Here is a 57671-nt window from a genome sequence, read left to right as displayed (position 1 = left end):
AGGCGGCTGTGGCGGTACGGGCGGCATGGCCATACCACCCAGAGTCGCCTCGAACCGGTCAGGAGGCGACCCCTACGCGGAAGTTGTCGCGAACCGCGGCGGCGAACCTAGCCGCGCACTCCCAGGAGGTGATCCATCGCCAACTGGTCGAGGTGCTCGAACGCCATCCCGCGCGCGGCGGTCGCCTCCACATCGAACGCCTCGAAGGCACCCTGGTCGGAGAGCAGCCCGGAGAGGCCGTCCTCGGCCGTGGGAAGCGCCAGTTCGTCGAGGCGTGCGGCACTCAGCGCCTCCCGCACCTCCGGGTCGGCCCGGAAGGCGGCCGACCGTTCCCGCAGGATCAGGTAGTTGCGCATGCAGCCGGCGGCCGATGCCCAGACCCCTTCGTAGTCCTCCGTGCGCGGCGGCTTGAAGTCGAAGTGGCGCGGGCCTTCGTAACCACCCCTCTCAAGGAGGTCCACCAGCCAGAACGCGCTGCGCAGGTCCCCCGCGCCGAAGCGCAGGTCCTGGTCGTACTTGATGCCGGTCTGACCGTTCAGGTCGATGTGGAAGAGTTTGCCCGCCCAAAGCGCCTGGGCGATGGAGTGCGGGAAGTTGAGGCCGGCCATCTGTTCATGACCCACTTCGGGGTTGACGCCAAACAGTTCGGGCCGCTCAAGGCGCTCGATGAAGGCCAAGGCGTGTCCGACGGTGGGCAGGAGGATGTCACCGCGCGGCTCGTTCGGCTTCGGCTCGATCGCGAAGCGCAGGTCGTAGCCCTGAGACGTCACGTACTCGGACAGCAGGTCGAAGGCCTCCTTCATCCGGTCGAGCGCGTCCCGCACATCCTTGGCGGCGCCGGATTCCGCTCCCTCCCTGCCGCCCCACGCCACGTACGTACGCGCGCCCAGCTCCACCGCGAGGTCGATGTTGCGGATCGTCTTGCGCAGCGCGTAGCGGCGTACGTCACGGTCGTTCGCGGTGAACGCGCCGTCCTTGAAGACGGGGTGCGTGAAGAGGTTCGTGGTGGCCATCGGCACGACGAGGCCCGTCGCGTCCAGAGCCTGCCGGAAGCGCTTGATGTGGCCCTCGCGCTCCGTGTCGGACGCCCCGAAGGGGATCAGGTCGTCGTCGTGGAACGTCACTCCGTAGGCACCCAGTTCGGCGAGGTGACGCACGGAGTCCGCCGGGTCGATCGCACCGCGCGTGGCATCGCCGAACGGGTCACGCCCCTGCCAGCCGACGGTCCACAGACCGAAGCTGAACTTGTCGTCCGGAGTGGGCTGGTAGTTCATGTACGGCTCCCTCGACTATTTCGTCATGGCCCTTTACAAATTAGTATCCGAGAGCCCCGGTGGGAAGGTCGTGGAGGAAACTACGGGGCAGCATCGGGGAAGAGCCGCAGGAACGGAGACCGGAATGTCATCAGCTCCATCGGCCCAAGGGCCTCTTGTCGTCGGCGTGGACACGTCCACGCAGTCCACCAAGGCCCTGGTCGTCGATGTGGCCTCCGGCCACGTCGTGGCGAGAGGCCAGGCCCCGCACCGGGTCAGCACGGGCGAGGGCCGCGAGAGCGACCCGCAGGAGTGGTGGGAAGCTCTGTGTACGGCCCTTCAGCAGTGCGGCCCCGCCGCACGGGAGGCCGCCGCCGTGTCGGTCGGCGGCCAGCAGCACGGTCTCGTCACGCTCGGCCGCGACGGCGATCCGGTCCGGCCGGCCCTGCTGTGGAACGACGTGCGCTCCGCTCCGCAGGCCAGGTCCCTCCTTGAGCGACTCGGCGGACCCAAGGTGTGGGCGGACCGCGTCGGAAGCGTGCCGGGGCCCTCCTTCACCGTGACGAAGTGGGCCTGGTTCGCCGAGCACGAACCGGCTGCCGCCCGCGCCACGACCGCCGTGCGCCTCCCCCACGACTACCTCACGGAACGCCTCACGGGAGTCGGCACGACCGACCGCGGCGACGTCTCCGGCACAGGCTGGTGGGCGTCGGGCCCGGAGGCGTACGACGAGGAGATCCTCGACATGGTGGGCCTTGATCCCACGATGCTCCCGCGCGTGGCCCGCCCCGGCGAGGTGGTCGGAACCGTGCGCGGCAGCGGACTGCCCTTCTCCAAGGGCACGCTGGTCGCTCCCGGCACCGGCGACAACGCTGCGGCCGCCCTGGGGCTCGGACTGCGGCCCGGCACTCCGGTGCTGAGCCTCGGCACATCCGGGACGGTGTACGCGGTCTCCGAGCGTCGCCCCACGGACCCGACCGGCACCGTCGCGGGCTTCGCCGACGCGCGTGGCGACTGGTTGCCGCTGGCCTGCACGCTCAACTGCACCCTCGCCGTCGACCGGGTGGCCGCCCTCCTGGGCCTGGACCGTGAGGCGGTCGCACCGGGCGGGACCTCCACACTCCTGCCGTATCTGGACGGAGAGCGGACCCCTGACCTGCCCCATGCCTCCGGCCTGCTCCACGGACTGCGGCACGACACGACGCCGGGACAGTTGCTGCAGGCGGCGTACGACGGGGCCGTGCACTCCCTGCTCGGCGCGCTCGATCTGGTCCTCGACGCGGACGCCGACCGGTCGACCCCGCTGCTGCTGATCGGCGGCGGCGCGCGAGGGGCGGCCTGGCAGCACACCGTGCGACGCCTCTCCGGGCGTCCCGTACAGGTTCCCCGGGCCCAGGATCTGGTCGCGCTCGGTGCCGCGGCGCAGGCGGCGGGCGTGCTGACCGGCGAGGATCCGGCGGCGATCGCCCGGCGGTGGGGAACCGCCGAGGGACCGGTGCTCGACCCCGTGGAGCGGGACGAGGAGACGCTGTCCCGGATCTCCGGGGTACTCTCCGACGCGGCGCCGCTCCTGGACAGGGTGCCCAACGGGGAGTGAGGACCGACCGAAGCATGACCGCACCGCTGCACGAAGACCGCCGGGGTGGGACCGGTACGCCGCTGCGCGAGGAACGCCAGGGGACGTCCGGCCCGCCGCTGCGAGGGAGGTCCGGTGCACCACAGCTCGACACCCAGCAGGGAATACGCCGCCGCAACCTCTCCCGGGTGATGTACGCCGTCGCCGCGCACGGCCCGCTGTCCCGTGCCGCCGTGGCCTCCAGGATCGGCCTGACGCGGGCAGCCGTCTCCACGCTCGTGGACGAGCTGATCCGCTCGGGCCACCTGGACGAGCTGGGCCCCGAGCGCCCCGGGCGGGTGGGCCGGCCGGGGTCCGCCCTCGCGATGAGCGCGCGCGGGCCCGTCGGCATCGGTGCCGAGGTGGGCGTCGACCACCTCGCGGCGTGTGCGGTCGACCTGCGCGGAGAGGTACGCGTGCGTGCCGTGCGGCGAGCGAGCAACCGCGGCCGCTCCCCCGGGCCGGTGCTCGAAGAGCTCACCGCTCTGGTACGCAAGGTGAGCGCGGAAGCGCGCGAGGCGGGCATGTCCCCCGCGGGCCTCGCGGTGGCCGTGCCCGGTCTCGTGTCCCGGGACTCACGAACGGTCGTACGCGCACCCAACCTCGGCTGGCACGACATCGACCTCGCCCCGCTCCTGCCCGCCGAGCTGCCGCTGACGGTGGACAACGAGGCGAACTTCGGCGCCCTGGCGGAACTGTGGCTCGGTGAGGACACACCGGAGGACTTCCTGCACGTCTCCGCGGAGATCGGCGTGGGCGCCGCGCTGGTGGTCGACGGCCGGCTGCTGCGCGGGACACGCGGATTCGCGGGCGAACTGGGCCATGTGCCGATATGGCCGGAAGGTCCCGCCTGCCCCTGCGGCGGCCGAGGCTGCCTGGAGCAGTACGCGGGCCAGGAAGCGGTACTGCGGGCCGTGGGCCTGGAGGAGCGGGAGGACCGGGTAGAGCTGCTGGCGGAGTGCGCCGACGCGGGGGACGAGACGGTGCGACGGGCGCTGAGCGACGCGGGCACCGCGATGGGCATCGCACTCACCGGCGCCGTCAATCTTCTGGACCCCCGAGCAGTGGTGCTCGGCGGAGCCCTGTCGCGCCTCGCGCCCTGGCTGCTGCCGTCGCTGGAACGGGAGCTGGCGGGACGCACCGCGGGCCGTGCCTGCCGGGTGACGGCGTCCGTGCTGGGGCCGGACGGACCGCTGCTGGGCGCGGCCCACTCGGTGGCGCGGGCCGTGTTGGACGATCCCGTAGGGGCGGTAGGAGCGGGCGCGGGAGGCGGTTGAACGCGCGGAGGCGTGATCCTGCCGACGCGGAAACAGACCCATCAACCGCCCCATACCCCCGTACGAGTGGCCGAGATATCCACAATCACGCGGCCACCCACAGATGTGGGCTCCGCTCTTCCGCCTCAACCAGCGAGCGCCGTAACGTGATTCACGCGAGGCGCCACCGCATTGGCGGCACGGGTGCCTCGCGGATCGGGGGATTTTCCACATGTCGGGAGAGAGCAACTCGGCGCCGTGCCGTGGCGCCGCCGGGCCGTGTGACGTCCTGTCACAGGGTCTTACCGCACCGTTCCGCCACTGGCGATCCCGTACTGGTCCACGACCGTTCGACGGCCCGTCCGGCCAGAGTGGAGCAGTGCAGCGATGAGCGACCCCAGGATTGTGACCGTGCGGCCCGCGCCCGGCGAGTACGCCTGGACGTTCGGTGGTGCACCGCCCATAGCGCGCGTCTCGCCGGGCACGGCCCTCGACCTGTTCACAGAGGACTGTTTCGCCGGGAACGTGCGGTCGGAGAAGGACCTGGTCTCCGAGGTCTGCGAGTTTCCGTTCCTCAATCCGCAGACCGGCCCCTTCTATGTCGAAGGGGCGGAGCCCGGTGACACCGTCGCCGTGCACTTCGTCTCCATCGAGCCCGCACGCGACTGGGCTGCGTCCACGACGGTCCCGCTGTTCGGCGCCCTCACATCCACGCACTCCACCGCCTCGCTCCAGCCTCCCCTGCCCGAAGCCGTGTGGATCTGGCAGCTCGACCGGGCGAGGCGCACTGCTCGTTTCACCGCGCGCGACGGTGATTTCGAGAAGGACCTGCCCATGGACCCCATGCACGGCACGGTCGGTGTCGCCCCGGCCAATCTGGAGGTGCGCTCGGCACTGGTGCCCGACGCCCACGGCGGGAACATGGACACGCCCGAGATGCGAGCCGGCGTCACCTGTTACCTCGGGGTGAATGTCGAGGGAGCCCTGGTGAGTCTGGGCGATGGGCACGCGCGGCAGGGCGAGGGGGAAACGTGTGGGGTGGCCGTCGAGTGCGCCATGAACACGATGGTGATCGTCGAGCTCCTGAAGGGAGTGGCCACTCCTTGGCCGCGCCTGGAGTCCGACACGCACATCATGTCCACTGGCTCGGCACGTCCGCTGGAGGACGCTTTCCGCATATCGCAGCTCGACCTGGTGCAGTGGCTAGTGCGTGACTACGGCTTCAGCGAACTGGACGCCTACCAGTTCGCGACGCAGACGGTGGAGTCGCCGCTCGCCAACGTATGCGACACCAACTACACGTGCGTGGCGAAGCTCCGCAAGGAGTGGCTGCCGGCGCGTGAGACGCACCGGGGTCTGCATGCTCACCTACGCGAGGTGGCCGCCTCGCTCCCTCCCGGGAAGTGAGGCGGCGCCCAGAAGGCGCGGGGCCAGGAGCCTCACACCCCGCCGGGAGAGTGGCCCGCCACCCCACGGCCCCCATGGCGTGGCCCGCCCCCTGGCCCCGTCCCATGACCCGCCAAGCGGCCGCTGTCCCTTGCAGCACTGAGATCGGAGGCACCTCTGCACAACACGAGCCGGTGACCTACATGGGCTGACGGCCCGCACGGTTTACGGTCATCACGAACAAACGATCTACGTGACCTTTCCTCCCGGCCCTCGCAGCCGTCGCGAGCAGCGCCCTGGGCCTTCGGTCCCGCTCCTCGGATCTCTCAGATCCCTCGGGTTCTCGGGTCCCCCGGGTCCCTCGGGTTCCGGGTCCTCGCGGCAGTGAGTCGAGCAGCCCTCTCACGAGCAGCGCAGTTCAGCCGTTCCCCCCCACCGAGAGGCAGTTCAGTCATGGATCGAGCAAGACAGTTCCCGAGCAGGCGCCGGCTGTTGCAGGGCGCGGTCGCGACCGCTGTGCCGGCGGCATTCCTGTCCTCCTCCTCACACGCGCTAGCCGGCTCACGCGGTACCGCCGGCTCCCGGGCGGTCGACTATCCGGGGGCCGAGTGGGTGCCGGCCAGTACCTCCAACTACACCGCCGCCAACCGCCCCAGCACCTACGCCATCGACTACGTGATCATTCACGTCACCCAGGAGACGTACGCGGACACACTGGCCATCTTCCAGAACCCGGCGAAACAGGTCTCGGCCCACTACGTGGTGCGCTCGAAGGACGGTCACATCGCCCAGTGCGTCCGCAACCGCAATGTCGGCTGGCACGCGGGGAACTGGTCCTACAACACACGCAGTATCGGCATCGAGCACGAAGGGTGGGTCGACAAACCGGAGTACTTCACCAACGCCATGTATGAGCGGTCAGCCGCACTGACCGCCGCCATCTGCGCGAAGTACGGCATCCCGAGGGACCGCGAGCACATCCTCGGGCACCATCAAGTGCCCGGGTCCGACCATACGGACCCCGGCCCGAACTGGGACTGGTCGCGCTACATCCGCCTCGTCAACTCCGCCTGAGACGACTTGGCCCCACCGGACCTGGAGGCTGAGGCTGAGAGATCTGTTCCGTGCGGCACGCTTGTCGGCTCCCGTTCCCGGGGCGACGATGGCACCACCGCATCGCCGTTCCGGGAGGCCGCTTTGACCGATCCATGGGTGGCCTTGGCTCCGGGCGCCGACCCCGCCGAGCGGGTGCGGATGCTGCGTCAGGCGCACGAGAGGTTCACCGCGGGCGGGACGGTGGTCCGGCCGGTGCGTTCCGTCGTGGCCGACTCCTGGCGCAGGTCGGCGCGGGCCCGGGTCAGTCCGGAGGGTGCGGGGGCGGCGGTGGAGCTTACGGACGGGGACCTCGGCGCGTACCGGGCCGAGCATCCGTTGGCGAGGGTGATGCCGCTGTTCCGGGAGTTGATGGGGACCTTCGCGGCGGACGGGGAGCATCTGCTGGCCGTCTGTGATGCCCAGGGCAGGCTGTTGTGGGTCGAGGGGCATCCGGTGACGCGGCGGCGGGCAGGGGGGATGAACTTCGTACCGGGTGCCCGGTGGGCGGAGGCGGACGTGGGGACCAACGCGCCGGGCACGGCGGTGGCCGTGGGGCGGCCGGTTCAGGTGTTCGCCGCGGAGCACTTCATGCGGACGGTGCAGCCGTGGACGTGCGCGGCGGCTCCGGTGCATGATCCGCGTACCGGGCGGCTGATCGGGGCGGTCGACATCACCGGAGGTGACGGATTGGCGCACCCGCACAGTCTCGCCTTCGTGCAGGCCGTCGCCAGGGCCGCGGAGTCGCAGCTCGCCCTGCTGGCACCGCCGGTGCGCACCGGGGCAGCCCTGGTACTCACCGCGCTGGGGCGGGACGAGGCTCTGCTCCTGGCGGGTGGGCGCAAGGTCCGCCTCAGCCGCAGGCACAGCGAGATCGTCGTACTGCTCGCCCGCCACCCGGAGGGGCTGAGCGCGGACGAACTGCTGTACGCGCTGTACGAGGACGAATCGGTGCCGCAGGTGACGTTGCGGGCGGAGATGGCACGGCTGCGGCGGGTGCTCGGGGCGGACCTACTGCGGTCACGTCCGTATCGGCTGGCGGTGCCGGTCGAGTGTGACGCCGACACGGTCGAGCGTCGCCTGGGGACGGGTGCGGTGACGGCGGCGGTGGCCGCGTATGCCGGGCCGTTGCTGCCGCAGTCGCAGGCACCGGCGCTGGTCAGGCTGCGGCGCAGGCTCGCCGAGCAGCTTCGGGCCGCGCTCGTTGACCGCGGCGACCCTGATCTGCTGGCGGAGTGGGTGCGTACACCGTGGGGCGAGGATGATCTGGGCGTGTGGCGGGCCCTGGCGGCACTGCGTCCGACACCGTCGGTTCTGGTCCGACTCCGTGCGCTGGACGCCGAGTTGGACTCGTCCGCGCAAGGCTGACCGCCCGTCACTTCATCCCCACGGGCCGGGATCGCGGGCTCCCTCCCTCTCTCCCTCCCCCCTCCTACCTGCCCCCCTCCCCTCTCTCCCGCTCTCTCGTCCCCTGCCCCTGCCCCTTCTCCTCCTTGCCTGACACATCTAGCGATCCGCTGGGGGCGAGCGCTCGTGGCGTACGACGGAGCCGGGGCGTCGTGTATCCGCCTGCCCGTGCTGCAACGTCGGCGCAACCTTCGTGCGCCTAGCCTCCCAGCGCGAGCTGCCCGATGGCGGGCGGCGTTCCTCGGGAGGCAAGCCAAGATGACCCGTTACGCAGCGCCCGGTGCCGAGGGTGCGATCGTCTCCTACCAGTCCCGCTATGACCACTTCATCGGCGGCGAGTACGTGGCGCCCGCACGCGGCCAGTACTTCGAGAACCCGAGCCCGGTCAACGGGCAGCCGTTCACCGAGATCGCCCGGGGCACTGCGGAGGACGTCGAGCGGGCCCTCGACGCGGCGCACGCGGCGGCGCCCGCCTGGGGACGAGCCTCCACGACCGAGCGGTCAGACGTCCTGCGCAAGATCGCCGACCGGATGGAGGCCAATCTCGAACAGCTCGCCGTCGCCGAGAGCTGGGAGAACGGCAAGCCGGTCCGGGAGACGCTGGCGGCCGACATCCCGCTCGCCATCGACCACTTCCGCTACTTCGCCGGGGTCCTCCGCGCGCAGGAGGGGACGCTGAGCGAAATCGACGAGGACACCATCGCGTACCACTTCCACGAGCCGCTCGGCGTCGTCGCGCAGATCATTCCGTGGAACTTCCCGATCCTCATGGCGACATGGAAGCTGGCACCTGCCTTGGCCGCGGGGAACGCCGTCGTCCTCAAGCCCGCGGAGCAGACACCGGCCTCCATCCACTACTGGATGAGTCTCGTCGCCGATCTGCTGCCGCCGGGGGTCGTCAACATCGTCAACGGGTTCGGGGTCGAGGCGGGCAAGCCGCTGGCCTCCAGTCCGCGCGTCGCCAAGGTGGCGTTCACGGGGGAGACGACCACGGGGCGGTTGATCATGCAGTACGCCTCGGAGAACATCAAGCCCGTCACGTTGGAGCTCGGCGGCAAGTCGCCGAACATCTTCTTCGACGACGTGTGGGCGGCGGACGACGACTTCAGGGACAAGGCGCTGGAGGGCTTCACGATGTTCGCCCTCAACCAGGGTGAGGTCTGCACCTGTCCGTCACGGGCGCTCGTCCAGCGCGGGCAGTACAGCGAGTTCCTGGAGGCGGCGGTCGCCAGGACCGAGCAGATCAAGGCCGGGCATCCGCTCGACACCGACACGATGATCGGCGCCCAGGCCTCCAACGACCAGTTGGAGAAGATCCTCTCCTATCTGGACATCGGGCAGCAGGAAGGCGCCAAGGTCCTCACGGGCGGACAGCGGATCGACTACGACGGCGAATTGGCGGGCGGCTACTATGTTCAGCCCACCATTTTCGAGGGCGACAACCGCATGCGGATCTTCCAGGAGGAGATCTTCGGACCGGTCGTCTCGGTCGCGTCGTTCAACGACTTCGACGACGCCATCAAGATCGCGAACGACACGCTCTACGGCCTGGGCGCCGGAGTGTGGACACGTGACATGAACACCGCCTACCGGGCAGGGCGGGCGATCCAGGCGGGTCGCGTCTGGACGAACTGCTACCACGCGTATCCCGCGCACGCGGCGTTCGGCGGTTACAAGCAGTCGGGCATCGGACGCGAAACGCACAAGATGATGCTGGAGCACTACCAGCAGACGAAAAACCTCTTGGTGTCGTACTCGCCGAAGAAGCTGGGCTTCTTCTAGGAGCACGAGAAAGGGTGCCTGACCTGCACTTTTGCCCGTCAGGCACCTTGCGCTCGGCCCACTCAGAGCAAAGCCCGGTTTACACGGTAACTCCCAGTTCCTCCCGCCGTTATCCCACTCCTGACCAGCTGTTCCGGACCAGTGGCGGACCAAACCCCGGCTCACGGCCCAGGCACCGTGCCCTGACTGACGTGATCCCACTCCTTCATCGACTGCTCGATGAGGCGGTTGGCCTGCTCTCGGACGCCGTCCAGGAACTTGGCGTAGTGGCGAAAGAGGACCTCGATGCTCTGGCCCGCACGGCGAGCCATTCGGCAGGGTCCACACCGGAGTACAGCCAGAACGAAATCCCGGCGTGCCGAAGATCGTAGGGCCGCTTGGCCAGACCCGAGGCAAGTTCCGTGCGGGTCAGGACGTAGCGGGTCAGGACGTACTTGCGCGCCCGCGCCCACGTCACGTATGTGAGCCCGGAGGATGCATACGCTGCGGCGGGATGGGCACAGGCCGGGTGGCGGTGGTCGCGCGGCGCTTGAGTGCGTGGTTCGGGCAGTTGGCACTGTTCGAGCCGGAGGTGGATGACCTCCGCCGACCGCATGGCCACGTAGTACATGCAACCGAAGAACGCCTCCAGGTGAGGACCGCGGCCACGCTGCTGAGCCACCGCCGCAAGCAGCCGGACGACCTGGGCAGGATTGGGAACGGCGGCCGGGTTCACCTCCTCGTCGACCGCCGGAGCCTTCCATCTGAGCCCGTTGAGCGGGTTCTCCGCGAAGTACCCCTTCTCGACTGCAGTGTTGAGCATTTCGCCGAAAGCAGCCTGCTTGCGCCGCGCTGTCTTGGTCGCAGCTGCCGTGCCGTCCAGCTTGCGTGAGACCGCGGCGCCGCGGGTCGTCGGTGTCGACGAGTAGCCGTCAGCCATGGCGTGGATAACCTCCTCCAAGGCCGCGGCGTACCGGTCGGTAGCCCACTCCTGGCCGACGACGTCGTCGACCGTCATGGAGTCGATGAGCAGGATGGCCCGCTCGGTCCCATCGTCGGTCAGTTCCATGGGCGTTGGGGCGATCGTCTCGGAGGAGCGGACTTCGTCGCCGTGCTGAGGGCGTGCAGCACGATCACGTCCTCTTTCACCCGCAGCAGGCCGAGCCTCTCGCGCCCGTGCCACGCGAATTTCGCTATGGCCGCCGCGCTGCTGCGTTCGAGGGCCTTCCTGAGCAGGGCTTGGCGGCGACCTGCCCGTCGCCCTGGCGGTAGCAGCCTTCCCCAATACGTAGCGGGTCGATCGCTTCTTAGTACTGCAACGGTCTTTGGCGTGACTGGTGGCCAGCTTGGTCGTTTATGTGGTTATGGGCGGGGAGTTTGCTGATGTCACGTTGTGGGCCGGGGAACTGGGTGCGGTGCACGAGCGGTTCGTGCACCGGTTCAACAGGGAAGAGCCGCGGCAGTCGGCGCTTGCCTATATGCGGGGGCTGATCGCTCCGCTGGAGCGGAAGAACGGCTGGACACTCGCGGAAGAAGCCGGGCACGCGGGCCCTGACCGGATCCACCGGCTGCTGAACCGGATCGAGTGGGACGCCGACGAAGTCCTTGACGACGTGCGCGACTACGTCGTTGAGCACCTCGGAGACCGGGATGCCGTCCTGATCATCGATGACACCGGATTCCTCAAGAAGGGCATCCGCTCGGCCGGGGTGCAACGTCAATACTCCGGCACCGCCGGTCGCACCGAGAACAGTCAGATCGGCGTGTTCCTCGCCTACGCCGGCAGCCGCGGACGCACGTTGATCGACCGCCGTTTGTATCTGCCCACCTCCTGGACCGACGACCGGGAAAGGTGCCGACAAGCTGGCATCAAGGACACTGTCGCCTTCGAGACGAAGGTAGCCATGGCCAAAGCGATGGTCCGCCGGGCGATCCACGACAGGATCCCGTTCAGATGGGTGACGGCCGATGCCGCCTACGGCTACAGCAAGGGCTGGCGCTTCGAGCTGGAACAAGCCGACGTCTTCCATGTCATGGCCACCACCCGGCACGACACCGTCGTCACCCGCTGGTCCATCGACCACCCCGTCCACGATCTTTTCCCCGGCCTGCCCAGACAGAAGTGGAAGCGCCGTTCCTGCGGCAACGGGGCCCATGGCCCACGGGTCTACGACTGGGCCCGAGTGGAGGTCCGCCCCTGGCACCGGCCCGACCGGCAACACTGGGTCATCGCCCGCCGAAGCGTTCGCCGGCCCGAGGAGATCTCTTACTACATCGCCTACTGCCCGGCAGGCACCACGCTGGACGAACTGATCCGCGTCGCGGGCAGCCGCTGGGCCATTGAGGAGTGCTTCCAGACCGCGAAGGGCGAGTGCGGCCTGGATGAGTACCAGGTCCGCCGCTACGACGGCTGGCACCGCCACATGACCCTGGCCATGGCCGCCCACGCCTGCCTGACCGTCCTGCGGGCCCGGCAACTGGACACACACAAAGCAGAAACGGATCCTCCGAGCTCATCCACCTCAGCCTCGCCGAGATCAGACGCCTGATCACCCGCCTCACCAACCGCCGACCGGTGTCCATCGACCACATCCTGCACTGGTCAGCCTGGCGACGACGACGTCAACAGCAAGCCCGCACCAGCCACTACACACGACGCGGACACCCACCCCCACACCCCGAACAACCATCACAACAAAGACCGTTGCAGTACTAGGGCCATGGACGACCGGGACGGGGCCCGACCCCTCCCGGCTGCGGCCAGGTCTCCCTTCAGTCCAAGCCGTTGTACGCGGACAGCCAGCCCGTGGCACAGCGGTCGCCCCGGGTGAAGACGGCGGCGCCGCGGTGGCCGAGCTGCGGGTCGTCCGGTGCCGGGCGCGGGTAGGGGATGTCGACCGGGGAGTGTTCGGGCGGGTGTGACTCCACGGATGTGCCGTCCCACAGTTGCACGGTCGCGCCACGCGGGCAGCCCCGGACCAGGACCCCGTCCGGGCCCGGGGTCAGGAGCGCTCCCGTCGTCCGCTCCGCGAGGAGTTGCCGGTAGCGCTGGTCGGGCAGGGCGCAGCCGGTGGGCGGCGTGGTGCCCGGCCAGTCGGGGGCGCCGATGCCCCGCGTGCGGGCGGCACGCCACATCCGCGGCACGAGCCGGGCGGCGAGCGGCGCGGTGGCCATCTGCTCGCACATCCACAGCAGACGCCCGGACCCGCGGCGCGGGCCGAGTTCACGCCAGCGGATACGGGCGGCCAGGTCGGCGGCGACGACGGCCGCCCAGGGATGCGCGGTGCCGAGCGGGCCCTGTGCGCCGAGCCAGGCCAGGTAGCGCTGGGACTCCTCGTAGATGCCGGTGAGGCTCTCGGCGGGAATGCCGAGGACGTACGGGGAGCGGGTGCGGAACACCTGGGGGCTGTGGGCGACCAGGAGCAGCGCCGCCCGCGCCAGGTCTCCGGGGGTCACCGGTTCGTCCACCGGTCGGGCCGGGGCGTCGTCCGACTCGGTGCCCGGAGGGTCCAGATGGCCGCCGTCATGCAGGACGCGCAGCAGCGTGGCGCGGGCCCGGTCGGTGAACTGCGCCTGCTGCAGGTTCGGCAGGTGCGCGGCGAGCAGGACGGTGAGCAGGTGCTCCGCGGCGTCCGGGTCCCGGGGCACGGGGGCGGCGCGCAGCGCGTCGGACAGGTCGTCGGCGAGGTCGGTGGCGAGCATGAATCGGCTGGTCAGGGTGCCGAGCTCAGTGGCCGCGAGGGTGTCCTCGGGCTCAGGGACGGGATCGGGGCCGGGATCGGGGCCGGGGCCGCGGCGCAGGAAGCGGGCCTCGATGAGGAATTCGACGGCGTCGTACAGCGGGTCGAAGCTCTCGTTGCCCTGGTAGGAGGAGAGGGTGCGGGTCCACCAGTCCTCGGCCTCGCGGAGCGTGCGCACGCGGCCCTGTACCGCCTCGGCCAGCAGATGGTCGGGCAGGCGCTCGCGGATGCGGGAGCGCACGGTGTAGCCGGCGGCCAGACGGGCCTGCCACTCGGGCCGGTCGGCGCCGTCGGTGAGGAGGAACGCCCAGCCCTCGCGCTCACCGGCGCCGACGCGCCCGGCGCGGCCGAACATCTGCTGGACCATGGAGACCTCGACCCGGTCCAGGCCGATCTCGGTGTCCCGTACGACGACGGCGCGGGCCGGAAGGTTGACCCCGGCCGCTACGGTCGACGTCGCCACCAGGGCGTTCGCCGCACGGCTCCGGAAGGCTTTCTCGGCCTCGCGCTTGTAGGGCCAGTCCCGGTAGTGGAGGCGTACGCCCGTCGGCGAGCAGAGCCGTTCGACGGCCTCCGGGTCGTCCTTGTCGACGCCCTTGGTGATGGCCCCGCGCTCCTCGGCGAGGGCGAGCGCGGTCATGCGCACGCCGCGCTTGCTGCCGCAGAACACCAGGGCGCTGCCGCCCTCGTCGGCGATGGCGCGGACCTGCCGTGCGGCGGCACGGGTGCGGGCCGCGGCGCGGGCACCTCGGTCGCTGTTGGTGGACGCGGCGGGGACGGGGATCTGCCAGATCAGCCGGGTGGGCCGCCACGTGGTGCGCACGAGGCGGGCGCCGAGCCAGTCGGCGACCTCGTCGGCATTGGCGACCGTCGCGGACAGGCCGACGATGCGCACCTGTCCGGTGTCCTGGCCGACGCGCGCGAGCAGGGCCTCCAGGATGGGGCCGCGGCCGGGGTCGCCGAGCAGATGGACCTCGTCGACGACGAGGCAGCCGACGTCGGCGAGGGCGTCACGCAGCGAGCCGGTGCGGCAGATGGCCTCGAACTTCTCGGTGGTGGCGATCCAGATGTCGGCCTTGCGGATCAACTCGGCGTCGACGGCGTACTCGCCGGTGAGGCGGACCACGCTCAGTCCGTTGTCGCGCCACAGGTCGAGTTCGCGGTCGAGTTCGTCGGTCAGAGAGCGCTGGGGCACGAGCCAGGCGGCCTTGCGGCCCTGGGCGTTGGCCTTGAGGGCGGCGACCATGCCGATCGGGGTCTTGCCCGCGCCGGTCGGGGCGACGACCACGACGTTCCCGTCGTCCTCGATGACCGCCGGGACGGCGTCGGCCTGCGCCGGGTTGAAGGTCGGGTACTTCAGGAACCGCGCCCAGCCCTGTGGCACCAGGTCGGTCACCGGAACGTAGGCGTCGTCGGCGTCCTCGGCCAGGGCGTCGAGGGCGTCCCACTGCAGCGCGAACGCGTCACGGGCGGCATGGGCGCCGGGGCCCGCGACCGGGGCGGCCGGCAGCGGCCCGGTGCGGACGGGGAACGCGACGAGGTCGGTGCGGCCACCCACGTCGTTGACGGTGCCGACGACTTCCGCCTCCTGCCAGTGCCGCGCACAGCGGTAGGGGACGCCCTTGTCGGCCAGGTGCGCGCGCAGGGCGTCGAAGTCCGGGCCGTCCGGCATGATGACGCGGATGTCCTCGGCCGCGTCGATCGCCGCGGCAGGCGGCCGCCAGTGCGGGTCGGTCACCTTGCACCAGTAGAGGAGCCGCGGTTCGGGTTCGGCCGGCAACGGCAGGTCCGCAGGCCAACCGGAGGCGGGTGAGGCCGAATTGGAGGTGATGACGCGTGCGGGGCCGGGCCCGGGCCGGAGTGTCACGCCGGGGGAGGCATGGATCGGTGTGATGGTCAGGCCGCCCGGCTTGTCGCCCGTGGGGCACGGGCCGAGCAGCATGCGCCACGTGTCGTCGGCCCCGGGGGCGGCATCCGGGTTCGCGGCGGGAACGGGAGCCGGGGCGGACTCCCGACCGCTGCGGCCCATGAGCTTGTCGTACCTCTTCACCCCGAGATCCGCCAGGGCGTAGGCGGCGGGGCAGCTCGGACAGACGACGGCGACGTAGCGGTAGACGCGGCCCTGGGACTCATACGGCCTGCGCAGAGAGTGCAGTTCACCGCCACAGGCGGGACAGCCGCGCGGCACCCTCTCCTCGTAACTCCAGCCGGGCTCCTCGAACCGGGCCAGGAGCGGGGCGGTCAGCTCGACCCCCCACCGCGTGCGGACCAGGTCCGGCACGGTTTCCCCCGACGCGGCCGATCCGGCCCGCTCTCCCCCACCAGCCGTGCGCATGGACCAACTCTGGCACAGGGGCAACCGTGGAGCGAGTGATCACTCACACGTTGGCCGACCTGTCGGCACGGCCCCCGGCTTCCGGCTGGATGTTCTACGGTCATCGGTGCGGGACGCGGCGCATGGAGCGCGCGACGTCAGCGGGGCCCGCAGAGGGAGGAATTGTGCTCGACGAACTCGTGATGGCCGGTGGTACGGCGGTGGTCGGGGCCATGGCCACCGACTCCTGGATACTCGCCCGCACCCGCGTGGCGGAGCTGTTCCGGCGTCGCGGCGGCGAGGAACGGCAGCAGGCGATCGAGGGCCAACTCGACAGCAACGCCGCACTGGTGGCGGAGGCCGAGGACGGCGACCAGGTACGGCAGACGCTCCTTCCCCTGTGGCAGCTCGAACTGCGCTCGCTGCTGCGGCGCGACCCGGCCGCGGCCGAGGAGTTGCGGGCCCTGATCGAGGAGATCCGGCCCGCAGGGAACAGCGAGCCGAAGTGGGTGCAGGACGTCGTCGTGCGGGACAACGGGAAGGCGTTCCTGGTGCAGGGCGGAAACATCGTCAACCACCACCACGGCGCCGAGTCGGCGACGGACCGCACGGCCGAATCACCGCGGAGGGAACGGGAGGGCGGGAGCGAGGGCGCCGACGGGGCCGCCCGGTGACAGGGGCTGACGCGGGCGCCCGGCGGGGCCCGCGGGTCACCACGGGTGGCGGCGCCGCGCCGCCGCCCGCCCCGGCCGCAGAGGCGGCCGTCCACCAGACGATCCGGGTGGAGAGCGGCTTCGGGTACGGCGTCGTGGGCGCCGACCTGCACGTCTTCGCGGATCGTGGGCCCGTCTACCTGCTCGGCGAGCGCCCCGCGACCCCCGTGCCCGACGGCTCCTGGCTGCTCGACCAGCCCAGCCGGATGCTCAACGCCCGCTACCGGCTGGTCGACTTCACCGGCCGGGAGCGGGAGCGCGCCGAACTCGTCGCCTGGCGGGACGCCGCCGGGCCGCGGCTCTCGGCGACGTGGCTGCACGGCCCCGGCGGGCAGGGGAAGAGCCGCCTCGCCGACGAGTTCGCCGCCGAGAGCGCCGCCGCCGGCTGGAAGGTCGTCACCGCCACGCACGGCCCGGGAGCCCTTCTGGACGCGGGCCGGGACGGCGGGGTGGACCTGCGGCCCACCGGGGCTCGCGGTCTGCTCCTCGTGGTCGACTACGCGGACCGCTGGCCCGTCTCACACCTCGCCTGGCTGTTCAGCAACCGGCTGTTCGCCGGTTCGCTGCCGACCCGGCTGCTGCTGCTCGCCCGCTCGGCCTCCGCCTGGCCCGCCGTGCGCTCCGCCCTGGAGGACGTCATGGCCGGCACGCGGGACCAGGAGCTGCGCCCGCTGGGCGTCCCCGGCGGCGACCCGGGGGCCCGGTCGGCGATGTTCGTCGCGGCCCGGGACTGCTTCGCCGCCCGGTACGGCGTTCCCGACCCGGCCGTGATCGCACGACCGAGGGATCTGGACGGCCCGGAGTTCGGACTCGTCCTCGCGGTGCACATGGCCGCCCTGGTCGCCGTCGACGCCCACGTGCGCGGCGAACAGGCGCCGGACGACCTGGCCGGCCTCTCCGCGTACCTCCTGAACCGGGAGCGGCGGCACTGGTCCCGGCTGTGGGAGAACCGCCTGGAGGGCCTGGACTTCGGCACGCCGCCGAGCGACATGAACCGCGTCGTGTTCACGGCGGCCCTCACCGGGGCCGTGTCGCCGGAGGAGGGCAGCGCCCTGCTCGCGGGGATCGGCCTCGATCGGCCGCCGCGGCTGCTCACCGACCACGGCACGTGCTATCCGGCAGCGGAGCCCGGCGCCGTCCTGGAGCCGCTCTACCCGGACCGGCTCGCCGAGGACTTCCTGGCCCTCAGCCTCGACGGGCACCACGTGACCGGCTATCCGGCCGCCCCCTGGGCAGCGCCGACAGCGCGCACGCTCAGCGCCCGCGGCCCTGACGGCGCGGTCGCGCCGTCGGTCACGCGCGGCCTGACGTTCCTGGCCGCCGCGGCGGCGCCGGGGCGCTGGCCGCATGTCGCCGGGCATCTGGAGCAGATCCTGCGGCAGGACCCGTCGGTGGCCGTCGCCGCGGGCAGCGCGGCTCTGGAGGCGCTGGCCCAGACCACCCTTCCGGTCCCCGTACTCGCCTCCGTGGAGGCCTGCTTCCCGGAGTTCGGGCAGCTCGACCTGGACGCGGGCATCGCGTCGTTCACCGCCCGGCTGGTCGCCGCGCGCCTCCCCGACACCGCCGACCCCGCCGAACGCGGCCGCCTGCAACAGGGCCTCGGCTTCCGGCTCGGCCGGGCGGGGCGGGCGCGAGAGGCGCTGGCCGCGGACGAGGAGTCGGTGCGCTGCTTCCGGGAGGCGGCGGCCGCCGTGGCACACCCGGCCGGGTCGCCCCTGTCGTCCCCTTCGCCGCCCGCGGCCCCGTCCACACCCACATCCCCTTCCACGGCCGCGTTCTCGTCCATGGCCGCGTTCTCGTCCGCAGCACCACGGGCGGCATCGACCGCGGCCCTGGCGACCGCGCTGCTGCACCTGACGCAGCACGCCTTCGACGCCGACGCCCCCGACCGCGCCCTGCACGCGGCCGAGGAGGCGGCCTCGCTCTTCCAGGAGCTGGCCGGGGCGGACCCGGCGGCTCATGAGCCCGGCTTCGCCCTGGCCCTCGCGCAGGTGGGCAGGGGCCTGGCCGCGGCGGGTCACCCCGACCGGGCCATGGCCCCCACGCAGCAGGCGGTGGGAATCTTCTGGCGTCTGACGGCGACCCTGCCCGGTCAGTACGAGACCGGCCTCGCGCTCGCCCTGAACAACCTCGGCATCTACTCCTGGCAGCTGCGTCGCCTCTCGGACGCCGTGGCCGCGCAGGCGCGGGCCATCGAGTTCGCCCGGCGCGGCCTGGCGGCCGACCCGCCCTCGGGGTCGCTGCTCGCCCGCGCGTTCGTACTCGGCGAGGCCGAGCTGGCGCAGTGCCTGGACAACCTGGCCGTCCTGCTGTGGGCGTCGCGGCGCAGGGAGGAGGCGGTGACCTCGCTGGAGGAGGCGGTCGCGACCGCGCGACGGCTGGCCGCGGTGGCGCCCTCCGTGCACGAGCCCGTCCTGGCCGACCTCGGGTCGCGGCTCGCCACCTATCTGGGGCGGTTGCAGCGGTGGCAGGAGGCACGCGTCCTGGCCGATGAGATGGCGGGGGTCACCGCACGGCTCGCGGAGGCCGACCCGGTCCGGCACGAGGGCGCCCATGCGAAGATCCTGCGCCAGTCGGCCGTGGCACGGCTCGCCGTCGGAGGTGACCTCGCCGCCGCGCGCCGGGACGCCGACACGTCCGTGGCGATCTGTCGGCGCCTCGCGGCCAAGGACCACGCGGAGTACGGCCGGGCCCTCGAAGAGGCCCTGGAGACCCAGGAGTTGACGCGGTCGGCGGCCGACGGGCCCAGTGCGCCGATGACACGCTGGACCTCGGAGGAGCACTGGATGAACCTCCTGAACCAGGACGAGGTCTGGCAGGACGTCCAGGACCGCCGCCACCGCCTGGACGAGATGTCCCCGTCCTACTGCGGCAACGTCCTGCGCTTCATCCGCAGGCAGGCGGACCAGCTCGTCGAGATGCTCACCGACGGGCTCGACGTGCCGCCGGAGGCCCTCGGCCTGGCCGACGGCGACGACGCGGCGTCCTGGCTGGACCGCCAGCCCCTGATCGTCGCCCTGACCCGGCGCGCCCGGGGCGAGCCGGCCCGGCCCGAGTTCTGCCACTGCGGTTACCCGGTGGCCCCGGACTGGCACCACGAGCACTGCTATCCGGGCATCATCGTGGACTGAACCGTCGTCGTGGACCGAACCCCGGGCCGCCCCGCTCCCCCGGGGCTACTCCAGCGCCATGTGGAGGCGCAGGACGAGCCCCTGGGCCGTCGCTCTGATCTCGACCAGATCGCACAGCTGGTGCATGATCCACAGCCCTCGGCCGCCGCTCGCCGCTCGGGGATCCGGCCTGCGGCGGCCCTTGAGGGGATCGGTCAGCAGGCCCTGGTCGCGGATCTCCGCGACCAGCTCGCCGCCCGTGCGCCACATGCGCAGCGTCCCCCGGCCGCCGCCATGACGGACCGAGTTGCTGATCGCCTCACTGACCGCGAGGAGCCAGTCCGTGCGGCGGGCCGGGGCCATGCCGGCTGCGGCCGCACAGCGGTCGGCCTCGTCGCGCGCGAACGTCAGTTCCCGCTCCCCGAACGGGAGGACGAGGGCGTCCTGCGGCTCGGGCAGCGGGGTGTCGCAGTCGGAACAGACCTCGTGGGGATCGGCGTAGCGGGAGCTGGCGCGGTAGGCGCGGGAGTCACCGACCACCGGGTGGGTGCGGTGCGCCTGGGCCAGCACGTCCTTCGGCAGGGCCGTGTCGTAGGGGCACAGGATGCTGACCGGGCGGCCGGTGAAGGCGAGGTTGATCAGCGCTTCGTGGCGAGTCGCCTCCGCCGCTTCCTCCGGCGTGCGGCCGACCCAGATCGGCTCCCCCACGATCGACGCCTGCACCGGCGCGTCGCCCGCACGGTCGGCGAACTCCTGGAGCATGGACAGGATGCGGCCCGGGTTGCGTCCGGCCTGCCGCATGTCCACCCATCTGACACGGTCGCGGTCGCCCGCGACGACGTCCTGCAGCAGCGGCAGGCGCGGGCCGGGCACGGCCACGAGCACGGGGTGCTCGCGCTCCAGGGCGTCCCGCACGAACGTTCCGACTCCGTCGAGGTACTCGTCCTCGGTGCCGTAGAAAAGCGCCGGGTGGTAGAAGGCGGCGTGGCCGGGGTCGGCCGAGGCCAGCTCGTGGGTTGTCATCGGTCCACGACCTCCACCGCGGAGTCGAGCTCCGGGAACAGTTGCAGTAGTCGCCGCAGGGGCGAAGGTGCCTTCCGTACTTTGAGTGGCGTGCCGCCCGGCCGCACCGCCGCGGCGTCGGCGAGCACGGCGAGCGAAGCCGCGTCCAGGTGGCGCAGGGCCGAGAGGTCCAGCTCCACCTGCGGAGCCGCCACTCCCGAGACCACAGCGGCCGCGGCGGCGACCGCGTCCCGTGTGTCGTACCCGGCCGACCCCGAGAGCAGCAGGCCGGGCCGGTCCGTCAGCGGGGCGACCCGCAGGGCCGGTACGGAATGAGGTTCCCCGAGGTGCGTCAGGTGCGCACTGGCCAGAACACTCACGTACGCGTCGGACATCAGGCGGCGGTCGTAGAAGCACCGTACCTGCAGCGGGAGCTGTGGGAAAAGTTCGTGGTGCAGGCGCAGCTCGTACTCCAGCAGGCGGTCGGCGCCAATGCTGTCCCTCGCCCCCCAGGACATCTCGCCGATCGCCCGCAGCCCTTGGTATCCGGAGGCGCGGGCGCCTTCCGCGGCGTCGTGCCAGGACCCGATCATCGCGTCCTGGTCGAAACCGGCATCGGCGCGGTGGGGCTGCGGGGCGGCCGTGACGGACAGTTGTCCGCGCGTCACGGCGTCCACCGCGTCGATCCCCGCGTCCGTGAGCGCACGCATCACGCGTTCGGGGGCGGTGGCGTCCACGACATACTTCACCTGCTCGCCGTTTTCCAGACCGCCGCGGACGAAGGCGACAAGGTGTTCGGTCCACTGCCGGTCGTCGGAGAAGACCACGCTGGAGTGGCATCCCTCCAGCGGCTTCCGCTCGGGGGGCGCCTCCACCCTTCGCACCATCGCCACGCTGCACACCCCTCGTCCCGTCCGATGCAGCTTTCCTGCACATGGAAACACACGAAGGCGGTGTCCCTCGCGGGCTTCGCGCGGCCCTCTCGTCGGGGACCAGGCATGTCGACCCGTACCAGGGAAGATACCTCCGACCGTCACTCCGCCGGAAGGCCCTGCGCCAACGGCCTCCAGGGAAGCGTGTTGACTTCCACGTCTAGTGCAGATTCACTAGACCCGGACTGATGCTTCCGCACCATGAGGCGGCGATGCCGCAGCTGACGCCAGGGAGCCTCCCCGCGGGGAAGGCCCAGGAGACCGTGCCGCGCCGGTGACGCCGCACGTGAGCACGGAGAGGTGCGGGACACAGTGACCGACAACCCGTTCACGTCGCATGCCGCTGTCGACGCGGGCGTCGCGCGAGTGACTCTCGCCGGTGAACTCGACTGGGACTCGGCCGCCGCCGTCGAGGAAGCGGTCGCGGCGTGCCTGGTGCGGCGGCCGACGAGTCTCTGCCTCGACCTGACCGGCGTCCACTTCTGCGACTGCTCCGGCCTGACCGCCTTGTTCACCGTACGGAACTCCGTCCTTCGGGCAGGCGTGGAGCTACGCGTCGTAGGCGTCGGCACGCAGTTGGCGCGGCTGCTCTCGCTGATCGGCGCCGACGGCGTCCTCACCGAGGGGACCACGTCCTCTGACCCGGAGCCGACTCACCGCACCGACGCGGCGGCGCTCTCCGCCGAGTCGCGGCTCCGGGACCTTCCGGCATGACCGTGCGGTCCGCCGCCTGCGAGGATGCCCCCATGACCGCACCTCCTCCGCACCGTCGACCGGTCAGAGTCCTGCTGGTGGAGGACCACGACATGGTGGCCGAGGCGATCTGCCTCGCCCTTGAGCGTTCACCGGACCTGCGGATCGTGGGGCGCGCGGCGTCGGTGGCGTCCGCGCTGGCCGACGCCGAGCGGTACGAGCCGGATGTCGTCCTGATGGACCGACGCCTGCCGGACGGTGACGGGGTCGGCGCGATCCCGGGCCTGCTGGCGCTCATACCCGACGTGCGCGTCCTGGTCCTGGCGGGCGAGGGCAGCGCGGGGGTCGCCGCGCGCGTCGCGGAGACGGGCGGCGCCGGTCTGATTCTGAAGGCCCGCGGCCTGCGTGAACTGGAGGACGCCGTGCGCCGGGTGGCGGCGGGCGAGGTGGTGTTCGGCCAGGACCTGCTGGGCGATGTGCTGGGACGGCTGTCCGGCAGGGCGCCGCGTCCTGGTGCGAACCTGACTCCGCGGGAGCGCCAGGCCCTTCGGCTCCTGGGCGAGGGGCACACCACCGCGGAACTCAGCGAGCTGCTGGGGGTCGCCCTCAACACGGGCCGCAATCACGTCCAGCGGGTGCTGGAGAAGCTGGGAGCGCGTTCCCAGCTGGAAGCGGTGACGATCGCGCGGCGTGAAGGGCTCCTGGAGTGATGTCGGAACCGCGACGGCAGCAGCGGACGCGGAAGCAGGCGGCCCCGATGTCGGAAGCGGCCTTCACTCTGCTGGTCCAGGGGGTGCTGGACTACGGCATCTTCATGCTCGACCCGCAGGGCCACATCATCAGCTGGAACGCGGGCGCGGAGCGGATCAAGGGCTACCGGGCCACCGACATCCTCGGCCAGCACTTCTCGGTCTTCTACCCGCCCGAGGACCAGGCGTCGGGCAAGCCCCAGTGGGAGCTGGAGACCGCCGTGGCCGAGGGACGCCTCGAGGACGAGGGCTGGCGGGTCCGCAAGGACGGCTCCCGGTTCTGGGCGAACGTGGTCATCACCGCCTTGTGGGACGAGGACGGCGTACTCCAGGGGTTCGGCAAGGTCACCCGCGACATGTCCGAGCGGCGGGCGGCGCAGCACGCCCTCCATGAGCGGCGGCGCTTGTTCGACCACCTGGTCCAGGCGCAGGAGACGGAACGCCGGCGCATCGCGTGGGACGTCCACGACGACTCCATCCAGACCATGGTCGCCGTGGGGATGCGGCTGGAACTGCTGGCGGACCGGGTGCCGGAGTCGTGCTCCGCGGAACTGCGGCGTCTCGACGCCTCGGTGCGCGAGGCGATCAGCCGTCTGCGCAGCCTGACCTTCCGGCTGCATCCGCCCGGCATCGACCGGCACGGCCTGGTCGCAGGGCTCTCCAGCCACCTGCACGACGTCGTCGGCTCCTCCTGGGGGATGACCTACTCGTTCGAGCACCAGCTGGACCGTGAACCCACGCCGGAGACGGCCATCACCATCTTCCGCATCGTCCAGGAGGCACTCCTGAACGTGCACAAGCACGCGCGCGCGAGCAGAGTCGACGTCCGCGTCTCGTCGGCCGACGGGGGCATCGTGACGCGTGTCGTGGACGACGGGACCGGCGAGCCGGCGTCCCGGGACGGTGTTCGCGACCACTTCGGGGTCATCGAGATGCGGGAGCGGGCCGAGACGGCGGGAGGATGGTGGTCCATGCACAGCCGGCCCGGAACGGGCACGACGGTCGAGTTCTGGGTGCCGAACCCGCTTCCGGCAGCGCCTTCGCCTTCGGCGCGAGAACGGGAATGGGAACTGGCCCTGGACCTGGACCCGGACCTGGAACCAGCTTGGGAGTCAGAGCCCGAACCGGAAGCCGGGCCGGGACCGGGGTCGAGGGGCTACCTGCCATGACCGCGGCGGCTTCGGGCGGCTCCCCCGGCTCCCGGCCCCGGTGATCTAGCCGTGCATCGCCACGCGGCACAGCGTCGCGAGTGCGGCGTCGATGGGGTGGGGCTGCGGCCTGCCGGAGGCGTCGAGCCTGTTCCACCTCTGCATGTTCACCGCGAGGGCCAGCTGCCGCTTGCCGTCGGCACGGGTCATGGCCAGCGCTCCGCCGCCCCAGACCGAGCCACCGTGGCCCCAGAAGGCGCCGGGATCCTGCGCCGGGCGCGCGGAGCCCTCCATCGGGTGCAGGCCGAGACCGTAGTCGATCACCCTTCCCTCCTGGGAGACGACCGGGACGGTGCGTCGCATCTGCGCCAGCGACGACGGACCGACGATGTCTCCGGCCAGCAGCATGCCGAAGAAGCGGTTGATGTCCGCGACCGTCGATATGAGCGAGGCCGACGGCCCCACCCATGACATGTCGAAGACGCTGTAGTCGCGCGGCGGGTCGATCATGCCGAACCACGACTCGTAGAGCCGCGAGTGCGGGCCGTCCACATGCGGTCCCGTGGGGAGTTCGGTGTCGCACAGCCCGGCGCGCTCGATGACGTTCCGGGTGATGCACTCCTCGGCCGTGGCGCCGGTCACCTGCTCAAGGAGCTGGACGAGGAGCAGGTAGTTGGTGTTGGAGTACACCCCCGGAGTGCCGCCCGGAGCCCCGACGGCCGGTGCGGTGACGCCCATCTCGATCAGTTCCACGGGGTCGAACCGCGTGTGCCGGTGATCGTCCAGGCTCTGGGGCCCGGTCTCGGCGAGGTCGGGGAACGCCTTGAGGGACGGGTAGGCGTACGGAAGGTACTCGGCGAGGCCGCTGGTGTGGTTGAGGAGCATCCGCACCGTGATCGCGTCGCCGCGTTCTCCGGGGACGAGCTTCGGCAGGTACCGGGCGATCGGCGCGTCCAGGCCGATCTGACCGCTCTCGACCTGTTGCAGGACCGCGGCGGCGGTGAAGGTCTTGGTGATGCTGCCGACGCGGTGCCGCATGTCCGCGGTGACGGGGCGGCCGGTGGCGACGTCGGCGACCCCGGCGGCGCCGCGCCAGACCTGGTCGCCGTCTCGCACCTCGGCGAACAGGCCCGGCATTCCGGCGCGATGGACGCCTTCGAGCGCTGCGTCCAGCTCCGCCCCCGGCCCCGGCCCCACGGAATCGAGGGGGACTCCAGCCGCCTTCTCCCCGGTCGTCCCGGGCTGCTCGTTCTTCTCGGTCTTCACGTCATGCGTCCTTCCGTGTGCTCCGGGGGCGGGCGAGCGAGCTCCGCATCGGTCGCCTGACGCCGGACAACAGGGCACGAGTGGCATGCCGGTCCGCCCGGCATCCTCGTGTCCTCATTATGCACGCGGTGCGTGCAACACCAAGTGCACAGCTAGGATGGGAGCAGCCGAGAGGAGCGAGATGGCAGGCCGAAGGCGTTGGACGACCGATGAGATCCTGGACGCGGCGGCGGAGCTGCTGTGCACGAGCGACGCGGATTCGTTCAGCGTGCGCAAGCTGGCCGCGGCTCTCGGGACCGATTCCTCCAGCCTCTACCGTCACTTCCGCAGCAAGACCGAGCTGCTGCGCGCGGTGGCCGACCGGATTCTTCTGGCCGCGATGGAGGACTACCGCCCCGAGGGCGACTGGAAGCAGCGCGTCATGTCCCTGGCCCGGCATGTGAGGGCGGCCTTCGGGCGGCAGCCGCAGTTGGCCGCGGTCTGGGGACGCTACGCGTCGAGCGGCGCCGGTTCCCGGCTGGTGATGGAGGAGGTGCTACAGGCCCTGCGGGCGTCGGGGCTGCCCGACGAGGAGATCCCGGCGCGCTATCACCGGCTCGCGGTCCTCATCGCGGCGTTGATCTCCGCCGAGGCCGGGGCGAGCGGCGTCTCCCCCGCGGAGCACGAGCAGGGCATGGAGCTGTTCCGCGTGGCGGTACTGGGGGCCGATCCCGAGCGTTTCCCGGCCCTGGCCCACTTCGCCCGCGACGTACGTCCCCTCGGGGCGGATCGCAGCGCCGCGTTCGAGGAGATCCTCGCCGCCCAACTCGCATCCGTCGAGGCTGCGGCCCGTCCGAACCGGTGACTCCACCGCCGGTCGGCTCAGGCGTGGATCGGCAGGCCGGCGCCGGAGAACAGCCGGTCAGCCACGGCTCTGCGGCGCGCCGTGCCAGCGCCAGTCGGTCCGGCGGGGGCGCTCGGGCGTCTCGACACGCCCGGTGGCCCACAGCAAGGTCGACCACGGGGTGTCGATGACGGGCACGTCGGGGAACAGGCGCGCGAGGGCCCGCTCGCACAGGTCCCGCGGCGGCTCCGGCGCACCGTCCACGCCCTGGGAGGCGGGGCTCCCCGAGGTCGCGCCCTGGGCGATGTCGTGCGTGTGGACCAGCGTCTCGACCACACCCATGGCCGCGAAGCCCTCCGGGTCGGAGGCTCCGAAGACGTGCGGGGCCAAGGTGTTCGGGTCCGCCGCGTCCACGGCGATCGCGAGCAGGCCGCCGCAGGCCTCCACGACGGTCAGGAGCCCCTCGGGCCCCGCGTCACGGTCCCCGAAGACGACGTTGACCGGGCCGTCGGGCCGATCGCTGGACACGCGCAGCGGGACGCGGGGCACGCCCATGGGGTGCGCGAGCCCGAACCGCAGCGCATAGGTGAGCAGATCGTCCGCGAGGTGGTCGAGGGTCTCCCAGCGTGTCCACTCCAGGCCTCCGGCGCGTTCGTGCCATTGGCCGGCGGGGATGCCGCGGAGGGTGTCGCGGCAGTGGGCCACGGCCCGGCGTACGTGGTCACCCGACACCGGCATCCGCGGATCTGTGGACTGAGGCATGCCAGGAGCTTACAAAGCCCGGCCGGGCCGCTTTCGCCCTGCCCGTGCCAGAGCCCGCGCCTCCCCCGGCCGTCGCCTTCACCGTCGTTGTCGCCTTCACCGTCGTTGTGGCTCTCGCCGTCGTTGTGGCTCTCGCCGTCGTTGCCGCCCCCGCCGTCGTTGTCTCCGTCGCCGCACATGGATGGGATGTTGCCGGGTACACGCACACCGCACCGGCACGGGGAAGATGAGAGGTGCGTATGGGAGTGGGCAGCGAGAGTGACGGTGACGCCGAAGGCCGGGTTCTGGCCCGGACCAGTCACGCCCTGCACGGAAGTGCGGGCTGTATCGCCGAGGCCCGCCGCCTCGCGGCCGCCTTTCTCGACGCGGCTCGCTGCACCTACGACGTCATGGTCTCCGCCCAGGTGAAGGACCTCACGCTGCTGATCGTCAGCGAACTGGTCACCAACGCGTACAAGTACGCCCCCGGGCCGATGCTGATGAATCTCTGCATCACCCGGCACGTGGTGGAGATCTCCGTGTGGGACAGCGACTCCACCCTCCCCACGACCCATCGCACCGACCCGGGCCGCGTCGGGCAGCACGGCCTGGAGATCGTCACGCGGATCGCCCGCTCCTTCGGCGTCCAGCGTGAGCTGGTGGGCAAGCGCATCACCGCCTCGCTCCCCCTGAACGGCATTCCCGCCCAGAGGCTCTGCCCGTAGCGGGTCAGGGACGGACGGCGACAGCCCCCGTGGTGGGTCACCTGCGCGTGTCGGGGCACCACCGCCGAAGGGCGTGGTGACAGGTGTTTAGACTGCGGCACGTACGACCATCGCGGCCAACGTGTCGCGACTGACCGATTCTTGGGGGAATTTCACGTGCGTATGCGTATGGGGGCTGCTTCCGCCGCCCTGGCCACTCTGTTCGCCGTCGGTGTGGCCGCACCGGCGCAGGCCGCCGACTCCGACGCGCCGCAGTACCACAGTGTCGCCGGCGAGCAGGCCGCCCGCGCGTCCGGCATCGGGGCGTTCCGGACCATGGGCGACAACGTGCACTTCTCGCACACGGTGCGGGGACACATCAACGCCCACGGCTGGTGGAAGAACCTGAGCGGACCTGCCCGGGGCGTCAAGGCCAAGGTCACGGTGTGGCTCCAGGTCAAGCGCGGGGGTGAGTGGAAGACCCTGACCAAGTCGGCGAAGAACGTCTACCAGGGCGGCGGCAGCGGCAAGCGCACGGCGGCCGCGTACAAGTGCACGTACAACGTGGGGCAGTACGACTTCCGCAGCGTCATCGACGTCGACCTGATCGGCTACCCGGACGACAGCTCGAAGAAGATCACCGCGACGCAGAGGCTGGGCTGCGGCCTGTGACCGACAGCGATTCGTGACCGACCGCGGACGGTGATCAGCCGTGGGCCATGACCGACCGCCTGGCCGTGTTCCACGGGTGAGGCGGTGCCGGACGAGTACTCTTCCGGCACCGCCTGCTTCTCTTTTCGGGAGTGTCTGTCCGTGTTTCCCCCCACCGTCGTCGTCGGCCTGCACGGAACCCTTCAGCTGCCTCCGTGGTTCGACCGGGTGGTGGAGCGGGAGGACGACGCCGAGGGCTCCGTCGCGGACGAACTCCTCTTCCTCGCCGTCGACCGGGCCGGTTCCTACGGCTGGCGCACCGTCAGCGGGCTGCTGCACGAGGACGGCGAGGTCACGGCCGAACACGAGCCCACGGCGTGGGCCCATGAAGAGGTCGGCGGCGACTGGACCCAGGACGGCGCGGTACGCCAGTTGGCGTGGCTCGGGGCGGGGGTGCGCACCCACCCCCCGCGGCCGGGCATCCCCGTACGGCCGATCGCCCTGGTGCTGTCCGAGACGCTGGCCCGGGTGGGCACGGTGACGTTCACGGGGCTGCACGCCCTGCTGCCGTTGCACGCGACCGAGCGCGACACGGCCTTCCACCAGATCGAGTTGGCGCCGTGGTTCGGCCTGACCGATCCGGACGTCCGGTACGAAGTGGTGGTGACCGTCTCCTGCCGGCCCGGCGAGGGCGGTGTGGACCCGGGGGACGCGGCGGCCCTGTCTGCGGCGGTGCGGGAGAAGACCTCGGGGGCGGTGGACGTCCTCGCGCCGACGGCGGAGGGCGTGCTCGCGGGGCTGGACCTCGATCTCAGCCGGACGGTGCACACCGAGGGGATGCGCGAAGTGATCCGGTTCGGCTGCGTCACGCGGGAGTGGTCGCCGGACATGGCGGTGTGGCTCGTGGAGTCGACCGCCGAGGCCCTGCGCGAGACGGGACGACCTGCGCCGGTGGTCGTCACGGCCTCACTGGCGTCCGGGCCGTCCCGGGACAGCTGATCCGGCCGCCGTCCGCCCGCGTCTCCTCGGTGCGCGTCAGTGCGACGACGAGGTCACGGAACTCCGTGCGCTCCCGGGCGGTCAGGGCGGCGTAGAGCGGTGCTTGCAGTTCGGTGGTGAGCCGTTCGGCGCGCTGCCACTGGGGGCGCAGGGCCTCGGACGCGGGAGGCGGCTGTTCCCAGCCGTAGTGGGCTGCCTGCTCCGAGCCCAGGTTGATGACCATGGCCGTCCGGGCGGTCAGTCCGCACAGGCGTACGGCGGCCAGGTGGCAGGCTCCCCGGTGCTCCCGCAGCACATGGACGCGCTGCATGGCCGCGCCGGCCGGGTCGTCGTCGGGGCAGGGCCGCGCGCGCCAGCCGGCGAACAGGGGCAGTGCGTCCGCGTCGGCCGCGTCGATCAGTCGCCGCGCCAGCCGGTTGAAGTGCTCCACGTCGACGTCGCCGGGGATGTGGGCACGTCCCCACTGCCGGACCGCGCCCGCGTAGCAAGCGGCGGCATCCTGTGCCGGCATCACGGGCCGCCCCGCCCTCCAGCCCACGGAGACCAGGCCGGGGCCGAGGAAGCCCTGCGCCGCCCGGACCACCGCGACCGGCGCCTCGCCGAGCACCCCGAACCGGCCACGGCAGTAGAAGGCACGCCCCGGAGGGAAACCGGCGCGCGCGCCCACGGCGCTGGTCGCCTCGTCGGACATGAACTCGTCGCCGAAGTCATGGAGGGGCCGGGCCACCGCGTCGACGCAGTCGAGGATTTCCATGGGCCAACGATCACGCACCGTGAATCGACAGGACAAGGGGGTCTTTGCTGAGGTGTCCCTTTAGGTAATCTGCCCAGTCATGCTGGACATCCGCCGTCTGCACATGCTGAAGACCGTCGTCGCACGCGGTTCCATCACCGCTGCCGCACAGTCGCTGGGTCTGACCGCCGGGGCCGTGTCCCAGCAACTGGCGGCGCTGCGACGGGAGGTCGGCGTCGACGTGCTGCGCCCCGACGGGCGCACCGTGGCCCTGACCGAGGCGGGGCGGGTGCTCGTCGAGCACGCCGACCGGATCTTCGACGCGGTGCGGGAGGCCGAGAGCGCCGTCGCGGCGGTCAAGGACACCGTCGGCGCCGCCGTCACGCTGGCCGCACTGCCGTCGACCGTGGCCCGCGTCGTGGCGCCCGCGCTGACGGCGCTGGCCGCACGGCATCCCCGGCTCACCGTCACCTGCCTCGTCACCGACCAGGCGCAGCTGCGGGAACTCTCGCTCGGCACCGTCGATGTGGTGCTCGGACAGCGGTATCACCACATGCCCGACGCCACGCCCCGCGGTGTCGTCGCCCATCGGCTGCTCGACGATCCGCTGCTGGTCGTCACCGCGGCGGACCGGTCCGATGGACGCCCCGTCCCCCTGCGGGAACTGGCCGCCCACCGCCTCGTCCTGCCGCCGCCGGACACGGACTGCGGACAGGCCGTCCTGCACGCCTGCCGGCTGGCGGGCCTCACACCGTCCGCGCCCTACGTCACCGCCGACATCGCAGCCCAACTCGCCCTCGCGCGAGCCGGTCTCGCGACCGCGCTCGTCCCTCGGACCGCCATCGAGCCGACCGCGCCCGGCATCCGCACCTCGCCCGTCGAGGACCGTCCGATCCACCGCGAGCTGTTCGCCGCGACGCGCCGGGCGGACACCGCCGACCCCACGGCCAACGCCGTCGTGGCCGCGCTGCGCACGGTCGCGCGGCAGTGAACCGCGCGCGGGACCGGCGGTGGTCGTGCTCCTAGGCCATCTTCTTCGGGCCCGTGCGGGGCAGTCTCGTCGCGCCCGCCGCCGCGAGCAGGCAGAGGCCGAGCACCCACCAGAAGGTGTCGGCGAACGCCTGGGGGACGTCCTGGCCGTGGGCGGTGAGGCGGCTCTGGAGGACCACGGCGAGCAGGGCCGTGCCGAGCGAACCGCCCACCGTGTTCAGGAGGTTGAGCGCTCCCGAGGCGCGCGGGAGCTGGGCGGGCCCGATGCGGCTGTAGACGATGTTCATCACCGGCGCGCCGATCATGGCCATGCCGACGCCGCGTACCGCCAGCGCCACCGCGATCACCGCGTCCGGGGGCTCGTGGCCGAGCTGGGTGAACGGCAGCGTGCCCAGGAGGATCAGCCCGATGCCCGTGACGACGAGAGTGCGCGGGGCGGCCTTGTCGATCGTGCGGTTGACCAGGACCGAGCCGGCCGCCGCGCCCAGCCCCTGCGGGGCCAGGAGCAGCCCCGCCTCGAACGCCGACAGGCCGCGGCCCGTCTGGAAGTACAGCGGCAGCAGGAACATCGTGCCGAACACCGACGCGCCGAGGACGAGCAGCGCGAGCGCGGCGGCCCCGAAGGGCGGGCGGGTGAAGAGGCGGGGGTCGACCAGCGGCGTGCCACGCGTGCGCAGCCCGTGGACGGTGAACCCGGCCAGCATCGCCACGCCCGCCACGATCCCCACCGCGGCCGGCAGCGCGCTGCCGTGGGAGACCTCGGTGAGCCCGTAGACCAGTACGGCGAGGCCGGGCGAGAGCAGCGCCGCCCCGCGCAGGTCGAACGCGGTGCGCTCGGCGGACGGCGGCACGTCCGGCACATGGCGGCGGGCCAGCAGGATCGCCGCCGCGCCGATCGGCAGGTTGACCAGGAACAGCCAGGGCCAGGGCGCCACGCCGAGGATGGAGCCGCCGGCCAGCGGGCCGAGGACCGGTGACAGGAGCGGGACGACCGCCACGACGCTGATCACCCTGCCGGTGCGGCCGGGCCCCGCGATCCGGGCGAGCAGCGCCTGTCCGGTCGCCGGGAGCAGTCCGCCGCCGAGGCCCTGGATCACCCGGAACACGATCAGGCTGGGCGCCGACCAGGCCAGCGCGCACAGCGCCGAGCCGAGCAGGAACACCCCGATGGCTGCGATCCAGGTCCGCCGGCCGCCGAACCGCCCGGCCAGCCAGCCGGACGCGGGCACGGCGCCCACGACGGCCAGCAGGTAGGCGGTGGACACCCACTGGATCTGGGTGACCGAGGCGGTGAACTCCGTCGCCAGGGTGTCGATGCCGACGCTGACGATGGTGGCGTCGATCGTGGCCATGAAGGTGCCGAGCACCAGGATGAACGCGATCCTCAGCAACCCGGCGTCGACCCGCGCGGGCGGCGCCTCCGCCGTGTCGTCGGCGGTCTTGTCGCTCACGAGCGCTCCAGAGGGTCGGACACGTCAGCACCGAGGAGGTCGGACACGTCCGCGTCCATGTGGTCGGCCAGGCCGCGGAGCAGCCCGAGCAGTTCGTCGGCGAGTCCGTCGGCGTCCACTCCGGCGCGGTGGGCGAGTACGCCCGTCCAGCCGTCGCCCTCCGGCATGACCGTCAGGGTGACCGGGTGGTGGGTGGACTCGCGGAAGCGGGTCCCGACGACCGTGAGCCCGGGGGCGGGTTCGCGGAGCCGGTCGGGGTCGACGGGGTAGTTCTCGAAGACCACGAGGCTGTCGAAGAGCCTGCGGCGGCCGGTCAGCCGTTCCAGGTCGGTCAGGGCGACGTGGTGGTGCTCGACCAGTGCCTGCCCGCGGGCCTGGAGGCCGGCGAGCGTCTCCGCGAGCGTGCCGCCGAGCCGTGCTCGTACGGGCACGGTGTTGGCCATCAGGCCGATGATCTCCTCGACGCCCGCCACCTCGGCGGGACGGCAGGCGACCATGGCGCCGAAGCAGACGTCGCCGCGCCCGGAGCGCCGGGCGAGGAGGAGCGACCAGGCGCCCTGGACCAGCGTGTTCCTGGTCAGGCCGTGGCGCGCGGCGAGGTCGGACAGCTCCTTCACCAGGGCCGCGTCGAACTCGATGAGGGTGGGTTCCTGCCAGGCGGGGCCCAGGTCGGCGGCGCTCGCGCCGCCGGTGAGGTAGTCGCCTTCTGGCAGGCCGTCGAGTTCGGCGGCCCACACGTCGAGGTCCGGTTCGTGCTCGGACCGCCGCCGCAGATAGTCGGCGAAGGGCACGGGCGCGGGCAGGGCCGGTTCCTCGCCCCGGACGCGCGCGGTGTAGAGCGCGAACAGTTCGGTGAGGATGCGCGGGGCCGACCAGCCGTCGGACAGGACGTGATGGGTGGTCAGGACGAGGTCGGCGAGGCCGGGGCCGCGCCGGATGACGGTCAGGCGGACGAGCGGCCCCTCGGCGAGGTCGAACGGCTCGGCGAGGTCGGCCGCCAGGACGTCCTCCGCGGGCCCGTCGGAGACCCGGCAGTCGGGGCGCGGGGAGTCCGGGATCACCGCGAGGTCCGCGGGGAAGACGGCGCCCAGGTTCGGGTGCCTGGCCAGAAGGTCGGCGCCCGCGGCGTGCAGGGCGTCGACGTCGAGGTCTCCCTCCAGGGTGAACGCCGACTGGACGGTGTACGGGTCGGGGCGCTCGGTGCGCGAGTGCCGCAGCATCACTTCCTGGAGCGGGGTGAGCGGCTGGACCTCGGCGACCGTGCGGCCTTCGCCGAGCCCCTTGATCTCCGGCGCGGCGGCGACGTCCTGGGCGGCGGTGCGCAGGTGCCCGGCCAGGTCCTCGATCTCGGCGGCGGTGAACAGCGCGGACGGCCAGGTGATCCGGATGCCGAGCGCGTCGTCGCGCACCAGGGCGTTGACCATCAGGGCGTGCGGCAGCGGCAGCGCGCTGGTGCCGCCGGAGCCGAGCGGGTCGGCGTCCGGCGGCGCCTGCCACGCCGTCTCCTGCTCGGGGGCGCCGGGGAACTGCCCGAGGTAGTTCCAGGCGACCTCCGGGCGTACGGGGTCGAGCAGGCCCGCGGAGGTGAGGATGCCGTGGCCGAGGCCGTCGCCCTGGGCCCGCAGCCGCTCCTTGACCGCCTGGACGTCGTCGCCCGCGTCGAGCCGCACGGGGTGGACGGCGGTGAACCAGCCGACCGTCTGGGAGAGGTCGACCCGCGTCGGCCTGCCGTGGCCCTCCAGTGCGACAAGGAGCTCCGGGACGCCGCGCCAGTCGCGTACGGCGCGGGTGAGGGCCGTGAGCAGCACGGCGTCCGGGGTGGTGCGGTGGGCGGCGGGCAGGGTCGTGATGAGGGCGCGGGTCGCCTCGGCGTCGAGCCAGACCTCGTGGTGCGCGGCGGTGGCCGCGGTGTCGCGTGCCGGGTCGAGGGGGTCGGTGAGCGCGGGGGTGGCGGTCATCCGCCGCCAGTGCGGCAGTTCTGCACTCCGGTCGGCGTCGCGCAGGGAGCGTGCCCAGCCGACGAACGACTGGCCGTGCCGGGTGAGCGTGCCGCCCGAGTACGCGTGCTCCACGTCGTCGAGCAGGACGCGCCAGGAGACGCCGTCCACGACCAGGTGGTGGGCGATCAGGACGAGCCTGCCCGGCCGTCCGGGTCCGGCGTCCACCCACAGGGCGCGCAGCAGGGGCCCGGTGCGCGGGTCCATCTCCTCCTGTACGGCGGCCACGTGGGCGTCGATCAGGGGGCGCGGGTCGTCCGTGGCCCGTACGGGTGTCAGGACGTCGGCGGCGGTCACGGCGCCGACCGGCGGGACGCGCAGCACGTCGCCCGCCAGGTGGGCCCGCAGCACGTCGTGCCGGGTGAGGACGGCGTCGAGCACGGCCCGCCAGGTCGCCTCGTCGCCGCCCGCGGGGACGCAGACCTCCACCCACTGGCAGAAGCCGTCGGCGCCGGTGCCCGCGCGCTGGAGCAGGTCGCGCATGACGGGGGTGAGCGGCGCGTCGCCGGTCGCGGGCGCCGTACCGCCGTCCAGGGTGCGGGCGCGGGCGGCGATGCCCGCGACCGTCTCACCCTCGAAGACGTCCCTCGCGGTCAGGCCGAGCCCCTTGCGGCGGGCCCGCGAGACCACTTGCAGCGACACGATGCTGTCGCCGCCGATGGTGAAGAAGGCGTCGTCGGGGCCGATGTCATCGGTGCCGAGGACGTCGCGGAAGACGCCGAGCAGCACGGCCTCGGCCTCGGTGGCCGGTTCACGCCGTGCGGCGCCGGCGGTCTCCGGGGCGGGCAGGGCGCTCTGGTCGAGCTTGCCGCCGGGGGTCAGCGGCAGCCGGTCGATGGGCACGAGCGCGGTCGGCACCATGTGGTCCGGCAGCTCCTCCGCCAGGTACGCGCGCACCCGGGCGGTGTCCAGGTCGGCGTCGTCGGTCGGGATGACGTACCCGATGAGCCGGTCGTCCCTGACGATCACCGCGCCGGCGCGGACGTCGGGGTGGCGGGTCAGCGTGGACTCGATCTCGCCCAGCTCGACGCGGAAGCCGCGGATCTTGACCTGGTGGTCGACGCGGCCGAGGAAGACGAGCTGTCCGTCGGGCCGCCGGCGCACGAGGTCGCCGGTGCGGTACATCCGCTTCCCCGGTGTGCCGAAGGGGTCGGCGACGAACGCCGAGGCGGTCAGTCCCGGGCGGCCGAGGTAGCCGCGGGCCACGCCGGGGCCGCCGAGGTACAGCTCGCCCGTGACGCCGGCGCCGACGGGCTGGAGGCCGCCGTCGAGCACGTAGGCGCGGACGTTGGGGTCGGGGCGGCCGATCGGCAGCGGGCCGGGGTCGTCCGGGTCGTAGTGCCAGGTGACGGCGTTGATGGTGACCTCGGTGGGGCCGTAGGCGTTGAAGAGCGCCTTGCGGCCGGTTCCCCAGCGGCGCGCCAGCTCGGGGTCGAGCCGCTCCGCGCCGACGACGAAGAACACGTCGGGGTCGACCGTGCGGTCGTCGGGCATGGCGGCCAGGAACGACGGCAGCAGGTTCACGCCGGTGACGCGGTGTTCGACGATGTAGTCGAGCAGTTCGTCGCCGGGGACGCGCACCTCCTCGGGGGCGATCACGGAGGTGCCGCCGGACAGGAGCGGCACCATGGTCTGCCAGAACGCCACGTCGAAGCTGGTCGAGGCGAAGTGCAGGTACCGGTCGTGCTCGGTGACCCCGACGACCTCCTCCTGGAGCGCGATCAGGTCCGGCACGCCCCGGTGGGTCACCCCGACGCCCTTGGGACGCCCGGTGGTGCCGGAGGTGTAGATGACGTACGCGAGCGCGTCGTCGGTGAGCCTGGCGCGCGCCTCGGCCGGGTCGGTGCCGGGCATCGACGCGAGCGTGGCGGGGTCGTCGAGCCGCAGTACGGGGATGTCGCGGGCGGAGGGGACGTCGGCGCCGGTCGTCACGGCGGCGGCCGGGACGATGTCGTCGAGCATGTACGCGAGGCGTTCGCGCGGGTAGCTCGCGTCCATCGGCACGTACACCGCGCCCGCCTTGGCCACGGCGAACAGCGCCACGGTCATCTCGATGTCCCGTCCGAGCAGCACGGCCACCGGGTCCTGCGGCCGTACGCCGCGCCGGATCAGCGCGTGGGCGAGCCGGTTGGCCTCGCGGTCGAGTTCCGCGTAGGTGAGGCTGCGGTCGCGGCAGACCAGGGCCTCGGCGTCGGGCTTGTGGCGGACCCGGGCGGCGAACTCCGCCAGCCAGTGGCCGCGTTCCTTGGCGGCGACGGTCTCGGTGCCCGAGCGCAGTGCCCGCTCGCGCTCGGCGGGGTCGAGCGCGGGCAGCCGGAGCGCGGGCCGCGCCGGGTCGTCGACGATCTCCCGCAGGAGGTTGACCAGCCAGCGGCCGTAGTCCTCCACGGTCGACTCGGTGAAGGCGCGCGGCTGGTAGCCGAGGCCGATGGTGATCTCGTCGTCGGGGATGACGATGACGGTCAGCGCGTAGTGCGTGGCGTCGGTGATGTCCACGCCCGCCAGGTCGAGGCCGGGGGCGAGCGGGGTGCGCTTCCTGCTGGACAGCGGGAAGTTCTCCATCACCAGCATGGTGTCGAAGAGTTCGCCGACGCCGGTCGCCCGCTGGATCTCGGGCAGGCCGACGTGGTGGTGGTCGGCGAGCGCCACGCTCTCGGCGTGCACGTCCGCGAGGAGGTCGGCGGCGGTGCGGTCCGGGGTGTGCCGCACGCGCACCGGGATGGTGGTGCCGAGCTGGCCGATCATCGACTCGACCCCGTCGACCTCGGCGGGCCGCCCGGAGACCGGGCAGCCGAACACGACGTCACGGCTCCCGGTGAGCCTGCCGAGCAGCAGGCCCCAGGCCGTCTGGAGCACCGTGGTCAGGGTGACGCCCCGCTCACGGGCGAACGAGCGCAGCCGGTCGCTGAACTCCTGCCCGAGTCCGACGCTGACGCGGCCGGGCCGCTCGACGCCGGTCCCGGTGCTCGCGGGCGCGAGGCGCGTCGCCTCGTCGACGCCGGCCAGGGCGTCCCGCCACACGTTCAGCGACGCCTCGCGGTCGCGGCCCGCGAGCCAGCGGAAGTACTCGGACAGCGGCGGGGCGACGGGGGCCGCGGGCCCGCCGCTCAGTTCGGCGTAGAGGGCGAGGAGGGTGCGGCCGACCAGCGGCATCGACCAGCCGTCGAGCAGGGCGTGGTGGTTGGTGATGACCAGCTTGTGCTCGGCGGGGCCGACGCGGGAGAGCAGGAAGCGGAGCAGCGGTGGCCGTGCCGGGTCGAAGGGGCGCGCGAGTTCGGCGCGGACGGCGTCCTCGAACCGGTCGTCCCGCCGGAAGTCCAGGGCGACGTCGGCGGGGATCACCTGCACCACGTCGTCCCCGGCCTGGGCCAGGTACACGCGCAGGGCGGGGTGGCGGCGCAGGAGTTCACGCGCGGCCTCGGCCATCCGCTCCGGCACCAGCTCGCCGACGAGGGTCGTCACGGCCTGGACGACGTAGACGTCCGTTTCGGGGTCGTCGCGGACCAGGGTGTGGAAGGAGAGCCCGACCTGGAGGGGTGTGGCGGGCAGGACGTCGGCGATACGGCCGGCGCCGTCGGTGTGTTCGAGTACGTCGATGGCGGCCTGGTCGAGGCCGACCAGCGGCAGGTCCGAGGGGGTGAGCCCGCCCGAGGTGTGCCTCGCGTGCTCGGCCAGCGCCTCCAGGGCCCTGCCCCAGGCCTCCTGCAGCGCCTCGACGGCGTCGGCGCCGAAGACCTCGGTCGCGGCCGTCCACTCGACGGCGAGCCGGGGCGCGCCCTCCTCGTGGACGAAGCAGTTGAGGGCGAGGACCTGCTCCAGGGCCTTGGCGTCCGGTTCGGTCACCGCGAAGGCGTCCCGCTCCGGCAGCCGCCAGCCGGCCGCGGCGAGCGGGGCGAACCGGCCGAGGTAGTTCAGGAGCACGTCCGGTGCCGGCACGTTCCTGAACTCCTCGTCGACCGCCGGGTCCAGGCAGCGCAGCACTCCGTAGCCGATGCCGCCGTCGGGGACGGCGCGCCGGGCCTCCTTGGCCGCGCGCAGCACCCGGCCGGCGTCGCCGGCCGCGGGGACGCGCACCGGGTACTCGCTGGTGAACCAGCCGACGGTGCGGGCCAGGTCGAGGTGTTCGCGGCCGTGGCCCTCCATGGTGACGGTCAGCGCGTCGCCGTCGACGCCGTGTTCGCGCAGGGCCAGGACGAGCACGGCGAGGAGCACTTCGTCGACGCCGGCGCGGTAGGCCGCGGGCAGGGTCGTCAGCACCGCCTCGGTGGCCTCGGGCGAGGCGACGGTGACCGAGCGGTGGGCCGTGGCGACGGTGTCCCGCGCCGGGTCGAGGCGTCGTGCGCCGATACGGGTCGCGGAGGCGAGGGCGGTGCGCCAGTGGTCGAGTTCGCCCCGGCGCGCTCCGGTGCGGCCCTGCTCGTCGAGGAGCCGTGCGTGGCGCCGCCAGGACGTACCCGCCGGGTCGAGGGCGCCCCCCGTGCAGGCGGTGTGCAGGTCGGGCAGGAGGACCCGCCAGGACACGCCGTCCATGGCGAGGTGGTGCACGACGACGACGAGCCGGTCGGGTTCGCCCTCGCGGGTGCGGACGAGGGCCACGCGCAGCAAGTCGCCCGTGAGCGGGTCGAGTTCGGCGGCGAGGTTCCGGGCGAGCGATGCCACGTCCGCGGCGCCGACCTCGCGCACGTCGGCCGGCACGGTGCCGCGCGGCAGCACCTCCAGGCAGTCGGCCACGCGCAGGCGCAGCGCGTCGTGGTGGTCGAGCACGGTGCGCACGCCCGCCACGAGGTCGGTCACGGCGAGTCCGTCGACACGCAGGGCGGTCCACTGGGCGTATCCGGCGACGGTGCCGACGTCCGGGTGGGGGTCGAGCAGGCCGCGCACGATCGGCGGTGCGGGCACGGGCCCGGTCGCGTCGTCCACCTGCTCCGTGGCGTTCTCCACCGGCTTCGCGGAGGCCGCGAGGGCGGCGAAGCTGCGGCGGGCGAGGAGGTCGCGCGGCCGCAGTGCGATGCCCTTGGCCCGCAGCCGGCTGCTGATGGTGATGGCGGTGATGCTGTCGCCGCCCAGGGCGAAGAAGTCGTCGTCCACGCCGACCCGGTCGGTCTCGAAGACCTCGGCGAGGACGGCGCAGAGCAGCCGCTCGTTGTCGGTGCTCGGCTCGCGGCCGCCGCCGGACGACGCGGGCGCGGGCAGGGCGGCGCGGTCGAGCTTGCCGTTGGTGGTGACGGGGAGTTCGTCGAGGACCACCACGGCCGCGGGGACCATGTGCTCCGGCAGCCGCTCGGCGAGCCGGGCGCGCACCGCTTCGGCGGTGACCGAGGTGGAGACGACGTAGCCGACGAGGCGGCCACCGCGCACGGCCGCGGCCGCCGAGGTGACGCCGGGGACCGCGCCGAGGGCGGCCTCGACCTCGCCGGTCTCCACGCGGTGGCCGCGGATCTTGACCTGGCCGTCGCCGCGGCCCAGGTACTGAAGGCCGCGTCCCGGCACCCAGCGGCCGAGGTCGCCGGTGCGGTACATGCGCGCTCCCGGCGCGCCGAAGGGGTCGGCGACGAAGCGCTCGGCGCTCGCCCCCGGCCTGCCGAGGTAGCCGCGGGCCAGGTGCGGTCCCGCCAGGTACAGCTCGCCCGCTGTGCCGTGCGGGACCGGTTGGAGGGCGTTGTCCAGGAGGTGGACGCGGGTACCCGCGAGGGGGTGGCCGATGGTCGGCTCCTCGCCGTCGACGCGCGCGACGGTGCTGGTCACGGTGGCCTCGGTGGGCCCGTACATGTTGCGCGCGTTGATGCCCGCCTCGGTGATACGGCGCCACAGGGCGGGCGGGGTGGCCTCGCCGCCGAGGACGAGGAGCCGGGGCCGCAGGCCGAGGAGGCCGTTGTCGAGCAGGGGGGCGGCCATCGACGGCGTGGTGTCGATGATGTCGATGCCGTCGCGGACGTACGCGGCGAGCAGGTCGTCGGCGTCGCGGGTGGTCTCGGCGTCGTACACGTGGAGTTCGTGGCCGCAGAGCAGCCAGATCAGGTGCTCGAAGGCGGAGTCGAAGGCGAAGGAGTAGGTGTGCGAGGCGCGCAGGCGTCGGCCCGCGGTCCGCTCGACCTCGGCGACGACCGTGGAGCGCTGGTGGTGCAGGAGGGCGGCGAGGCCGCCGACCCGGCCGAGGACGCCCTTGGGGCGGCCGGTCGAACCGGAGGTGTGGATCACGTAGGCGAGGTGTTCGGGGTGGCGGGGCGCGGCGAGGTCGGCGGCCGTGAGGGGTGCGCCGGACAGCGTCGCGGCCTCGTCGAGCAGGGCGGCCCACGGGAGTCCGTCGACCGTGCCGTCGGTCACGACGAGCGCGGGGCGGGTGTCGGCGATCAGCTCGCGCAGCCGCTCGGCGGGGTGGGCGGCGTCCAGCGGCAGGAACGCGGCGCCCGCGTCCATGACGGCGAGGAGGGCGACGACGGCGTCGGCGGAGCGGGGCAGCGCGAGGGCCACCACGTCGTCGGGGCCGATGCCGCGGGCCCGCAGCGCACGGGCGAGACGGTGTACGCGGCTCGCCAGCTCCCCGGCGGTGTACCGCTCGTCGCCGCAGAGGAGGGCGGTGCGGCCGGGGTCGGCGGCGGCCATCGCGTCGAAGGCGGCCGGCACGTCCACCGGGGTGCCCGGCAGGGCGGGCGGCGTCCGGTCGGCGAGGATGCCGTCCGCGTCGTCGGTCAGGGCGATCCGCCCCACCGGCAGGCCGTCGGTGAGCCCGGTGAGCAGGGCGCGCAGACCGGCCAGCTTGGCGTCGACGGCGGCCTGGTCGCTGGTGCGCGCGTCGACCTCGAAGCCGAACAGGAGGCCGCCGTCGCGGGTCGGCAGGACGCTCAGGCCCATGTCCTCCGGCGGGCCGCCGGCGACGTTGCGCATGACGCCGGTGGCGCCCGCGAAGTCGAGGGTGAGGTCGAACGCCTTGAGGTTGACGCCGCGGCCGTGCAGCAGCGCGCCCGCGCCGGGCACGCCGAGGTCACGCGGCAGGTCCTCGCCCCGGTAGCGCTGGTGGTCGCGCATCTCGCGCATGGCGTCGGCGACGCGCCGGCCCACCTCGGCGAGGCCGTCCTCGGGGCGCACGGTCACCCGCAGGGGCAGCACGTTGACGGCCATGGCGGGGGTGCGCAACTCGGTGGAGCCCGTACGGCACATCAGCGGCAGCGCGAAGACCACGTCGGCGCCGCCGAGGACCCGGTGCAGGAACGCGGCGTATCCGGCGATCAGCGCCTCGCCCCAGGTGACGCCCGCGCGGTCGGCGAACGCGCGCAGCCGTGCCGTCTCCTCGGGCGGCAGGACGGCGCGGGCGGTCAGGGTGCGGTCGGGCGGGCCCGCGGCCGTGTCGGTGTCGCCGAGTTCGGGGAGCGGGGTGAACCGCTCGACCCAGTAGGCGCGGTCCTCGGCGAAGCGGTCGCTCGCGCGGTACTCCTGGTCGGCGGCGACGAGGGCGGCGAAGTCCCCGAAGGCCGAGGGCCGGGGCTCGGCGCCGCGCACGAGGGCCGTGTAGCGGGCGGCGGTGCGGCGGGCGAGCATCGCGGCGGTGTAGCCGTCGAAGATCAGGTGGTGGCCGAGCTGGGTGTACCAGACCTCGTGGTCGGAGAGCTTGATGACGGTCCGCGCGTACAGCGGCCGGTCCACCATCCCGCGGCACGCCTCGCCCGCCCGCGCCCGCTCGGCCGTGACGAACGCGTGCGCCGCGGCACGGGGGTCCACCTCGCCGCTGAGGTCGACGACCCGGGGCGGCTCGACCGGCTCGTCACCGACCCGCTGGCGCGGGCCTTCCGGCGTGTCGTACACCCGCAGACGCAGCGTCTCGGCCTCTTCGGTGGTGGCCCGCACGGCCTCCACCAGCGCGTCGACGTCGACCGGCGTACCGTCTCCGCTGCCGCCGCCGTCCGTGCCGCTCGCGCCGCCGGATATCTCGATGACGTCGCCGACGACGTAGTACGGCGAGTCCGGTTCGAGGCGTTGGGCGTTCCAGATGCCCTGCTGGGCGCTGGTCAGGGCGAGCAGTCGGTCCGAGGACGCGCCTGTGGTGCTCAAGTCACTCTCCTTGCAGGGTGGGGACGACCATCGGCGTGTCCGTCACCGGGTCGGGGACGACGATGCTCGGCAGGTCGAACACGTCCTTGATCAGCGCGGCGTCCACCACGTCGGTGGGGTCGCCCTCGGCGACGATCCGGCCGTCCTTCATGGCCACCAGGTGGTCGGCGAAGCGGCACGCCTGGTTGATGTCGTGCAGCACGGCGATGACCGTGCGGCCCTCGTCGCGCAACTTTGCGAGCAGGCCGAGGAGTTGGTACTGGTGGGTGATGTCCAGGAACGACGTCGGCTCGTCCAGGAGCAGGTAGGGCGTCTCCTGGGCGAGGACCATCGCCATCCACACCCGCTGGCGCTGGCCGCCGGACAGTTCCTGGACGGGGCGGTCGCCCAGGTCGGCGACGCCCGCGGCCTCCATGGCGCCGGTGACGGCGTCCTCGTCGGCCGCCGACCACAGGGCCAGCATCGACTGGTGGGGGAAGCGTCCGCGGCCCACCAGCTGGCGGACCTTGATGTCGTCGGGGGCCAGCGGGTCCTGCGGCAGGAAGCCGAGCTGCTTGGCCAGCGCCTTGGCGGGGTAACCGCCGACCTCGCGGCCGTCCAGCTCCACCTGCCCCGACGCGGGGCGCAGCAGCCGCACGAGCGCGCGCAGCAGGGTGGACTTGCCACAGGCGTTGGGCCCCACGATGGCGGTGAACGCGCCGTCGGGCACATCCAGGTCCAGCCGTGTGGAGACCACCCGGTCTCCGTAGCGCAGGGTGATGTCCCGCGCGGTCAGGCGTGCGCTCACGCGCGCCTCACCTCCTTGGTCAGCAGCCAGATCAGGTAACAGCCGCCGATCGCGGTGCTCACCACGCCGACGGGGAGGGCGACGGGCGCGAGGAGCATCTGGGCGATCAGGTCGGCTCCTTGGAGCAGCACGGCGCCGGTCAGCGCGGCGGGCAGCAGCGGTACGCCGGCGGCGCCCGCGAGCCTGCGGCCGATCTGCGGGGCGGCGAGGGCGACGAACACGATGGGTCCGGTCACGGCGGTCACCGTGGCCGTGCAGCCGACGCCGACGAGGACCATGAGCAGCCGCAGCCGGTCGAGGCGGACCCCGGTGGACGAGGCGACCGCGTCACCGAGCGACGCCTGGTGCATGGCGTGCGCCTGGGTGGCCAGCACGACGAGGAGCACGCCGATCACGGTGAACGGGATGCCGAGGTCGTCCCAGCCGACGCCGTTGAGCGAGCCCGCGCTCCAGCCGACGGCGGCGATCGCCACCTCCAGTTCGGCGCGGAGCACGATCCAGGAGTTGACGGCGGTCACCATCGCGTTGACGGCGATGCCGATCACCACCAGGCGGAGCCCGGAGAAGCCCTTGTCGAACGAGAGCAGGTAGATCGTGGCGGCCACGACGAGTCCGCCCGCCACCGAGCCGACGGCCAGTTGGGCGGAGGTGCCCGACAGGACGGTGAGGGCCACCAGGGCGCCGGAGTAGGCGCCCGCGTCGAGGCCGATGACGTCGGGGCTGCCCATCGGGTTGCGGGTCAGGTTCTGGAAGATGGCCCCCGCGACGCCGAGCGCGGCGCCGAAGACCAGCGCGGCGAGGACGCGCGGGAGGCGCCAGTCCTGGATGACCACGGAGGGGTCGGCGCCGCTCAGCGCGGCGAACACCTCGCCGGGGCTCGACCAGGAGGCGCCGTAGCAGAGCCCGAGCAGGCCGAGGCCCAGCATCAGGGCGACGAGCACGGCGACGAGGATGATCGTGCGGCGTTGGACCCTGATCCGGCCGCGCACCAGCGGTACGAGCGCGGTCACAATGATCCCTCCCCGAAGCGGCGGACGGCCCAGATGAGCATGGGGCCGCCGAGGAACGCGGTCACGACGGCCACCGGCACCTCGCCGGTGGGCAGCAGCACCCGGGAGCCGATGTCGGCGACGAGCAGCAGGATCGGGCCGAGGACCATCGAGTGGAGGACCAGCCAGGGCACCGAGCCCGCGGCGATCCTGCGGACGAGGTGCGGCACGATGAGGCCGACGAAGAGGATCGGCCCGGCCACCGCCGTCGCCGCGCCGCTGAGCACGGTGATGAGGACGAGCGTGATGGCCCGTACGCGGTTCACCTCGGCGCCCAGAGTGTGCGCCACGCTCTCGCCCATGGTCAGGGCGTTGAGCGCCCTGCTCAGCGCGAGGGCGCCCACCAGGCACACCACGATGGCGGTCAACGGCCAGACGAGCGGCGCCTGTTCGCGGGCGGCGAGCGAGCCGACCGACCAGAACCGGTAGACGTCGAAGACGTCGGGGAGCATCAGCCGCATGCCGAGCGCGACGCCGGTGAGAACGGCGGTCAGGGCCACGCCGGTCAGGACGAGACGCAGCGGCGAGCGGCGCCCGACGGTGGCGACGAGCAGCGCCGCGAGCACCGAACCGAGGACCGCGCAGCCCAGCTGGCCCGCCTGACCGGCCGCGAAGCCGAGCCCGGAGCCGAGGGTGATGGCGAACCCGGCGCCCGCGGTGACGCCGAGGACGCCGGGTTCGGCCAGCGGGTTGCGGGCCAGCGTCTGGATCAGCGCGCCCGCCACCGCGAGGGCGGCGCCCACGGCGACGGCGAGCAGCGCGCGGGGCGCCCGGACGTCACGCACGATGACGTGGTCGTCGGTGCCCTGGTGGTCGAGCAGGGCGCGCACGACGTCGACGGGCGAGATGGAGCGGGCGCCGACGCCGACGCTGACCACGGCGATCGCCGCGAGCAGCACGAATCCGCCGATGAGCAGCCCTGCCTGGGGCACGCCCCGCTGTGTCGTCGCCGCCCCCGTCGTGCGGCCTGCGGCGGTCACGACTTCAGCAGCGGCGCGAACGACTCGTCGATCGCGTCCAGGGTCTGCATGGCCTGCCCGTAGGTCGCGGCCTCGGTGTAGCGGATCGGGAAGGTCTTCTTGGCCTTGACGGCCGAGAGGTTCTTCCAGAGCTTGGAGTCCATGACGTACTTCACCGACTCGGGGACGCTGCCGTCGGCGTTGACGGAGTAGGTGATGGCGTCGGCCTCGGCGAGCCCGTCGGGCAGTTCCTCCAGGGAGGGGTACTCGCTGACCGCGCGCGAGCCGGGGCCCGGCTTCTTGACCTTGCCGTAGTACGTCGCGCCGACGTCCTCGGCGATGTTGGTGCCCCACGAGCCGCCGAACTCGCGCTGGAAGGTGCCCTTGGCGACCTCTCCGTACGCGCCGATGTGGCCCAGCTTCAGGTCGGGCAGCACGTTCTTGTACTTCTTGGCGAGGCCCGCGGCCTTGTCCTCGTACGCCTTCTGCGTGGCGTCGAACTTCTTGAGCGCGCCCGCGGCGTCGGCCTGCTTGCGGGACTGCTCGCGCCAGGCGGACGGCACGGTCGGGCCGATGGCGACGACGGGCGCGATGGACTTCAGGCGCTGCATGTCGATGTCGCCGAGGACGGGGGCCGGCACGCCGATGACGATGAGGTCGGGCTCGGCCTCGGCGATGGCCTCGTAGTTGGTCTCGGCCGCCTGCTCGCCCGCCACCTTGGAGAGCTTCTTGTAGGTGGCCAGGTCCTTCTTGCTCATCATCGGCTCGCCGCGCTTCCACGACGAGATGCCGACGAGCGGCGCTTCCGCCTCGATCATGACGGGCACGGCGTAGCCGGTGGCGACCACGCGCTTGGGGTTCGCCGGGATCTTGATCTTGCCGTTGTCGGCGGCGAAGGTCCGGGTCCTGGCGTCCCCGGCCTTGTCCGAGCCGCCGTCGGAGGACGAGCCGCAGCCGGTGACGACCAGGGCGAGCGTCACGGCGCCCGCCAGGGCCGAGGATCTGCGGAGGGGCATGGTGCGTACGGACATGGGTGACTCCTTGGTTCGGGTGGGGAAGAGCGGTGCGGGGACGTCGGTCCGCAGGTGCGGGAGGGAAGCGGGTCAGTGGTCGTCGTCGAAGTCGGCGACGCCCCGCTTCCAGTAGCCGGTGATGCCGACGTCGGCCTTGTCCAGGCGCAGTTCGTCGCGGACCCAGCGGCGCAGCGGCTTGATCTGCCCCGCCTCCCCCGCGGCCCACACGTACAGCCGCTCGCCCTCGGGCACGGTCACCCCGGTCACGGCCCGCGCGAGGGCGTCGCCGGTGCCGGGGGCACGGTCGCCGCGGTGCAGCCAGTGCACCTCGAAGCCGTCGGGCGCGGAGAGCTCGATCTCCTGCGTGGCGTCGGCGACCTCGATGAACGCCCAGCCCTTGGCCGTGCGGGGCAGTTCTTCGAGCCACCGCGCGATGGCGGGCAGTGCCGTGATGTCACCCGCGAGCAGGTAACGGTCGTACGTGTGCGGGACGATGAGGCCGCCGGGCGGCCCCGCGAGGTGGATGACGGCGCCGGGCTCGACGGCGGACGCCCAGTCGGACGCGAGGCCGCCGTCATGCGGGGCGATGTCGATGTCGATCTCGGCGGTGGCCGGGTCGTAGCGGCGGACGGTGTACTCGCGCGAGGTGGGCGAGGGCCGCGGCCAGCGCAGCATCGTCCCGTTCTGCTCGGGCAGGCGCAGGGAGCCGTCCGGTTCGGGGAAGATGAGTTTCACGTGCTCGTCGGGGGCGTGGGCCTCGAAGCCCTGCGCGCCGGGGCCGCCGAGGGTCACGCGCAGCAGACCGGAGCCGACCATGGCGGTGCGCACGACCTCGGTGGCGCGCACCTGGATCGGGTAGCCGACCTTCTCGGCGTGCCGGCCCGCGCGGACCTCGGCGATCCGCTCCAGGTGGCGGTGCCTGTGGTCCTCGCGCGTCATGCCTCACGGCCCGTCAGGAGCGCGGTCCAGTGCCCCAGTTCGGGCCGCTCGGCGAGGTCGGGGAACTCCACGGCGCCCGCGCCCGCCGCGCGCCAGCGCTCGATCAGCATCATGATGCGCACCGAGTCCAGACCGTGGTCGAGCAGGTTGTCGTCGGGGCCGAGCTCGGCGGGGTCGCAGTCGAGGAGCCCCGCGACGTCGGCGCGTATCCGCTCGGGCGACAGGGTCTGGTTCATCGGTGCTCCTGCGAGGCTTCGGCGCCGTCGGCGGGGTCGGCGCGGCGGCGGTGGGTGGATCGCGGCGCCCCAGCGCGGTGCGACGGCTCGCACGTCTGGTCATGGCGCAGCGCGGGGAGTTCGGACGCGTCCGGTGTACGCGGACCTCCGCGCGGTCGGACGCCTCCGGCGTGCGGTCACGTCACGGTGCGGCGGACGCCCCCACCGCACGAGGCGACGAGAACCACCGATCCGCCGCACGGGCCGCATCCGCTCCCCCTTGGCTAGGCAAGGCTAACCTAACTAAACGCGCGGAGCGCACGCAACCGATCACGCGACGCCCCCCGCATCACCCTTTGCCCCTCTTTGAGTTATCCGCTTGCCCCTCTTTGGGTTATCCGCCCATGAACAGCATGGTTCCGTCGGGCCCGGCGGCCTCGACGCGGGCGCCGTGTTCGACGGTGCGGCTCACGGTGCAGTACTTCTCGTGGGTCAGGCGGATGGCACGTTCGAGCGCCTCGGCGGTGTCCGCGTCCCCCTCGGGCAGGTCGAGTTCGTAGGAGACGCGGACCATGCCGACGCGGCCTTCGTCCTCGGGGCGGGACACCGACTCCACGACGACGCGCAGAGCGTCGTGGTCGACGGCGCGGGCGGTGCGGTCCACGACGAGTCCGCCGCAGCCGCCGAGCGCGGCGAGGAGCAGTTCGACGGGGGTGAAGGAGGGCTGGGCCCCGGGGTCGTCGGCGGCGGCGACGCGGACCTCGGCGCCGCGGTCGTTGCGGGCGGTCCAGTCACGTTCGCCGTTGCGTACGGCTTCGATGCGGTAGTCGGCCATGGCGGAACGGTAACCACGACCGGGCCCCGCATCACGCAGGCCGGTCCGAGGCCGCGGCGCGCGAAGTCGCCGGGCGGGGCGCGGGAGTGACGGACCGGCAGCGGCTCGGCGGGGCCGTCGGGCCCGCACACGGGCGGTGGGGAGCCCGCGTGCCCCACACACGCGGACTCCCCGTTGTGCGCCCCTTCCCCCAGCAGCCGTCGCCGGGAGCGAGCGGCGGCCGCGGTGGTGATTCTGCCGAGAACGCGCGCGGATCTCATCCCGCACCCGCGACTTTCGGTAACCTTGTGTGTTCAAGGAGTGGCGAGAAGTGACGGATGTGGGGCCGCGGACGCGTTGCGGCGGCCCACCGGGCGCACGGCCGCCCCATACAAATACCGCCGGGTGGCGTGAATGCCCCGCTCGCAGCCAGACCGGAACTGGGCGTCTCGGGGTCCGCGCGAGGCCCGGTCCGGCGTCAGTCGCGGGCCAGCAGTCCCTCGCGCAACCGCAAAAGCGTCCGGGAGAGCAGCCGTGACACGTGCATCTGCGAGATGCCGAGGACGGCGCCGATCTCCGCCTGGGTCATCTCCTGGCCGAAGCGCATCTCGATGATGCGGCGCTCCCGCTCCGGCAGGTCGGCGAGGAGCGGCGCCAGGGCGTGCAGGTGCTCGAACGCGTCGATGGCGGGGTCGGTGTCGCCCATGACGTCGGCGAGCGAACGGCCGCCCCGGTAGGTCTCCCCCTCGTCGCCCAGGCCCTGCGGGGCGTCCAGGGACCCCGCGGCGTACCCGTTGGCGGCCATGATGCCCTCCAGCGCCTGTTCCTCGGTCACCCCGAGGTCGGCGGCCAGCTCCTTGACCGTCGGCTCACGGCCGAGCGCGGAGGAGAGCCGCTCCTGGGCCACGGCCAGCTGGGAGCGGAGCTCCTGGAGCCTGCGCGGGACGTGCACGGCCCAGCTGGTGTCCCGGAAGTAGCGCTTGATCTCCCCGAGGACGCAGGGGACGGCGAACGAGACGAACTCGGAGCCGCGGTCCACGTCGTAGCGGTCGATGGCCTTGATCAGCCCCACCGTGCCGACCTGCACGATGTCCTCCATGTGCCCGTTGCCGCGGTTGCGGAAGCGGCCGGCCACGTAGTGCACGAGCGAGAGGTTCATCTCGATCAGGGTGTCGCGCGCGTACCGGTGCTCGGGCGTGCCCTCCGGCAGGTCCCGCAGCCGCTCGAAGAAGAGCTTCGACAGCTCCCGCGCGTCCTTCGGGGCGACCTGGCCCGCGTCGTCGATCCGGGGCAGCTCGCCGGCCTCCTGCCGGGCCGGTCCCGGCGCCTCCGGCCGGAGCGGCACGGCGGCCTCACCTCGCGTCGGCGCGGCGGCCTCACCCGGCGTCGCCTCAGCGGCCTCGGTCCCTGCCCCGGTCGGCGCGGCGGCCTCACCCGGCGTCGCCTCAGCGGCCTCGGTCCCTGCCTCGGTCGGCGCGGCGGCTCCCGTCCCGGTCGGCGCGGCAGCCTCGCCCGGCGTCGCCTCAGCGGCCCCGGCCCCGGTCGGCACACCGGTCCCTGCCCCGGCCCCGGTCAGGATGGCTGCCTCGGTCGGCACGGCGGCTCCGGCCCTGGCCTCGGTCGGCGCGGCGGCCTCCCTCGGCGTCGCCTCAGCGGCCTCGGTCCCGGTGGGCACGGCGGTCCCTGCCCCGGCCCCGGTGGGCACGCCGGTCCCTGCCCCGGCCCCGGTCGGCGCGGCGGCTCCGGTCCCGGTCGGCACGGCGGCCTCGCCCGGCGTCGCCTCAGCGGCCCCGGCCCCGGCCCCGGTCGGCACCGCGGCCCCCGTCCCGGTCGGCACCGCGGCCGCGGTCCAGGGCCCGCCCGCCGGTTCGGTCGCCTCGTCCACACCGGCCGTTCGAAGAAACATGCTTCCGCTCGCCTCCACGCTCATGACTCACACCTCCTCGATCCGCGCACCCGCGGCGACCGAAGCCCGCACCCGTCCTCCTGCGGTCCCCGGTGTGATTCCGCGGGCGGAGGGGCGTCCACCGGGTCTTTCCTCACCCGTCCGCGGGACCAAAGCCACCTCTCCCCCGGTCCCGAAGACCTGCCCGCCCGGCAGCCCGCGCCCGCCGGGCGGGATCGTGACGGCGGTGTGAGACTGCCTCTGAGGTGGTGAACACAGATGTCGAGTCCGTCCGGCGTGCCAGGCCCCGGAGAGCAGTTCCTGGAACAGTTGCTCACCGCCGTCCACGCGGCGCCCGCGCTGGAGCTTCCCGACGTGGTCCACCGCTTCGCCGACGCGGCGGGCCTCGACCGGATCGACCTGTACCTGGTCGACCTCCAGCAGCGCTGTCTGGTGCCGCTGGCCGACGGGCCGAGCACCCTCGGCGTGGACAGCTCCGTCGCCGGTTCGGCCTACCGAGCCCATGAGCTGCGCGTGGAGGAGAGCGCCCACGGCCGGCTCACCGCCTGGCTGCCATTGATCGACGGGGTGGAGCGGCTGGGCGTCATCGGCGTCACGGCGCCGGCCCTGGACGGCACGGTGCTGCGCCACTGCCGGGTGCTGAGCTCCATCCTGGCCATGGCGATCACCTCGAAGCGGGCGTCGAGCGACAGCTTCGCGCGGCGCACCAGGTCCCAGAACATGCAGCTGCCCGCCGAGATGCTCCGGGCCTTCCTGCCCCCTCGTACGATCGGCAACGCCCACGTCGTCTCCACCGCGGTCCTCGAACCGGCGTACGAGATCGGCGGCGACGTCTTCGACCACTCCCTGACCCGGTCCACCCTGCACGTGGCGATCCTCGACGCCATGGGGCACAACCTCGCCTCGGGCCTCACCACCGCCGTGGCCATGGCGGGGTGCCGCAACGCCCGGCGGGCCGGGGTCGAGCTGCCCTCGCTCGTGGAGAAGATCCAGGAGGCGATCGCCCAGTGGCTGCCCGAGCAGTTCTGCACGGGCATCCTCGCCCAGCTCGACCTGGCCACGGGCATCCTGCGGTGGTGCAACTGCGGCCATCCGGCGCCCCTGCTCATCCGGGACCACCGGGTGCTCGACCACGCCCTCGAACGGCCGCCGCAGCCGCCGATGGGGACGCCCGCGTCGCTGGCCGACGTCGACTGGGTCGTCCACAAGGAGCCGCTGCAGCCGGGTGACCGGGTGCTGATGTACACCGACGGCGTCACCGAACTGCGCACCGGGAACGGCGGTGAGTTCGGCCTCCAGCGGTTCGTGGACAGCATCATCCGGTCGACCGCCGCGGGCGAACGGCCGCCGGAGGCCCTGCGTCAGCTCATCCACTCCATCCTCGACCGGCAGGACAACCAGCTCCGTGACGACGCGACCCTGCTGCTCCTGGAGTGGCGGCCCTGAGCCGCGGGGAACGGCCCGCGGACCGGACCGCCCTATACGTCGCCACGTGTGTTCCCGGCCCAGCGGGATACACGGCAGGGCAACGGCAGGACACCGACACGCGCCGCGCAGTGAGGAGTACGGGCACCATGGGGAACGAGGACGCCACCGGCGACGAGGTCTACCAGCCCGACGCGGGCGAGATACGCGAGGACGACGGAATCCTCGACCCGGAGGACACGCTCGGCGACCAGGAGTCCGACCCCTACGACGAGGGCTGGGCCCCGCCGGAGCGCCCGCTCGCCGCGACCCGCACCGGCACCACGGCCGAGGAGCAGCACGAGGGCGAGAGCCTCGCGGAACGGCTCTCCGAGGAGCGCCCCGACCCGGCGCTCAGCGTGCCCGACCCGGTGGAGGACGACGAGGCCGCCGACGACATGGCACGGGTCGACGAACCCCTCGACGAGCCTCCCTCGGCCGATCCCGACGAGGAGCCGCTGCTCCCTCCGGACGAGGGAGCCGTGGAGGACCCGCAGGACGCCGCCGTGCACGACATGCTCGGCGAGGACATGGGCGTCGAGGACGGCGAAGGGGTGGCCGAGGCGCACACCCCGTAGCACCGCACGGGGCGTTCAACGACCCCGACCGCGGGGTGTTCATCGCCCCGCCGGTCTGACCCGGCCCGGCCGGGGAGGCCGGGCCGGACCGACGGCGTTCACTCCGGGCGCAGCCAGACCGTGGCCAGGGGCGGCAGGGTCAGGCGCAGCCGGGCGGGGCGGCCGTGTGCGGGGGCGGGCTGGGCCATGAGCGGTTCCGGGTCGCGGACGTCGCTGCCCCCGTACGCGGCGGCGTCGGTGTTGAGCACCTCGCGCCAGGCCGTGCCCGCCCGGTCCACGCCGAGCGGGTAGTCGTGGCGGACGACCGGGGCGAAGTTGGAGACGGCGAGCAGCGGTGTGCCGTCCGCCGCGTACCGCAGGAAAGCCAGGACGTTGTCCTGGGCGGCGTCCGCCACGATCCAGGAGAACCCGGCCGGGTCGGTGTCCCGCTCCCAGAGGGCGGGCGTCTCCCGGTACTGGTGGTTGAGGTCGCGCACCAGGCGCCGGACACCGTTGTGGTCCCGCTCCGCGGGGTAGGCCGGGTCGAGCAGCCACCAGTCGAGCCCCTGCTCCTGCGACCACTCGCCGCCCTGGGCGAACTCCTGGCCCATGAACAGGAGTTGTTTGCCGGGGTGGGCCCACATGTAGCCGAGGTAGGCGCGGTGGTTGGCCCGGCGCTGCCACCAGTCGCCGGGCATCTTGGAGACGAGCGCCTGCTTGCCGTGGACGACCTCGTCGTGGGAGAGCGGCAGGACGTAGTTCTCGCTGTAGGCGTACACCATCGAGAACGTCATCTCGTTGTGGTGGTACTCGCGGTGCACGGGGTCGCGCTTGATGTACTCCAGGGAGTCGTGCGACCAGCCCATGTTCCACTTCAGGCCGAAGCCGAGACCGCCCAGGCCGTCGGGGCCGACGTCATGGGTGGCCCGGGTCACGCCGTTCCACGCCGTCGACTCCTCGGCGATCGTGACGACGCCGGGGCAGCGGCGGTAGACGGTGGCGTTCATCTCCTGGAGGAAGGCGACCGCGTCGAGGTTCTCCCGGCCGCCGTGCTCGTTGGGGGACCACTGCCCCTCCTCGCGCGAGTAGTCGAGGTAGAGCATCGAGGCGACCGCGTCGACACGCAGGCCGTCGATGTGGAACTCCTCGCACCAGTAGACGGCGTTGGCCACCAGGAAGTTGCGCACCTCCCTGCGGCCGTAGTCGAAGGTGAGGGTGCCCCAGTCGGGGTGCTCGGCGCGCCGGGGGTCCCCCGGCTCGTAGAGGTGCGCGCCGTCGAAGTGCGCGAGCGCCCAGTCGTCCTTCGGGAAGTGGGCGGGGACCCAGTCGAGGAGCACGCCGACCCCGGCCTGGTGCAGCCTGTCGACCAGGTACCGGAAGTCGTCCGGCGTGCCCAGGCGGGACGTGGGCGCGTAGAAGCCGGTGACCTGGTAGCCCCAGGACCCGCTGAAGGGGAACTCCGCGACGGGCATCAGCTCGACGTGGGTGAAGCCCGCGTCGGTGACGTAGTCGGTCAGTTCGTCGGCGAGCCGGCGGTAGGTCAGCCCCGGTCGCCAGGACGGGAGGTGGACCTCGTACACCGAGAAGGGGGCCTCGTGCACCGGGCGGTCCGCGCGGTGGGCCATCCAGGCGTCGTCCGCCCACGTGTAGGAGGACTCGGTGACCACCGACGCGGTGTTGGGCGGCACCTCCGCCCTGCGGGCCATCGGGTCCGCGCGCAGGGTGTGGGTGCCGTCGGGGCGGGTGATGTCGAACTTGTAGACCGTCCCCGGGCCGAGGCCGGGCACGAACAGCTCCCACACGCCGCTCGAACCGAGCGAACGCATGGGGTGGGCCGTCCCGTCCCAGCAGCTGAAGTCGCCGCTGAGGCGCACACCTCTGGCGTGCGGCGCCCATACGGTGAAGCGGGTGCCGCTCACCCCCTGGTGGGTCATCGGGTGCGCGCCGAGCGCCTTCCAGAGCTGTTCGTGGCGGCCCTCGCCGATCAGATGGAGGTCGTACTCACCGAGGGCGGGCAGAAATCGGTAGGGGTCCTGGTATTCGGTCTCCGGGCCGTCGTAGGCGACGGTCAGCCGGTACTCCGGGAGCGCGTCCGACGCGGGCCCTTCGGACGGCAGGACCGCGGAGAAGAAGCCATCGCCCATGTCGTTCAGCGGGACGCGCCGCTCGCCGGTGAGGAGCGTGACGGCGCGGGCGTAGGGACGCAGGACGACGAAGGCCACACCGCCGGGCGCCGGGTGTGCGCCGAGCACGGCGTGGGGGTCGTGGTGGGTGCCCGCGAGGAGCCGCCGCCGGTCCTCGTCGGCGAGCGGGGCCTCGGGTGCGCGGTCCGGGCGTCCGGCGGCGGGCCGGGTGACGACGGGGGCGCGCAGGACGGCCGCGGGGTCGGTGGGGTGGGTCTCGGTGGTGGTCACGGATCAGCTCTCCTCTGCGAGGCGGGCGATCGCCGCCATGGGGACCGGCAGCCAGTCGGGTCGGTGCCTGGCCTCGTACAGCGCTTCGTAGACCGCCCGGTCCGTCTGGTAGGCCCGGAGCAGTTCGGTCTCGGTGCGCGGGTCCCACGTCGCCTCGGCGGCGTAGCCCGCGCAGTACGCGTCCCGGCAGCGCCGCACCCAGGAGGAGCGGCGCGGGTGGTGGGTGTGGGCCGCGTAGTCGAAGGAGCGCAGCATGCCCGCGACGTCCCGTACGGGAGTCTGGGCGTTGCGCCGCTCCGCGAGGGGCCTGGCCGGTTCGCCCTCGAAGTCGATGACGAACCACCGGTCCCCGGCCCGGAGGACCTGGCCGAGGTGGAGGTCGCCGTGGATGCGCTGGGCGGGGCGGCCGAGGCCGCGCGCCGCGACCGCCGCGTAGGCGGCCCGCAGCCGTGAGACGTAGGGGACGAGCCCCGGCAGCTGCCGGGCCGCGGTCTCCAGGCGTCCGGTCATGGCCGCGGCGAGCCGGGGGCCGCCGTGCGGGTCCGGCGGCTCGGTCGGGAAGGCCCCGGCCAGCGCGAGGTGCACCTCGGCGGTGGCGCGCCCCAGCTCGAAGGACTCGTCGGCGAAGTCGGCTCCGGAGGCCAGCGACTGGAGCGCGAGGGTCCAGCCGTCCCTGGCCTCGCGCAGGAACGGCTGGAGCACGCCGAGCGTCATCTTCCGCGGCTCGGTGGTCCAGAACCACGCCACGGGGGCGGGCACCCGGGCGCAGCCACCGCCCGCGAGCGCCCGCGGCACCTCCAGGTCGGGGTTGATGCCGTACTGGATGCGCCGGAACAGCTTCAGGATGTACGCGTCGCCGTACACGAGGGAGGTGTTGGACTGCTCCCCGTCCAGGAGCCGGGGCGGCAGCCCCTCCGGCACCACGCTGCGCGCGTCCCGTTCGAAGCGCAGCGGGCCCGTGGCTCCGGGGACCCGCAGGCGCTCCAGGAGCAGCCCGGCCGACCAGGGGTCGAGGAGGGCGTCGTAGACGGTGAGGCCCGCGAGGGGGCCCGCGTCGGGGCGGCCGATGACGGCGTGGTGGAGCCGGGCGGGCAGGTGTTCGCGGACGCCGAGGATGAGCTGGTAGCAGTCGTCGGGCCGTCCCGTGTGCCCGGTGCGGATCAGCAGGTGCAGGCACCCCGGGTGCAGTTCGGTGCTCGACATCACGGACAGGTCCGTCACGGGCCTGCCCTTGCCCGCGAACCAGCGCTGCCTCGGCAGCCACTCCCGGAGGAGCCCGGCCAGCGAGGTCAGCAGCTGTGGGGGGCTGAGGCTGCTGGGTGACTGCGATGCGGTCTGCAGCATGCGCGACAGGTCCCTTCAGAAGTGCACCGCGGGCGCGGTCGGACGTCGTGGCTGGTCGGACAGGCGGAACCAGTAGAAGCCGTGACCGGCGAGGGTCAGGAGGTACGGCAGTTCGCCGATGGCCGGGAAGCGCACCCCGCCGACCAGCTCCACGGGATGGCGTCCTGCGTAGGCCCGAAGGTCCAGCTCCGTCGGCTGGGCGAAGCGGGAGAAATTGGACACGCAGAGCGCCAAGTCGTCCCCGTGCTCGCGGAGGTAGGCGAGGACGGCGGGGTTGGAGGAGGGGAGTTCGGTGTAGGTGCCCAGGCCGAAGGCGGGGTTCTGTTTGCGGATCTCGATCATCCTGCGGGTCCAGTGCAGGAGCGAGGAGGGCGAGGACATGGAGGCCTCGACGTTGGTGACCTGGTAGCCGTAGACCGGGTCCATGATCGTGGGGAGGTAGAGGCGGCCGGGGTCGCAGGAGGAGAAGCCCGCGTTGCGGTCGGGGGTCCACTGCATCGGGGTGCGGACCGCGTCGCGGTCGCCGAGCCAGATGTTGTCGCCCATGCCGATCTCGTCGCCGTAGTAGAGGATCGGCGAGCCCGGCAGGGACAGCAGCAGGGCGGTGAAGAGTTCGATCTGGTTGCGGTCGTTGTCCAGGAGGGTGGCGAGGCGGCGGCGGATGCCGATGTTGGCGCGCATGCGCGGGTCCTTGGCGTACTCCGCGTACATGTAGTCGCGCTCCTCGTCGGTGACCATCTCCAGGGTCAGCTCGTCGTGGTTGCGCAGGAAGATGCCCCACTGGCAGCCCGCCGGGATCGCCGGCGTCTTCGCCAGGATCTCGGAGACGGGGTAGCGGGACTCACGCCGCACCGCCATGAAGATGCGCGGCATGACGGGGAAGTGGAACGCCATGTGGCACTCGTCCCCGCCCTTCTCGTAGTCCCCGAAGTAGTCGACCACGTCCTCGGGCCACTGGTTGGCCTCGGCGAGCAGGACGGTGTCGGGGTAGTGGGCGTCGATCTCCGCGCGCACCCGCTTGAGGAGGTCGTGGGTGCGGGGGAGGTTCTCGCAGTTGGTGCCCTCTTCGGCGTAGAGGTAGGGGACGGCGTCGAGTCGGAAGCCGTCGATGCCGAGGTCGAGCCAGAAGCGCAGGGCGGAGATGATCTCTTCCTGGACGGCCGGGTTCTCGTAGTTGAGGTCGGGCTGGTGGGAGAAGAAGCGGTGCCAGTAGTACTGCTTGCGGACCGGGTCGAAGGTCCAGTTGGAGGCCTCGGTGTCGACGAAGATGATGCGGGCGTCGCCGTACTGCTTGTCGTCGTCGGCCCAGACGTAGTAGTCGCCGTAGGGTCCTTCGGGGTCGGTGCGCGAGGCCTGGAACCACGGGTGCTGATCGCTGGTGTGGTTCATGACGAAGTCGATGATGACGCGCATCCCGCGCTGGTGGGCGCTGTCGACGAACTCCACGAAGTCCGCCAGGTCACCGAACTCCGGCAGCACCGCCGTGTAGTCGGAGACGTCGTAACCGCCGTCGCGTAAGGGGGACTTGAAGAAGGGCGGCAGCCAGAGGCAGTCCACGCCGAGCCACTGGAGGTAGTCGAGCTTGGCGGTGATGCCCTTCAGGTCCCCGATGCCGTCGCCGTTGCTGTCCTGGAAGGA

At 72.6% G+C, this 57671-nt stretch carries 41 protein-coding genes; 19 read left to right on the top strand and 22 right to left on the bottom strand.

Annotated features, from left to right (window positions below; genetic code table 11):
* Positions 1-107: 107 nt before the first annotated feature.
* Positions 108-1274: a xylose isomerase gene (gene xylA, locus DCW30_RS15355; protein ID WP_076687404.1), complete on the bottom strand. Its 1167-nt coding sequence runs from the start codon at positions 1272-1274 to the stop codon at positions 108-110.
* 124 nt (positions 1275-1398) lie between these two features.
* Between xylA and xylB the strand changes: the two genes are divergently transcribed.
* The 6 genes from xylB (at position 1399) to adh (ending at position 9791) form a co-directional block, all read left to right on the top strand.
* Positions 1399-2850, top strand: coding sequence for a xylulokinase (gene xylB, locus DCW30_RS15350; RefSeq protein WP_076687403.1), 1452 nt, complete (start codon positions 1399-1401; stop codon positions 2848-2850).
* Between the two features lie 14 nt (positions 2851-2864).
* Positions 2865-4145, top strand: a complete 1281-nt coding sequence (locus DCW30_RS15345) for an ROK family transcriptional regulator (protein ID WP_076687402.1) — start codon at positions 2865-2867, stop codon at positions 4143-4145.
* A gap of 366 nt (positions 4146-4511) precedes the next feature.
* Positions 4512-5531 (top strand): acetamidase/formamidase family protein, encoded by a 1020-nt coding sequence (locus DCW30_RS15340; RefSeq protein ID WP_076687401.1) that lies wholly within the window; start codon positions 4512-4514, stop codon positions 5529-5531.
* Positions 5532-5963: 432 nt separating this feature from the next.
* Positions 5964-6584 carry an N-acetylmuramoyl-L-alanine amidase gene (locus tag DCW30_RS15335; RefSeq protein WP_076687400.1) on the top strand — a complete coding sequence of 207 codons (621 nt, stop codon included), beginning with the start codon at positions 5964-5966 and terminating at the stop codon, positions 6582-6584.
* 123 nt (positions 6585-6707) lie between these two features.
* Positions 6708-7970, top strand: a complete 1263-nt coding sequence (locus tag DCW30_RS15330; protein WP_076687399.1) for a GAF domain-containing protein — start codon at positions 6708-6710, stop codon at positions 7968-7970.
* 297 nt (positions 7971-8267) lie between these two features.
* The gene (adh, locus tag DCW30_RS15325) at positions 8268-9791 is read left to right on the top strand and encodes an aldehyde dehydrogenase (protein WP_076687398.1); all 1524 of its coding nucleotides are present in this window, start codon (positions 8268-8270) and stop codon (positions 9789-9791) included.
* A gap of 205 nt (positions 9792-9996) precedes the next feature.
* Here adh and DCW30_RS37475 read toward each other — a convergent pair whose 3' ends face one another.
* Together DCW30_RS37475 and DCW30_RS38115 are read right to left on the bottom strand one after the other, a co-directional pair.
* Complete coding sequence (locus DCW30_RS37475; RefSeq protein ID WP_237283464.1) at positions 9997-10839, bottom strand: site-specific integrase; 843 nt, start codon at positions 10837-10839, stop codon at positions 9997-9999.
* Positions 10830-11006 (bottom strand): hypothetical protein, encoded by a 177-nt coding sequence (locus tag DCW30_RS38115; RefSeq protein WP_418347334.1) that lies wholly within the window; start codon positions 11004-11006, stop codon positions 10830-10832. Before DCW30_RS38115 ends, DCW30_RS37475 begins: the two co-directional genes overlap by 10 nt.
* A gap of 128 nt (positions 11007-11134) precedes the next feature.
* Here DCW30_RS38115 and DCW30_RS15315 point away from each other — a divergent pair, with 128 nt between their 5' ends.
* Positions 11135-12319 carry an IS701 family transposase gene (locus tag DCW30_RS15315; protein ID WP_076688372.1) on the top strand — a complete coding sequence of 395 codons (1185 nt, stop codon included), beginning with the start codon at positions 11135-11137 and terminating at the stop codon, positions 12317-12319.
* 223 nt (positions 12320-12542) lie between these two features.
* On the opposite strand, the gene DCW30_RS15305 is transcribed toward DCW30_RS15315, so the two are convergent.
* On the bottom strand, positions 12543-15845 hold the full coding sequence (locus tag DCW30_RS15305; RefSeq protein WP_079250222.1) for a DEAD/DEAH box helicase: 3303 nt from the start codon (positions 15843-15845) through the stop codon (positions 12543-12545).
* Positions 15846-16009: 164 nt separating this feature from the next.
* On the opposite strand from DCW30_RS15305, the gene DCW30_RS15300 reads away from it, so the two are divergent.
* Together DCW30_RS15300 and DCW30_RS15295 are read left to right on the top strand one after the other, a co-directional pair.
* Positions 16010-16498 carry a hypothetical protein gene (locus DCW30_RS15300; protein WP_076687397.1) on the top strand — a complete coding sequence of 163 codons (489 nt, stop codon included), beginning with the start codon at positions 16010-16012 and terminating at the stop codon, positions 16496-16498.
* Entirely contained in the window at positions 16495-19668 is a 3174-nt protein-coding gene (locus DCW30_RS15295; protein WP_076687396.1) for a tetratricopeptide repeat-containing protein, read from the top strand. Before DCW30_RS15300 ends, DCW30_RS15295 begins: the two co-directional genes overlap by 4 nt.
* Positions 19669-19713: 45 nt before the next feature.
* Here the strand turns inward: DCW30_RS15295 and DCW30_RS15290 are convergent, their stop codons facing one another.
* Complete coding sequence (locus DCW30_RS15290) at positions 19714-20670, bottom strand: anti-sigma factor RsbA family regulatory protein (RefSeq protein ID WP_076687395.1); 957 nt, start codon at positions 20668-20670, stop codon at positions 19714-19716.
* Entirely contained in the window at positions 20667-21536 is an 870-nt protein-coding gene (locus tag DCW30_RS15285) for an MEDS domain-containing protein (RefSeq protein WP_076689614.1), read from the bottom strand. The genes DCW30_RS15290 and DCW30_RS15285 overlap by 4 nt, the downstream gene beginning before the upstream one ends.
* Before the next feature lie 357 nt (positions 21537-21893).
* Between DCW30_RS15285 and DCW30_RS15280 the strand changes: the two genes are divergently transcribed.
* From DCW30_RS15280 to DCW30_RS15270, 3 genes are read left to right on the top strand one after another with little or no spacing between them, the layout of a single operon-like run.
* Positions 21894-22295, top strand: coding sequence for an STAS domain-containing protein (locus tag DCW30_RS15280; protein ID WP_076687394.1), 402 nt, complete (start codon positions 21894-21896; stop codon positions 22293-22295).
* A gap of 32 nt (positions 22296-22327) precedes the next feature.
* On the top strand, positions 22328-22984 hold the full coding sequence (locus DCW30_RS15275) for a response regulator transcription factor (protein WP_062780233.1): 657 nt from the start codon (positions 22328-22330) through the stop codon (positions 22982-22984).
* Positions 22985-23031: 47 nt separating this feature from the next.
* Positions 23032-24192 (top strand): PAS domain-containing sensor histidine kinase, encoded by a 1161-nt coding sequence (locus DCW30_RS15270; protein ID WP_206740255.1) that lies wholly within the window; start codon positions 23032-23034, stop codon positions 24190-24192.
* Positions 24193-24237: 45 nt separating this feature from the next.
* On the opposite strand, the gene DCW30_RS15265 is transcribed toward DCW30_RS15270, so the two are convergent.
* Entirely contained in the window at positions 24238-25308 is a 1071-nt protein-coding gene (locus DCW30_RS15265) for a serine hydrolase domain-containing protein (RefSeq protein ID WP_162933623.1), read from the bottom strand.
* A 310-nt stretch (positions 25309-25618) separates the two neighbouring features.
* Between DCW30_RS15265 and DCW30_RS15260 the strand changes: the two genes are divergently transcribed.
* A complete protein-coding gene (locus tag DCW30_RS15260; RefSeq protein WP_076687392.1) occupies positions 25619-26281 on the top strand; it encodes a TetR/AcrR family transcriptional regulator in 663 nt (220 codons plus the stop codon).
* Between the two features lie 57 nt (positions 26282-26338).
* Here DCW30_RS15260 and DCW30_RS15255 read toward each other — a convergent pair whose 3' ends face one another.
* Positions 26339-27022, bottom strand: a complete 684-nt coding sequence (locus tag DCW30_RS15255; protein ID WP_076687391.1) for a maleylpyruvate isomerase N-terminal domain-containing protein — start codon at positions 27020-27022, stop codon at positions 26339-26341.
* 239 nt (positions 27023-27261) lie between these two features.
* Here DCW30_RS15255 and DCW30_RS15250 point away from each other — a divergent pair, with 239 nt between their 5' ends.
* From DCW30_RS15250 to DCW30_RS15240, 3 genes are all read left to right on the top strand, one after another.
* Positions 27262-27726 (top strand): ATP-binding protein, encoded by a 465-nt coding sequence (locus DCW30_RS15250; RefSeq protein ID WP_076687390.1) that lies wholly within the window; start codon positions 27262-27264, stop codon positions 27724-27726.
* 168 nt (positions 27727-27894) lie between these two features.
* Positions 27895-28377 carry a hypothetical protein gene (locus tag DCW30_RS15245; RefSeq protein WP_076687389.1) on the top strand — a complete coding sequence of 161 codons (483 nt, stop codon included), beginning with the start codon at positions 27895-27897 and terminating at the stop codon, positions 28375-28377.
* Between the two features lie 141 nt (positions 28378-28518).
* Entirely contained in the window at positions 28519-29355 is an 837-nt protein-coding gene (locus DCW30_RS15240) for a Rossmann-fold NAD(P)-binding domain-containing protein (protein WP_076687388.1), read from the top strand.
* Here the strand turns inward: DCW30_RS15240 and DCW30_RS15235 are convergent.
* Positions 29315-30109: a helix-turn-helix domain-containing protein gene (locus DCW30_RS15235; protein WP_076687387.1), complete on the bottom strand. Its 795-nt coding sequence runs from the start codon at positions 30107-30109 to the stop codon at positions 29315-29317. The two genes, DCW30_RS15240 and DCW30_RS15235, sit on opposite strands and share 41 nt — an antisense overlap.
* A gap of 79 nt (positions 30110-30188) precedes the next feature.
* On the opposite strand from DCW30_RS15235, the gene DCW30_RS15230 reads away from it, so the two are divergent.
* Complete coding sequence (locus DCW30_RS15230; protein WP_076687386.1) at positions 30189-31079, top strand: LysR family transcriptional regulator; 891 nt, start codon at positions 30189-30191, stop codon at positions 31077-31079.
* 31 nt (positions 31080-31110) lie between these two features.
* On the opposite strand, the gene DCW30_RS15225 is transcribed toward DCW30_RS15230, so the two are convergent.
* The 10 genes from DCW30_RS15225 to DCW30_RS15180 all read right to left on the bottom strand — a co-directional run bounded on the left by DCW30_RS15225 (position 31111) and on the right by DCW30_RS15180 (position 49693).
* Positions 31111-32529, bottom strand: a complete 1419-nt coding sequence (locus DCW30_RS15225; RefSeq protein WP_076687385.1) for an MDR family MFS transporter — start codon at positions 32527-32529, stop codon at positions 31111-31113.
* Complete coding sequence (locus DCW30_RS15220) at positions 32526-42572, bottom strand: non-ribosomal peptide synthetase (protein WP_076687384.1); 10047 nt, start codon at positions 42570-42572, stop codon at positions 32526-32528. The genes DCW30_RS15225 and DCW30_RS15220 overlap by 4 nt, the downstream gene beginning before the upstream one ends.
* 1 nt (position 42573) lies before the next feature.
* Complete coding sequence (locus tag DCW30_RS15215) at positions 42574-43359, bottom strand: ABC transporter ATP-binding protein (protein ID WP_076687383.1); 786 nt, start codon at positions 43357-43359, stop codon at positions 42574-42576.
* Positions 43356-44285: a FecCD family ABC transporter permease gene (locus DCW30_RS15210; protein WP_079250432.1), complete on the bottom strand. Its 930-nt coding sequence runs from the start codon at positions 44283-44285 to the stop codon at positions 43356-43358. Before DCW30_RS15210 ends, DCW30_RS15215 begins: the two co-directional genes overlap by 4 nt.
* Positions 44286-44365: 80 nt before the next feature.
* Positions 44366-45388 carry a FecCD family ABC transporter permease gene (locus tag DCW30_RS15205; protein WP_076687382.1) on the bottom strand — a complete coding sequence of 341 codons (1023 nt, stop codon included), beginning with the start codon at positions 45386-45388 and terminating at the stop codon, positions 44366-44368.
* The gene (locus tag DCW30_RS15200; protein ID WP_076689609.1) at positions 45385-46383 is read right to left on the bottom strand and encodes an ABC transporter substrate-binding protein; all 999 of its coding nucleotides are present in this window, start codon (positions 46381-46383) and stop codon (positions 45385-45387) included. Before DCW30_RS15200 ends, DCW30_RS15205 begins: the two co-directional genes overlap by 4 nt.
* 87 nt (positions 46384-46470) lie before the next feature.
* Entirely contained in the window at positions 46471-47319 is an 849-nt protein-coding gene (locus DCW30_RS15195; RefSeq protein WP_076687381.1) for a siderophore-interacting protein, read from the bottom strand.
* Positions 47316-47555 (bottom strand): phosphopantetheine-binding protein, encoded by a 240-nt coding sequence (locus DCW30_RS15190; RefSeq protein ID WP_062780220.1) that lies wholly within the window; start codon positions 47553-47555, stop codon positions 47316-47318. The genes DCW30_RS15195 and DCW30_RS15190 overlap by 4 nt, the downstream gene beginning before the upstream one ends.
* Positions 47556-47928: 373 nt before the next feature.
* Positions 47929-48369: an OsmC family protein gene (locus tag DCW30_RS15185; RefSeq protein ID WP_076687380.1), complete on the bottom strand. Its 441-nt coding sequence runs from the start codon at positions 48367-48369 to the stop codon at positions 47929-47931.
* A gap of 457 nt (positions 48370-48826) precedes the next feature.
* Complete coding sequence (locus DCW30_RS15180; RefSeq protein WP_076687379.1) at positions 48827-49693, bottom strand: SigB/SigF/SigG family RNA polymerase sigma factor; 867 nt, start codon at positions 49691-49693, stop codon at positions 48827-48829.
* A gap of 819 nt (positions 49694-50512) precedes the next feature.
* On the opposite strand from DCW30_RS15180, the gene DCW30_RS15170 reads away from it, so the two are divergent.
* A complete protein-coding gene (locus tag DCW30_RS15170; protein ID WP_076687378.1) occupies positions 50513-51700 on the top strand; it encodes a PP2C family protein-serine/threonine phosphatase in 1188 nt (395 codons plus the stop codon).
* A 128-nt stretch (positions 51701-51828) separates the two neighbouring features.
* On the top strand, positions 51829-52296 hold the full coding sequence (locus tag DCW30_RS37045) for a hypothetical protein (protein WP_062770590.1): 468 nt from the start codon (positions 51829-51831) through the stop codon (positions 52294-52296).
* Between the two features lie 98 nt (positions 52297-52394).
* Here the strand turns inward: DCW30_RS37045 and glgB are convergent, their stop codons facing one another.
* From glgB to treS, 3 genes are all read right to left on the bottom strand, one after another.
* A complete protein-coding gene (glgB, locus tag DCW30_RS15160) occupies positions 52395-54647 on the bottom strand; it encodes a 1,4-alpha-glucan branching enzyme (protein ID WP_076689607.1) in 2253 nt (750 codons plus the stop codon).
* 45 nt (positions 54648-54692) lie between these two features.
* A complete protein-coding gene (locus DCW30_RS15155; protein ID WP_076687377.1) occupies positions 54693-56033 on the bottom strand; it encodes a maltokinase N-terminal cap-like domain-containing protein in 1341 nt (446 codons plus the stop codon).
* Between the two features lie 15 nt (positions 56034-56048).
* A partial coding sequence (gene treS / locus DCW30_RS15150) for a maltose alpha-D-glucosyltransferase (protein WP_129299899.1) occupies positions 56049-57671 on the bottom strand: 1623 nt, incomplete at its 5' end.

The sequence above is a fragment of the Streptomyces alfalfae genome (assembly GCF_004127445.1).
GTDB lineage: Bacteria > Actinomycetota > Actinomycetes > Streptomycetales > Streptomycetaceae > Streptomyces > Streptomyces alfalfae.
This window is presented reverse-complemented; position numbering and strand designations above follow the sequence as displayed.

Coding starts and splice junctions, on each gene's coding strand:
- DCW30_RS15305 (WP_079250222.1), bottom strand. CDS start 15,845: ATGCGCACGGCTGGTGGGGGAGAGCGGGCCGGATCGGCCGCGTCGGGG.
- DCW30_RS15265 (WP_162933623.1), bottom strand. CDS start 25,308: ATGCCGGGCCTGTTCGCCGAGGTGCGAGACGGCGACCAGGTCTGGCGC.
- DCW30_RS15190 (WP_062780220.1), bottom strand. CDS start 47,555: ATGAACCAGACCCTGTCGCCCGAGCGGATACGCGCCGACGTCGCGGGG.
- DCW30_RS15210 (WP_079250432.1), bottom strand. CDS start 44,285: ATGCTGGGCCTCGGCCTGCTCGGGCTCTGCTACGGCGCCTCCTGGTCG.
- DCW30_RS15155 (WP_076687377.1), bottom strand. CDS start 56,033: ATGCTGCAGACCGCATCGCAGTCACCCAGCAGCCTCAGCCCCCCACAG.
- DCW30_RS15185 (WP_076687380.1), bottom strand. CDS start 48,369: ATGGCCGACTACCGCATCGAAGCCGTACGCAACGGCGAACGTGACTGG.
- DCW30_RS15245 (WP_076687389.1), top strand. CDS start 27,895: ATGGGGGCTGCTTCCGCCGCCCTGGCCACTCTGTTCGCCGTCGGTGTG.
- DCW30_RS15170 (WP_076687378.1), top strand. CDS start 50,513: ATGTCGAGTCCGTCCGGCGTGCCAGGCCCCGGAGAGCAGTTCCTGGAA.
- DCW30_RS15340 (WP_076687401.1), top strand. CDS start 4,512: ATGAGCGACCCCAGGATTGTGACCGTGCGGCCCGCGCCCGGCGAGTAC.
- DCW30_RS15335 (WP_076687400.1), top strand. CDS start 5,964: ATGGATCGAGCAAGACAGTTCCCGAGCAGGCGCCGGCTGTTGCAGGGC.
- DCW30_RS15235 (WP_076687387.1), bottom strand. CDS start 30,109: ATGGAAATCCTCGACTGCGTCGACGCGGTGGCCCGGCCCCTCCATGAC.
- DCW30_RS15260 (WP_076687392.1), top strand. CDS start 25,619: ATGGCAGGCCGAAGGCGTTGGACGACCGATGAGATCCTGGACGCGGCG.
- DCW30_RS37475 (WP_237283464.1), bottom strand. CDS start 10,839: ATGGAACTGACCGACGATGGGACCGAGCGGGCCATCCTGCTCATCGAC.
- DCW30_RS15195 (WP_076687381.1), bottom strand. CDS start 47,319: ATGACGCGCGAGGACCACAGGCACCGCCACCTGGAGCGGATCGCCGAG.
- xylA (WP_076687404.1), bottom strand. CDS start 1,274: ATGAACTACCAGCCCACTCCGGACGACAAGTTCAGCTTCGGTCTGTGG.
- DCW30_RS15270 (WP_206740255.1), top strand. CDS start 23,032: ATGTCGGAAGCGGCCTTCACTCTGCTGGTCCAGGGGGTGCTGGACTAC.
- DCW30_RS15200 (WP_076689609.1), bottom strand. CDS start 46,383: ATGCCCCTCCGCAGATCCTCGGCCCTGGCGGGCGCCGTGACGCTCGCC.
- DCW30_RS15255 (WP_076687391.1), bottom strand. CDS start 27,022: ATGCCTCAGTCCACAGATCCGCGGATGCCGGTGTCGGGTGACCACGTA.
- DCW30_RS15290 (WP_076687395.1), bottom strand. CDS start 20,670: ATGACAACCCACGAGCTGGCCTCGGCCGACCCCGGCCACGCCGCCTTC.
- DCW30_RS15345 (WP_076687402.1), top strand. CDS start 2,865: ATGACCGCACCGCTGCACGAAGACCGCCGGGGTGGGACCGGTACGCCG.
- DCW30_RS15315 (WP_076688372.1), top strand. CDS start 11,135: ATGGGCGGGGAGTTTGCTGATGTCACGTTGTGGGCCGGGGAACTGGGT.
- adh (WP_076687398.1), top strand. CDS start 8,268: ATGACCCGTTACGCAGCGCCCGGTGCCGAGGGTGCGATCGTCTCCTAC.
- DCW30_RS15230 (WP_076687386.1), top strand. CDS start 30,189: ATGCTGGACATCCGCCGTCTGCACATGCTGAAGACCGTCGTCGCACGC.
- xylB (WP_076687403.1), top strand. CDS start 1,399: ATGTCATCAGCTCCATCGGCCCAAGGGCCTCTTGTCGTCGGCGTGGAC.
- DCW30_RS15285 (WP_076689614.1), bottom strand. CDS start 21,536: ATGGTGCGAAGGGTGGAGGCGCCCCCCGAGCGGAAGCCGCTGGAGGGA.
- DCW30_RS15250 (WP_076687390.1), top strand. CDS start 27,262: ATGGGAGTGGGCAGCGAGAGTGACGGTGACGCCGAAGGCCGGGTTCTG.
- DCW30_RS15275 (WP_062780233.1), top strand. CDS start 22,328: ATGACCGCACCTCCTCCGCACCGTCGACCGGTCAGAGTCCTGCTGGTG.
- DCW30_RS37045 (WP_062770590.1), top strand. CDS start 51,829: ATGGGGAACGAGGACGCCACCGGCGACGAGGTCTACCAGCCCGACGCG.